The following is a 57,671-nucleotide window of genomic DNA, read 5'->3' as shown; positions in this document are numbered from 1 at the left end:
CGACAGCGACACCACCGCACCACCCGGTGTGGTTTCCACACCCGGCGGCGGCTGCTTGGGCTGTGTCATCGTCGGTAACTCCGGCGCGAAATCGCACTACTCCCGGAAAGGCCATATGCTGCTAATTAGCAACATCATAACGACATGGCGGCTCAATATCGGCCTGGATGCCAAATTTAACGACACGGATGTCCTAAACTAACGACACGACGATCAGCGCCGAAGACACCGCCGAAGTCCGGAGGATAAGGTGAGCAACAGCGAACAGCGCAAGCTGACAGGCAAAGTCCTGGTGCGCTTTACCGAAGAAGACCTCGAAGTGCTGCAACGCGAGGCCGACCGACAAGGCGTCAGCCTCCCATCGCTCATGCGCGAACTGAGCCTGCGCACCCTCGTCCCGCAGGCATCCTGACCCCGAGCGAACCACCGCACCCGCGCCCAACTAGCCAACCGCAGGTCTTTTCCGTGTGATCCCGCACGAGCAGCATCGCACCACGCCGGTGAGTAACACCTCGGTAGTGCGGCCCGGTGCTCGCCCGGACCCGGGCAGATCAATAGCCATACAGCGCTAGTTGTGTGAAACCACACCGTCGGTGAGCCCTTGGCGAGTCGCCAGGCCGGCGGCGCCGCCCGTGCGCTGTGCGGGCGGTGGTCGTCGCAGTCATACCTCATACCACGGACGGAATCGGCGCGCTCTCGCTCTGAAGTCCGGTGTGCGTACATTCTCGGCCAGAATACTGTTGTAGCGCTCGACTTTTCGTGGTGCCGCGTGTGTAGCCTTGATCCGCTGATGCGGCTCCGAGCATGGCTCAAGCGAATGCGTCGGCTCGGTAGCCACCCCCAGCAGCTAATAACAGCGGGGGATTGGTCCCATCCGCCCCGGCCAGTGGTGATCGTTGCCGATCCAGGGCCATCGCCGTCGTCGCGGCGAGCACGTCGGCACGTGGCGGTGCCGATCACCCGGGACACCGCCGATAGCGCGGGACACATGGGCACAGACGGCGTCGACGAGATGCAAGCTAGGCATCCCCGGCCACCTGCAGATTAGGCGTATTCGCCCACATCCGACGAACCTCCCCGAGGAAATGGGGGGCCGCCAAGGATGGGCGCCCACCGGCGCGAGATAACTATGCCAATCAGCACCTGACGCCCGAACTTTCGGCTTGGGATGCGCAGCTCCTCGAGGGAAGTCGCAGCCAGCGATGGTTGCGTATGTCATATCAGCCGGGCGAGATCGCCGTAAACGATAACCCAATCGACTCCGGGGGAAAGGTTGCTGAGATGCTGGTGCGGCTATCTGGCGATTGATTATCCCTGCGCGACAACGCACATGGAGTTGGTGATGCTGCGGCCGGTGACGGCTTGCTGCTATGTCGCGACCGGGCAGCTGGTAGCGCTGACAGCGAAAGTCGCCTTTCTGGGCGCCGAGCGGGCCGATGAGGCGGGGGTTCAAATCGCGATAATGAGGGCGGCTAGAGCTGGCAACCGATGTGACTGCGCCGGTGTAAAGCGGCAGCTCACAAGGCCTTTCGGCAACACGATCGGTTGTGGCCCTGCTGAGCACGGCTGAAACAACGCGTCGGTCAGTATCCGATCGAAGGAAGGTAAGCGCCTCTTGGGTCTTGATATAGGCCTTTTGTCATCAGGTTCAGCAGGTACACAACGCGCAACTGCTGGCGAAAGCACCAGCGCAGCAGTTCGCAGTTGCGCGCCGGCACCAAGAAGCCTGGTCCAGGAAACGCCTCGGCTGCCGATATCAGCGCAATGAGATCGTCATTAGTTTCGGCGACGGAGTGCGTGAAAAATCCAATTCCCGTGGTGTAGCCAGTGATCCGGCCGTGACGTTCGACGACCCGGGCCGCCGACTCAGCAACGGCGTCTTTGAGTTCCCCCGCGCGGTCATGGCCGTGTACCCGCACACACAGCGCATCACACTCCTCGAGATCGCTATCCACTGCCGCTCGGATGCCATAACCCGGATACGCCAGCTTTACTGGGTGTCCCTGCACCGCGACCAATGGTTCACGGACATCGAAACCGAGCTTGGCGTACAAACTCATCGATCGGTTGTGATAGGCGACTTGCACCAACCGCACCCCGGGCGTGTGTTGTGCAGTGCATCGCTGGAGCACTTCCCGCATCAACGTGGTGCCAACGCCGCAGTTCTGCACGACGGGAGCCACGGTCAGCGGACCGACACTGAAGATCGTTGAGCGTTCATCGAGAAAGTTGCTTCCGATGATTCCACCATCGTGTTCTGCAACCAGGCCGAAGATACCCGGATGTGCACTCAGCGCTGCTATTAACGCTGCTGCCGGCGAGCATGAGGGAAACTCAGCGGGGAACCGATGGTGATCAGCAATTGCTGCGAACGCTTCGTAGCATATCCGCCCGCACTCCGGCGCGTCGGCTGGAGTTGCGAGACGCACTCTTATGTCCATGTATGGATCGCCCTCTCGTGTCGGTCGATCTAGCTCTGTGCATGGGCTCCGCTGGCCGGTTGCCCTCCTGAGCCTGCGTGAGCCATTCACGCGGTTTTTCGGCACTTCGTTAGGCCGAGCAACTACCGCAGCCGAACATCTGACAGCCTCGCTATCTCGTGTGGCACAGACCCGTTAGGTCAGCCAAGTGATCACCATCCGAGACGCCGCCGGGTATCGAGCCAGCGCTTCGCCAATCTGGCCCTCTGGCATGACGTCAAGCACTGCGCCTCAACAGAACCGAACTAGTGGCCCCACCCGGCGCACCAGGTGCTGGTGGGTGTTGTCGATCAGCGATTCGGTGAGTGGGCGTGCGGAGGTGCAACATTGACGTCACCGATGCGTGCTTTATGACGGTTGACTGAGCGAGCAACCCCAGCAGGGTGCATTGCCGTACTTTGACAAACCGGTACACACGCAACAAAATTCCCTGAACAAGCACTTCGCTGCTACGACGAGTCAGTCGTCGGACGCGCAGCAGCAGCTGGTTGACCAGCCGGAGGACATCCCGCGAAAACGGTGGTTGAAGACTTCGTGCCGATGCTGCGTCCCAGGCGTTTTCGCAATAAGTACCGAGCGCGCGGCAGCAGTTACCGGGTTGGACAACTTATCTCCTCCACTGGATAGGGGCAGTCAAGGCGCAACCGGCGCCGGCCTTATCGCTAGCGCGTCGCTCACCCGGCTGCCCGGGCCGAGGCTTCACTTCGACTATTCCCTGTGACCGGGCCTAGAGCATCGGCCGAATCGCTTATATATAGACGAGGCGATTTGCTAACAGCCGACCGGAATGCCAATAAGGATCGCAGAAACATACGCATGGCCGCGCACCAGGAGTCCGGAGTTCTCGGCCGCTTCGACGTCGACTTCGAGATGCGCTGGAAACAGCGACTCCACTGGGAGCTATCTCGGACCTGCGTCCGGACACGGCTTACCACTGCTCGGGAGCACCGCTGGCGCGGCTTGAAGGTGAGAGAGCCATCAGCCGGCTAGTTGCTCGATTCGACCGATCACATTGGACCACGAAGCGGTTTTGCAACACCCGAACAGGACCTTGATCCGCGGACTGACCACACTTCCGATCTTTCTAGACGAACCTGTCCGACGCGCACGTCTGTGAGGCCTAGTGAATATTAGACGCACAAGCCTGCTCGGGACGACACCACGACGGCAACGAGCGACAGTTCCACGGTCATGCCGGTCGCGCGGACGTACCTTCATGCGCCACCTCGGCCGGTGACGTTCACCCCGCATCGGCAGCCCCGACGCATACATCGTTAGAACCTGCGGAATATACCCGTTCCGACGTACGTTGAACGACTGCGTTTCATGCACCGTGGCAAGGATAAGCGGAGATCAAAATTGTGCGCGCAAGCGCAGCCGACAGACTGGAGCAAGCCTGGGTGAGCGAGATGATCCCCACCGGAACTGTGACACTGCTACTGGCAGATGTCGAAGGGTCGACTCGGCTCTGGGATTCAGCTCCTGGCGAAATGACTGCTGCCATCGCCACGCTCGATCGCACCCTGTCAGAAGCGAATGCGACGTACGGCGGCGTTCGGCCGATCGAACAAGGTGAGGGTGACAGCTTTGTCGTGGCATTCGCACAGCCCAGCGATGCGATCGCCTGCGCGCTGGAGCTACAAAGAGCACCCCTTGCTCCTGTCCGGTTACGCATCGGTGTGCATACCGGCGAAGTGCAATTACGCGATGAAGCCAACTACGTCGGACGCACCATCAACAGATCAGCGCGGTTACGCGATTTGGCGCACGGTGGGCAAACGGTGCTTTCTGGCACCACAGCAGATCTAGTCATCGACCGTTTGCCCGCAGACGTGTGGCTAACCGACCTTGGCACGCATTACCTTCGTGATCTGCCTCGGCCAGAGCGGGTCGTCCAGCTGTGCCACCCAGAGCTGCGCAATCACTTTCCGCCCTTACGCACATCGAGTTGTGTTGTGACTCATAGCATTCCTACACAGCTCACCAGCTTCATTGGACGGATCGACGAACTCAACGACGCAGCACAACTGTTGGCCGACAACCGACTGATCACTCTCACCGGAGCGGGAGGAATCGGCAAAACACGGCTGGCTCAACAGCTCTCGGTTCGGCTAGCCGGCGGCTTCCATGACGGAGTGTGGTATGTCGACCTTGCGCCAGTCAGCGGCGCCGACCTCGTCGCCAGCACAGTCGCCCGGACGCTGGGTGTATGCGATCAACCGGGACGCTCGGCAATAGACAGCCTCACTCATGCCGTCGGCGATCGCCACATGATGATCGTCTTGGACAACTGCGAACATGTACTCGACGTATCCGCGATGGTCGCTAGGGACATGATGGCAGGCTGTCCAAGACTGAAAGTACTTGCCACCAGTCGCGAGCCCCTTGGGGTGGCGGGCGAGGTGATCATGCGGGTTCCATCGTTACCGATAGCTGGCGACGCAATCCAGCTGTTCGCTGAACGGGCGCGGCTTGCCCGGCCCAACTTTCAGATCACCGACGACAATGCCGCCGCCGTGACCCAGCTCTGCCAGCGGCTTGATGGAGTGCCACTGGCTATCGAGTTAGCCGCTGCCCGAATGCGTGCAATGTCGATAGTAGAAATTCTTGAGGGGCTGCACGACCGCTTCCGGCTACTGAACCGCGGTGCCCGCACCGCAGTGCCACGCCAACAAACCTTGCGTGCCTCCGTTGACTGGTCACATGCACTGCTGACTGAACGCGAACGAGTTCTGTTTCGTCGACTGGCCGTGTTCATGGGAGGGTTCGACCTCGACGCTGTCCGGATGGTCGCAGGCACTGGCAAAGCCGAACGCCACCAAGTGCTGAATGAGCTCAGCCAACTCGTCGATAAGTCACTGGTGCTGACCGAAGAACATCGAGACCGAACACGCTACCGACTCCTGGAAACGGTGCGTCAGTACGCCCTCGAAAAGCTCTGCCACTCCGGTGAAATCAACACAATTCGCACTCGCCATCGCGATTACTACCGCTCACTGGCGGCAAAGTTCGACACTTTGACACCTACCGACGTGGAATCGCACGCCGAAGTAGCGGAAATCGAAATCGATAACCTCCGCGCGGCTTTCGCTTGGTGTCTTGAGCAAGCTGACGCTCCTTCAGCGCTGACCCTTGCCTCGTTTCTACAGCCGTTCTGGCGACGGCGCGGCAGAATCCAGGAGGGGCTTCGCTGGTATGACGCGGCCCTCGCCCTCGCCGACACGGCCGGTACCACACTCACACCGGCAGTGCACGCACGGGCGCTAGCTGACCGGACCATGCTGACCGTGTCAGTTGCAGACCCCGGGCGCAAGGACGCGGCAACGGAAGCATTGGAGCTTGCGCGCGAGATCGGAGACCCCGGGCTTTTGCTCAAGGCATTGAGCGCGTGGTGTTGTGTCTCGTCCTATAGCGCTGAAGCTGCCGAGGAAGCCTTCTCCGAGGCCATTAATCTCGCCCGATCCGATGGAGATCTGACGGCGTTGAGTCAGCTCCTTCCGTTCCAGGCATTTGCCGCCTTACTCGCAGGCGATCCCATGGGGGTGCTTCAATCCGCGCAAGAAGGGCGCGACATCGCCCGTTCAATCGGCGATCAATTCACTGCACGGCACTGTTGTTGGAACATCGGGATGGCGCGACTGTGCAGCGGTGATCTGAAGGGAGCCCTACACCAATTCGATGAAGTGATGGCCGACGCTGACGCATACCAGGACCCGATCTTCAGTGTGGGCGGCCGCTTTGGTCGCAGCATGGCGCTCGCGTTCCATGGTCAAACAGCAGCAGCCGTTTCCACCGCTGCCGCCGCAGCCGAGCAAGCCGCCGAACTCAGCGATTCCCTGACGGGCTTTACCTACGCGGGCCTTGCCCTGGCCGCCTTGGCCGCCGGCGACGTTGCAGCGGCCGAACAAGCCAGCGAAGCGGCGCGCTTGAGCCTACGGCCGGAACTGCGGGCACTTCATTGGAATCCCCGTGCGGAGGTCGCGCTCGCCCGGGGCAACCTCGCTGCGGCTCGACGTGCCGCCGACGACGCTGTTTCCACGACAACCGGTTCGAACGCCTCCAGGGCGCTGACGATTCGGGCGCGGATTGCGGCCGCACAAGGACAGATCGAGCACGCTCGGCGTGACGCACTACGGGCCTTAGGTTGCGCGTCGGAGACGAACGCGTATTTGAGTACACCAGACACGTTGGAGTGCCTGGCCAGCTTGGTGCACCATGGGGGCAAGTGGCGAGACGCAGTACGCCTCTTAGGGGCCGCCGAAGCGATGAGAGATCAGTTCGGGCAGGTCCGCTTCCAAATTTACGACATTGAGTACCAAACGTTGATCACCTCGCTTCGTGAGGCGCTCGGCGACCAGGAATTCGAGGACTTCTGGGCCCAGGGCGCCGCACTGTCTACCGAGGAGGCGATCGCATACGCCCATCGCGGCCATGGCACCCGCAAACGGCCGTCGCATGGCTGGGCTTCCGTGACGCCCACGGAGCGCGACGTTGTCCGGTTAGTCTGCGCTGGACTTGCCGATAAAGACGTTGCTGCAAAACTTTTCATCTCGCCGCGCACCGTACAAACGCACCTCACCCACGTCTACCGCAAGCTGGGCGTTCATTCGCGCGTTCAGCTCGCACAAGAAGCTGCGCCGTATGTCTAAGCAGCACTGTGGGCGTCCAAGTCGCTACAGCAACGTCGGCAATACCTCACCTTTCCGCCCGAACCCGTCTAGCAGCTTCTGCAGAAACGCAGACCTTGGTGACGAACCATTGGTGGTGTCGGCGACCAGGTGACGGTGCACCCGTGAAGACTGCCCCGATTTACCCGGCGTTTCAAAGCGATCGTGGCCGCGGCCGCGCAGGACGTACACGGTCGCGTCTTCGGTGGACACGCCCGGATTTTCAAGGGCTCAGCGCCCTTAATGCACTGTCTCCCATAGCCTCGCACACCGACGTGGTGAGTGCCTCACGCTGCCGCGGGACGCCAGATGGCGAGTTGAACGCGCGGCGGGGGAACTACCTTGCGAGAGGCAACCTCGTCGAAGAGTTCGTAGGAGATGCTCGGCCCCGGCGACAATAGCCTGAACAGTCAGGCGCCGCCGGATCAATCCGAGGACCTCTCGACCGGCGCCCGCGAGGTGTTCGACGACATTGCGCCCGATAACACCGAGGGCGCCCGCCACCAACGTCCGGGTTTTGGCATCGTCAATCGGTTGGATTGTCACGACGACTCCGTTCTGTAGGGCAGTGGGGACTGGATGGGGGTTGGCTTGCCGAGCGCATTCACCCATCGCCGTTGAGTAACAGGCTCAACTGGGCGCGCGAGTTGATGTCGAGCTTGCCGAAGATGTTGCGCAGATGAGTGTTCACGGTGTGCGGCGAGAGGAAAAGCTGTTGTGCCGCAACACGATTGCTGGCCCCAGACGCGACGAGGTGAGCGACTTTAAGTTCACCGTCGGTCAGGCTGCCGATACCGGTTTTGGGTCGCGGTGGAAAAACGATCCGTCGTGCCACGCCGTGCTCGCGCAACACATGGGCGACTCGGTAGGCATCTGCCGAGGCCTGGCAGTCGATGTAGGTATCGAAGGCCGCATTGAGCTGGTCGACGGCTTCCGGGCAACGCTGTAGGCGGGCGAGCTCACGGCCGGCGTCTTCAGCCGCGGCTGCGTACAGCAGCGGACGCGAACAACCCTCTAAAGTCTTCGCCGCGCCCAACAATCCATCTGCGTCACGCTCGAGAACGGCGCTAGCATGGCATGCGACGGCGAAAAACAGTGACACAGGCAGGTTATCGCGCCTCAATGTCGCGGCTGCTTGCATGACGCGCGAACGCAGGCTGGCATCACCGGCACCGGCCGCCACGCGGGCAGCCAAGATGAGGTGATCAAGGTCTGCCATCCACAACGGGGTCTGTAGCAGCGGGAAATCATCGGCAAGCCAGCGCAGCGCCTGGTGCACGTCACCACGCTGCCACGCCGCATGGGCCAGCGCCGCAAGAGCTTCACGCCGCACCGCCGGCCCACCGTGCGCACGAGCGTCGCGCGCCTGGATGCCGACCTCGCGCAACAATACACGGTCATCGGTATGGGCGGCGATCTGCGACAAAGCAATCATGCCGATCTGGCCACCGAGCCGGCTCCACGTCATACGCTCTGCGGCCGGTACAGAATCAACGACTGCACGCGCTGCGCTCAGTCGCCCCAACGCCAGTTCGAGCAGCGCTCGCAGCCCGGTAAACAGCCGCAATCCCATCAGGTTGTTGTTGACCCGTGACCGACGCAATCCTTCGCCGACCGCCGCCGCGGCTTCTTCGGCCGAACCCACCGTAATCATTAGATTTGCCCGGTTCGCCGCAGCGACCAGCTTGATCACCCCGGGCTGGCTGGCATGCATCAACTCGCCAATCCGGTCCAGACGAGTCTTGGTGTCCTCGGCTTGCCCCTGCGCGCAGACGAGGTTGGCCAGCGCCACTTCCGCCAACAGCCCACTGGCCGTATCACCGCTTGTCCTTGCCGCAGCCAGGGCCTGCTCGGCGGTCTGGCGAAGCTCGTCATCTTGGCCGTCCACCGCCAGGTTGTAGGCCAGCCACGCGAGATGGCGTGTCCTGATGTCGTCGCTAATGTTGCTCAATTGGAGTGCGCGGCGATTCTCCTCTGCTCGCCGGCCGGGCAAGTGGGTCAAGCTGGCGGTGGCGAGCCGAACCTGCGCCTCCTCTTGCGGTGACAGGTCGCTGCGCAGTGTTGCCGCGGCGAGTTGTTGGGCCTCGTCATAGCGCATGGCCTGATTGAGCAAAACGACGGTTTCAGCCACCAGAGGGCCACGCAGCCGGTCCTGCAACGGCAACAGCTGCAACGCGTGATTACTTATATCGGCGGCAGTGCCAGGATCACATCCGGCCAACGAGTGAGCTGCTCGTCGCAGCGCGGCGATCGCGGCCTGATCACCCACCTCAGCACTGCGCGCAAGCTGGGGCGCTACCTCTGCCGGCGCGGCCCCGCTCTTTAACAGCGTGGTCGCCGCGTCACGCTCCATCGCACGCAGCAGCGATTGTGGCAAAGACTGGCGGGTGGCCTGGCGCAATACGTCATGGCGGAATCGGAGCCGGTCCCCGTCTTCGACAAGCAGGTCGGCGCGCACCGCCTCCTCCACCGCCGAAATCAGGCCAACCGGACGACGTTCCAGCATTACCGCCAGTAAGCCCGCTGAAAACCTCTCCGGCAGAACCGAAGCCACCTGCACCATGCGCCGGGTATCCGACGCCAACCGGTCCAACCGCTGCTGCATGGTCGCTGTCAATCGCTGCGGCAGCGTATCACCAACGACGCTAGCGCGGCCCCCCGAAACAACGATCCGGCCTTCCTCCTGCAAGCCCTCGACCAGCTCGGTGACAAGAAACGGATTACCATGCGACTTATCAGCAAGATCCAACAGTGACTTCTCCGCCGTGGCACGCACCACATCCTGGACCATTTCAGCCACTGCTCTGGGAGCCAAAGCACCGAGCCGCAGAATCAAGGCACCTTCACATTCAAGCAAGCTGATGGTCTCGCCAACTACCACACCGCCCGCACCAGTGCGAGCGGCAAGCACCCACAACACCGGGGCGTCGGCAAGCTTCGCGGTCAACAGCTGCAAGGCCAGCAGGGTCGCATTATCAGCCCACTGGATGTCATCAATAACGATTTCGAGCGGTGTCACGACAGCCGCGGCGCTGACAGCCTGTAAAAGGTCGTGCAGCACCCAGGACGGCGAGTCACCACTGCCGAAATCACCGGCGGATCTGGTATCGCCAACCGGTCGATCGCTATGCGGCGTCGCCATGAGCAGAGGCGCGAACGGCACCGCCTGCTGATACGCAAAGCATTGGCCGAACAACGGGCGCACACCATCGCCGGCGCCGGACACGCATTCCCGCAACAACCGACTTTTTCCGATACCCGGCGGTCCCTCGACGACGATTACGCCGCCGCGACCGGCGGCCAGCCCGCGCAGGCGCTCGCAGAGGATCTTCAACTCCTCATCACGACCGCGAATCGGCGTCGTCACGATTCGTCACCAGCCCTGCATCCGCATCTAAAAGAGCACAGTCGGCGCGCTGCGATGCCAGGCTGCAAACCGCTCACATCCACAGCTATTGGTAACGCCGTACGCCGTCTCACATAACGCAGCAGCACTTGATCAACTTCATCTAATTGATCAGCCATGGGGGCCTCCGTGAGCGGCTGATGTGGGTGCCTACCGAGTGTGGGCCTCTGGCCAAGGCCTTCGAGTCCGCCACTTGCTAGCCAGAGTGCTAGTCGACGTCGAGGCCGACGAGAAACGGCGGGCGTCGATAGCGCGCCCGAATGCCGAAGAGAACCCGCCGACCAGCGCCGACGTCGCCACACATGCGCGCGAGGCTGGGAGAGCCCAATACTCGCTTGGCCGGGCCTTAAGAATCACGCGGTATGCGATGGGCTCACAGGCATGCTCGGCCGAGGCTGAGCGTATGACCATCGCCGCCGGACCGGTCGCGCCCTACCCCGCGCAACGCATAAGTGCTGACGGGCATCCAGGTATTCATTACGAAAGCTTCCGAGACTACGTGCAGGCTTTGCAGGCCATCGGTGAAGTGCAGCAGATCGACGAACCGATCCACTGGAATCTGGAAATGGGCGCAATTATCCGCCGCTCCACGGAGATGAAAGCCGCTGCTCCTCTCTTCAACCATGTAATCGGTGCCGACGCGGGTCTGCGGGCGATGGGCGCCCCTGCAGCAACAAGCCGGCAACCGGGGTTGTACCTGGCGCGTCTGGCGATGATGATGGGCCGCGATCCGCGCGCGACCGCCCTGGAACTTGTCGAGGCCTATGTCGAGGCCAAGTCGCAGCCGGTTCTCTCGCCGGTTTCAGTCCCGCCGGATTCCGCTCCGTGCAAGCGCAACGCAATGCTCGGTGACGACATCGATCTGATGCGCCTGCCGGTGCCGTACATCCACGATGGCGATGGCGGACGCTACATCCAAACCGCCGGCATCAACATCGTGCGATCGCCAGACCGCACTTGGACTAACTGGTCGGTCAACCGCGCCATGCTCGTGGACAAGAACCATCTCACCGGTCTGGTGATACCTGAGCAACACATCGGCATGGTGCACGGCATGTGGAAACAGCAAGGCAAACCGACCCCGTGGGCGTTAGCACTGGGCGTGCCGCCCGCGGCGATGATTGCCGCTGGCGCGCCGATGCCCGCCTACGTCAGCGAGCACGACTTCGCCAGCCAACTCACCGGCGCAGCGATGCAGATGGTCGCCTGCGAGACGGTTGACCTCGAGGTGCCGGCGTCAGCTGAAATCGTGCTGGAGGGGCTGATCTCCGACTCCGAAATGGCAATGGAAGGGCCCCTGGGCGAGTACGGGGGGTACACGATCGGTGAACCCAAGCCATGGCCGCTGTTCACCGTTACCGCTGTGACCTATCGCGATCGAGCGATCCTGCCGGTGATTGCCCCCGGCCGCCCCGTCGAGGACGTACATACGATATGGGGATTGGGCATATCGGGTGAAACGCTGCACCTGTGCCGTGAAGCCGGATTACCGGTTACAGCCTGCTGGACACCGCTGGAGTCGGCGACACATTGGATGGTCGTCACCGTTCCAGACAGTTGGCATGACCAAACCGGGCTTCCCGTAGACGAATTCCTGCATCGGCTCGGCCAAACCATCTTCGCTTCCCATCCTGGCTGGCAGTTCCCGAAGATCTTGGTGATTGGTGACGACATCGACCCAAGCGACCTCGGTCAAGTCGTGTGGGCGTTCGCGACGCGGTGTCACCCGGGTAGCGGCGAAATCCTTTTCTCGATGACGAAGCTGGGGGAGTGGGTGGCTTATCTTGATTCGTCCGAGAAATACACTGGCCGTGGCGGCCAGGCGTTGTACAACTGCCTGATGCGTAGCCAATCGTTTGGGCGGCCACTGCCGGAAGTCGCCTCCTTCACGACCTCTTATCCCAGAGCTCTGCAGGACAAAATCCTTGCGAACTGGGCGAGTTACGGATACCCGCCCGACTGACACTCCCCGCATGGAGGAAGGTACATGGGACGCCTTATTGTCGGAATCACCGGCGCCACCGGGATAGTTTATGGAGCACGTCTACTTGAGGTGCTCCAAGCATCCCTGGTTGAGACGCACTTGGTGGTCAGCCGGGCGGCGGATATGACACGGGCGCATGAAACCTGCTACTCCGCACGCGATCTGCGCGACAAAGCCGATGTGACTTACACCATCGGAGATGTCGGAGCCGCCATTTCCAGCGGATCTTTCCCCACACTGGGCATGATCGTCGCGCCCTGCTCCATGCGCACTCTCGCCGAGATCGCTACGGGAACCACTACCACACTGTTGACGCGCGCGGCCGATGTGTGCCTCAAAGAGCGCCGCCGCCTTACATTGCTAGTACGCGAAACCCCGCTCACCACAATACATCTGCGCAACATGCTCGCCGCGACCGAAGCAGGGGCGATCATTTTTCCACCTGTGCCGGCGTTCTACGACAATCCCCGAACTATTGATGACATCGTCGACCACACGATTGCGCGTGTTCTTGACCTGTACAACATCGACACCGGTCTCATCCGTCGATGGGGCGCACCACCGCCCGATGCGATCGTCGGCACCGATGCACCGTATGTCAGCGCCTCGGAGACCCTGTGAAAACCGTGTTCCTACCGCAACGATTCGGTGGTGCCCGGCAGCTTCGCCGCCGGGCACCACGAAACGTAACCAGGAGCCATCACCCGAGCGGTGCATACGGTGTAAGAACTTTTGCGCCCCGGGCTGTCCACACTCAACCAGGTTGCGGTCCGAGACGCAGCTATTGCGAAAGAGTTCTGCGGCAGCTGTTTAGACGGTACGACCAACCCAACAAGGTCGCACTGACAAGTCCCCGTCGAGCAGCCCAACTGATCTGGCCATGCCGCTTTAAGCCGTGGTTATGCGCGCTGAGCGGATAAAACATCGTGGTCCGATTTTCGGCTTGGACAGCCACAGCCACCCACCAGTGGTTGACTCGGTCATGCTTGGGATCGACCCCGCGATTCGCAGGGAACGACACAGTAATTCCACGGACACTATGTGACATACAGGCGCGACGAAGGAGCTATCAATGGACTTAGGATTGGCCTCCCATACCGCGCTTGTGTGCGCGTCGACATCAGGTCTCGGCCTGGCCACCGCCCGGGCTCTTGCGGCCAATGATGCCACCGTCGTCGTCACCGGCCGCTCGGCCGGACGCGCCGAACAAGTAGCGGCCATGCTTCCCAAGGCAGTCGGCCTCGGCGCAGACCTAGTGGCCGACGGCGGCGCGCATGCGTTAATCGCTGCGGCAAACGATCGCGTAGGCGACATCGACATTTTGGTGCTCAACGGGCCCGGGCCGGAGCCAGGTCGCGCCACCGACATCGACCTTGAGGACATCGACTCCGCGGTAGACGCGTTGGTCAAGCCCCACGTGCTGCTCGTGCGGACGGTGCTGCCCGCGATGCGGGCGCAAAAGTGGGGACGCATCCTCAGTATCAGTTCGACCAGCATCGAGGCCCCGCTGCCCAATCTGGCATTGTCAAACCTAGGGCGCGCGGCACTCGCCGGCTTCTTGAAGACCCTCGCGACCGAGGTTGCATCGCAAGGAATTACAGTGAATTCCCTACTGCCCGGTCGGATCGCCACACCGCGGTCCCGACGAATCGATGAAGCAGCGGCCGCGAATGCCAGCGTCCCGATCGAAGAGATCGAAAAGGCTTCAGCAAGCCAAATCCCCGCTGGACGCTACGGTGAACCCGATGAGTTCGGCAGTGTCGCCGCGTTCTTATGCGGCACTCCCGCGTCGTACCTCACCGGCACAGCCATCCGTTGCGACGGGGGGCTAGTCCCCACGCTGTAACACCGCCAAATCACCACGCCGGCAGGGCTACTTGTTTCTCCTCTATTAGTCGGGTCACCTAACAGCGCAATCATGCAAGCTGCACGACGACGACGCCATTTCTCGGGACCGCACCTTCCTGGCGGCCCACAACGCCGACCCGCCGGTCTATCGCGCACCGGGTCCTGCGGGCGTTGGGCGCATTATGCTGCGGATGGTGAGAGCAGGCCCGCCGGGCGCGGGCACTCACGGTGCCGCTCTTGGTGGCCCCTGGCGCCAACGACCGGCTGGTTGCCGTCGTCGCCGGATCGACTGCGTCGGATCGGCCCACGTCGAGTCGACGATCAATCCCGGCTGTACCACAAGGACTTCAACGAGCCCGAACGCGATCAGGTACTGGTCGACGTGGCCTGGCGGGTCAAGGCACGGCTATCGTGCCGACACACTGCGCAAACCCCAACAGTTCAACGCCTGACGAATGTGCGCGAGAGCCGGTAACCCGCGTTACTGCTTGTGAGGCTGAGTTCCCTAAATTTCGCTCGCGATCCGATGGCGCTACGGCCCTCACGAGCCTCATTCTTGGCCAGAGGAGCCTAACCCCGGTTAATCGCAGAACTGACCGGACCTAACGGACGTGATGGCGAAGTGTGTGATGGTGCTGTACTTCGGATCCGCTGACGGGGTTCCCCCGCCGTTATGAATAGGAAGTGCTGCCTCACTTGTAGGAGTTGAAACCGATGCCGGCGTCCTTCTCGAGAGGGTGCAGACGATAACCGGAGCCGGTGCGCCGGGTTACTCAAGCTGATGGTCTCCGGCCTTCTGATTGAGTTGTGCCAGTGCGCTCCAGATATGACACGTGCCGTGTGAGTAGATTTCGACGATATTACCGAAGGGGTCTTCGCAATAACATACGAAAAAGCCGATGCCTGGCGCGAATTCCCAGACGGCGCTGCGTTGCTTGCCACCGCTCGCAGCGATCCGTCGCGCCAAGCCTTCAACGTCGGGGTCGACCACGCAGAAGTGAAACGTACCAGTCTTATGGAGATAGAACTGTTGGTTCTCGTCGCTGCCCCGCCTATCTGGCTTGGGTTCGGAGAACTCGAATAACTCCAGACCGACGCCGTTACCGGCGTCCATCATCGCGATCTTGCCGGTCACCACATGCGGCCCCAGCATATCGGCGACCAACCCACCGAAATGGCCTTCGCCAGCGGTGTACTCCTGCGGCTCATGCAGGACTTGGAAGCCAAGGACGCGTTGATACCAGTCGATTGCCTGCTCGGCATTCGTGACTGTCACACCAACGTGCGTGATCGTGCGCGGCTGCTCCGAGGTAGACATCTGACTCATTGCCGACTCCTCCATGAATCATTTGTTTAGGCAGTGGATCTCGGCTTTGTGTCGACTTCTCCGTTGGCCCACCTGCCGACGCACTTAGGCTGACATGTCGGTCCAAGCCACGCCCATCGCACGACATGCCATATTTAGCGATACGACGACGACCAGCAGCGTGCAGCCTAATGGCCCTGGTATTAGGCTAAATGGCCTCGGAACACCAACTTACTGCCAGGTGCACCCAATCATTCGGCCTCCCAGCACCGATCAGACACCTCCATCGCCGTCTGGTCTGCTGGGAAGCGTCGATCCGCTAGTTTTTAGCTGAACAAACGAATCGGCGCTTCGGCTGGGGTGGTACACACAGGTCGAACCAGCTGTCGTATTGGGCCAGTCGAGCCTTGTGCAGGTGACCGCCAAGAAAAAGACGCTTACTAGCAGCACCCCGATGGAGATGAGGCTGGCAACCAGCAGCTTCCGCACACCGCCGGCCCGGCTCACGAAACCGGCTTCGTTCCATGGGCCGGGCTCCCTACTGGCACTGGTCCCCCTCGCGAAAAGAATGGATGCCGAGGGCAAAGTTCGTTCTGGAGGCGAGCTATTGGTGATCCCATCGATCGCAACGTCGGTTAGGTGTCTTTCCTTAAGTCTCATCGACATACTCCCTAATCCAGTACTGACGGCCTCCCTGGTGGTCACCCTGACGTCCGCGGGGGTGACGACCGTCTGTCTGTGTAAACGCATCAACTAGGCGCACTACGTGCGACACGCTCTCACCGACGATGTGTCTCTGCACACGTCAGTGGCTTGGACACCTGTAACGCGTCGCTTGGGCCCGAGCGCTGCCTCCTCCGTGGCCGCGATTGGGTCCAGGCGAGTCCCGACCTTGCGCATGAACCATGCCGGGCGCCGAACTTGCCAGTTGTGTGGCGAACCGGTGAGCGCGACTACTCCACACAGCTTGGCCACCGAATGATTCTGCGGCATAGCAGAACTCGTGCGACGTGGTGCGCGACGGCAACTGTCAGACCGCCGTGGCTCGTCCTGAACCTATCGCTCATAGACCAGACGGCCGGCCTATTCGAACCTCTTCGGACACCGACGCGAGTGAGCGATAAGGGTGGCTCGTGCGGACTGCAGTCCAAGCCCGGCGTGCGGGGCTGAGTTACGAGACCCGAACTGCCACAGCAGTAGTCAACCTGCATTGTTTATGCGCGCCTGGCTGATACGGATTCCTACCGCGTATGCGTCGATGCGCAGACCGGCCAGACAGCTGCGTGTGGTGGCTTGTCGATCCACAGTCACGTCCATTCCGTGAGTTCTATGAATCAGACTACGGTCGCTCTGCTGACGTCGCGGTCTGGATTTCGACGCCAACCTTTCTGCGGTCACAACCAGGCATAGCCACTCGGTGACTGTGGATGGATAACAGCCAGCAAAAACGGGCAAAAAATCCTCGACGCACTGTTCCGTCGTCGGCCAGATGTTGCGGTAAGGGCAGTAGGGCACTGGACCAAGAGAACACTTCTGGGGTGTCAAACGGGGTCGGGTGAGCGGCCAGCCACGCTGTGTTGCACGGCGCATTGGTCGCAGGAGATCCGTTGTGTAGCAGGCGCTGATCGCTTCGGGTGGTCACCTGAACGACTACCGCCCTCCTAAGAGAGGACGCCCGCGTTGCCCACCCTTCCCAGCCTTGTGTTTTGCGTCACTTTCGAAAACGGAATGACCCAGAAGCGCTCACGTACGGCGTTTTTGGTCGTAGTGAACCTCTCGTGGCAGAGGGAAGCCGAGCTGGGGAGACCGCGTGGAGCGCTGTCTGCTGACGCTCGTAACCCCAGTCAGATAGGAGCTTTTCCGTTGGAGCCGGTACACGCTTTCCGCGACGACGCCCTGGGCGAACATGACGGAGTCGCTCTCGCTGAGGCGTTGAGAAAATACCAAGTGTCGGTGCAAGAAGTTGTTGAGGCCGCGATAACACGCACCGAAGCGGTAAACCCCATCCTCAACGGCCTTGCCTACGCAGCCTTCGACCATGCGCGTGCCAAGGTGAAGGCCGCCAGCATCCGTGCAGGGTTCTTCAGCGGTGTGCCCAGCTTCCTCAAAGACTGCGAAACCGTGGCAGGGATGCCAGCAATGGCCGGGACCGACGCCTGGGACCCCCGACCCGCCGTGAAGAACGGGGAATTCGTCCGTTCGTACCTGCGCACCGGAATGGTGCCGCTGGGCTTAACACGTATGTCGGAGTTCGGGTTGAACGCGGCAACCGAGCACCCACGGCTGGGCGCAGTGCGTAACCCCTGGAATCCGAATTACACATCCGGCGGATCATCGTCAGGGTCTGGGGCGTTTGTCGCGGCTGGAGTAGTGCCGATCGCCCAAGCCAACGACGCCGGTGGATCAATCCGAATTCCCGCTTCCTGCAACGGGTTGGTCGGTTTGAAGCCGTCGCGGGGCCGTTTGCCGATGGACTTGGCGATGCGCTGGCTACCGATCAGGATCATCGAAAACGGTGTCTTGACGCGCTCGGTACGGGATACAGCGGCATTTTATCGTGAGACGGAGCGGCTTGGGCGCAACCGCCGGCTGCCTCCTATCGGTGATGTGCGCGCGCCAGGTAAGGCCCGTTTGCGGATCGCTATGCGGACGCGCTCGGCTGCGGGCGCGTGTGATCCCGAAATAACCGAGTTGACGCTCAAGACCGCAACTCTGCTCGAAGAACTCGGACATCGCGTCGACCATTCCGATGAGGCCGTTGAGCCGCCGTCCTTCCCCGGTGACTACCTGTTGTACTCGTCGAGTTGCACCTATCTGGTGATGGCGCTTTCACGAATGAGCCGCCACATGGGGGGCCCTGCCGTCGATTTGGGCAAATTCGACAACCTGACGCTGGGGTTGGCGCGCAACGGCCAGTGCAACCTACAGCGGCTACCGCCAGCAGTCGCGCGGTTGACCGGTATGGGCCGAAAACGCGCTGAGTTCCACCGCACCTACGACGTTGAATTGACCCCGACGCTCGCGCACGAAACCCCGCGAATCGGTCACCTAGACCCAACGGCAGGCTTCGAGCAGATCATCGACCGGCTTACCAACTGGATAGGTTTTACCCCCCAGCACAATATCTCCGGGCAGCCTGCGATCTCACTGCCCTTGGCGCAGTCCGTAAACGGCATGCCAGTAGGGATGATGCTGGCCGCTCCCATCGGCCAGGAAGCTCGGCTGCTAGAGCTAGCCTACGAGCTTGAAGAAGCACAACCATGGCGACAGATCCAGCGGCCCCCGTTCAGAAAATCGTAGGTGCCCACGCCGATGGTCGTTGCCCGATGCCCACTGTTATTTACCTCCGCCGGGCCCTGAAAACGCCTGCGCGCGAAACGTTCCGGCAAGAAAGAGAGCAACAAAGTTGACCCAGCAACTACACGGCCAGGGCTCGCGTGCCGGAGCATCCGCGACTGGCGGCAAACCGGGAAGGACGGCAGCACCTGACCTCACCGCGGCCGGCACGTGGCAAAGCCGATTAGCCCCAGTCGACTATCTGATGCTTCGGAATGACGCCAATCCCTGGTTCCGCGCCGGATTCATGGCCGTGGAAATCCTTGACACCACACCCGACTGGGACCGCGTCCGGGCCCACGCCGAAGCGGTTTCCCGACAAGTATTGCGCCTGCGCCAAAAGGTGGTTGCACCGCTATTGCCGATAGCCTCGCCGCGATGGGGCCTCGACCCCGATTTCAACCTGGACTTCCACGTGCGGCGAATCCGCGTTCCAGAACCCGGCACATTGCGCGAATTATTCGATGTGGCTGAGGTGATGCTGCAGTCACCGATGGACGTAGCGCGACCGTTGTGGACCGCGACACTAGTTGAGGGCCTCGCCGATGGAAGGGCCGCCGTCCTGTTGCACCTCAGTCATGCGCTCGCCGACGGTATCGGCAGCGCCCAGATGTCCGCTCAGATCTACGACCAAGAGAGAAACCCGCCATCCGAGCCGAGAACGCAGCAACCCGGTCTCAACGATCCTTCTGCGAACTCCTTCGCAGCGGCCGGGATTGACCAGCGGATCGATGGGGCCCACGGCAACATCGTGCCGGCACTGTCGGTCCCCGGTCTGGCAATGAGTGAACCGGCACGTATTCTCGGTTACGTCCGCTCGGCCGCGAGAGTGCTTGCGCAACCTGCAAAACCATCGCCGTTGCTCCGGCACCGCAGCCTTTCGATCCGCAGTGAAGCACTGGATATCAAACTGGTTGATTTGCGCAATGCGGCGAGTGCCGCGGGCGGCTCAATCAACGATGCATACTTGGCCGGCCTGTGCGGTGCTTTGTCGCGCTACCACGCGGCTCTCGGGGAGCCGACGGCCCACATACCCATGGTCGTGCCGATGAACTTGCGCACCGGATCCGAGCCTGCTGGCGGCAACCGGTTTACCAGCGTCGCCCTCGCGGGTCCACTCGGTATAGACGAACCAGTCGAACGCATCCAAAAAATCCGTGCGCAATTGACCCAGCGCCGCCAAGAGCCGGCCAAAGGATTGATCAATTCCCTTGCACCAGTGCTGAGTAGGTTGCCGAAGCCGATTTTGGCGCTGATGATGCACCGAGCGGCCGCCGCCTCCGACGTACTAGCTAGCAATGTCCCGCTTCACCCCCATGACACCTACATCGCAGGTGCAAAGGTACTTCGGCAGTACGGACTCGCCCCATTGAACGGCATGGCCATAGAAACCGTACTGTTGTCCAACGACGGCATGTGTACCGTCACCGCGCGCTATGACCGGGCCGCCATTCAGCACGAGAAGCTATTTGCTTCGTGCCTGCTAGACGGGTTCAACGAAATTTTGGCCCTTGCAGGTCGGCCGTCACCGCGTGCGGTGCACGTGTCCAACTGCTCCGAGCGTTAGGGTCGCCAGTCTAGAACCACTCCGGGTACCCCGGTAGCGAGGCGACGTGACGGTGTTTCGCCCGGCTGCTGAGCCTACTGACGGGCTGGCCGGCCATGTCATCGCTCATTGGTCGCCTGGGACTGGAACGGTCCGATCTGGCGGTCAACGACACCAGCGGCGTGGTGGCTCGATCTTGGCTGCGCATTCGGGGAGAAGCTCTGCACGTTACCATGACGAATGCGACGGCGAGGGCAACACATCGCCACTACTCTTTAAACAAGTCATGGTGATAACGGCCTCGGGCTGCCACCCAAAGTCGGTCCCTTATGTCGCGGCTCGAGATGGGCGCGTACGACAAGTGTGTAGCGACCGGGCCAGCACCGGACCGCCGCCCAACGAGATCGATGCCAAACCGGCTCATCGGCACACCAGACCCCTCGCGTCCGCTCGCCCGCGTCCTTTGGGCCTCTCAACCGACGACCTCACTGCCGTCAGGGTCAGGCCTTCCAGTCTGACACCGCGACGGGGCCGGCCCACGGCGTTGGAAGCAGCCCTAGTAGGCGATCTGGTCGGAGCCGGCGTGTTCTCGGGAATGGCGAGGTGGAGCTTTGAGTTCAGAAAACTGCTATGTCGATTGGCCGACGGCGCGTCGACCCCGGACACGCACCTCTTTGTCCCGAGGGGGTGTTATGCGCTGGACTCGATGGCCGCTGTATCAGCGGGCAGCACATGGACAAGCTCAGCGCGCGAGCGTATGGCGAGCTTGGCGAAGACCTTGCGGAGGTGGTACTGGACGGTGCGCGAGCTGATGAAAAGTCGTGTCCCTATTTCTGGGTTCGAAAGCCCATCGCGTGCCAGCGATGCCACTTGCAGTTCCTGCGGCGTCAGGTCAAGGCGGGCCTCGAGCGTGCGTTTGCGGGCCGTTTCACCGGTGGCCCGCAGCTCGCGACGTGCGCGGTCGGCAAAGCCGGTGGCTCCCATGGAAGCGAACATCTCGTCGGCGAGGCGCAACTGGATACGGGCATCGACGCGCCTATTTTGGCGGCGCAGCCATTCGCCGTACATCAGATGTCCGCGGGCGCGTTCGACACCGACGGGTGTGCGGCCGAGGTGTTCCAGGGACTCGCGGTGTAGGTGGTCGGCGAAGTCGCCTTCGCTCAACAGGGCCCCTATGCGAGCCTCGAGACCGAGGGCCCACGGTGTTGGCGTTACCGGCGTGCGTTCAGCCATCCAGTCACGGGCCGCGCTGAGCAGAGAGACATCATTGGTCCGCGACGCCGCGTCTGCGACTTCTGGGATCACCAGGGCTCCGAATCCGACATGGTCACTGGTGAAAAGATGCTGGGCGGCCTCGCGCGCCGAGACAAGCTGCCCCAGACCATTATTGAGCACCGCACGGGCGTAGACGGCGAAGTCGACGACCCTGCCAAGCCCGGCCGCAGACGCAGACATTAATGTGGCCTGGATCAATTCCTCCGCCGTGTCCTGCTGCCCACGCCAGGCCGCAAGAAGCATTTCGAGGAAACGAAGGGGTGGGTTGCCTGTCGCGTCGGCGATTAGGTGATCCTCGTTGATCATTGCTGCTGCCTTGCCGAATTCACCGCGCAGCACATAAGTCCAGGCCAGGTAATTCAGCGCGAATTGTAGGTGGACGGGTGCGCCGGCCAACCGGGCCAACTGCGTCTCACGCAACGCCACGGCATGCCAGCTGTCGGCATCCCACACCTCGGCGGCAAGCGCAGCGCTGGCCTTCAATCGCGAAATCGGCAGCCACGCATGGAGATGCTCGGCATCGGCGTCCACGGCCAGCAGCAGCTGGATTGAACGCGCCAGCAGCGGCACCGCGGCGGCATAGCTGTCGGTATAGCGAACTGCAAGCCCGTCGAGGACCACGTCGATCGCCCGCGGGGGCTGCGGGGCCGGCGGTCCAACACGCGCAGCGGTGGCGGCCTCCCGGATGCCGCCTGGGCCGTTGAGATCTCCGAGCAACATCGCCGCATCCAATGCTTGTACGCGTACATCGCGGGCCGTTTCGCCGCTGAGCGGTTCGAACTGTTGGGCGGCAGCGTGCAGCAAGCGAGCCGCGTCTTGAACGCGCAGCTGATCGAATGCGATCTGCCCACGCAAACACTGCACCTCGGCGCTCTGCCTTGCGTTTAATGGTCCGGCATCGACGGCGACCAATAGGCCCAGTGAGGCGTCGAGGGCACCGGCATCGCGTTTGGCCTTCGCCGCGGCCAGCATCCGCGCCGCACGCTGAGCCGGCGTCGGCGTCAATGTTGCGGCGCGCTCCAAAAAAGCTGCTGCAGCGGCAAATCCGCCTCGAGCCAACGCCCTGTCGGCAGATGTTTCGAGTTCGGAGGCGACGGCCTCGTCAGGGCCGGGCGCCCCTTGCGCGCGATGCCATGCCCGTCGGTCCGGATCCACCCGGGGATCGGTCGCGTCAGCCAGCGCCCTGTGCGCCTCTTGCTTTTCGGTTAGCGTCGCCATGCGGTAGGCCGCTGACCGAACCAGCGGATGACGAAACTGCACCCGGGGCCCAAAGTCGATTAGCCCCGCTTCGATCGCGGGTATCGCCGTCTCAAAGCTGAGCCCGAGCCGGTCGGCGGCCACCCAGAGCAACGAGGGATCACCCACCGGATCGGTCGCCGCCAGCAGGAGCAATTGGCGGGTCGCAGGCGGTAACGCCTCGAGGCGTCGCTGGAAGCTCTCCTCAAGACGCCCTGAAAGCGGCATCGCGGCGGGCAGCGCAAAACCCCCGGCCAGCTCGGCGGGGGTGACACCGCGCGGCAACTCCAGCAACCCTAACGGATTCCCACGTGCTTCTGCCACGATCTGATCGCAAACCCGCGGATCAAGGGGCGCGGTCAGCGCGGCGTCGAGCAGTATGCGGGAATCGTTGTTGTCCAGACCCTTGACCTCTAGTTCGGGCAACCCCGAAAGCTCGGTGCTTGTGGCTCGACCCGCGAAAATCAGACCGACCGACTCCGCGCCCAAGCGCCGCGCAACGAACGCCAGCACCTGTGCCGATGCACGATCAAGCCACTGCTCATCATCGATGAGGCAGAGCAGGGGCCGGTCATCAGAGGCCTCCGACAGCAACGTCAACGTTGCGAGGGCAAGGAAAAATCGATCAGGGGCAGGTCCTGAACGCAGACCGAAAGCCGTACCGAGTGCGTCGCGCTGCGGCGCGGGAAGGTGTTCGAGCCGGCCCAACACTGGTCCGAGCAATTGATGAAGTCCGGCAAACGCCAACTCCATCTCGGCTTGCACGCCGGTCGCGCGCAGCACATGGCAGTCCGCGGCGTGGCTAACAACCAATTCCAGCAATGCGCTTTTGCCCACGCCCGCCTCGCCGCGCAGCAGGAGCGTGCGGCTTTGCCCTGACTTGACATCAGCCAACAGGTCATCGAGAGCACGCGTTTCGGTGCGCCGACCGATCAACCCAATCTCGCGCATTGCCATTAGGAGGCTAGAGCTATCACAGAGCGAGACTACACGGCGACTGGCTTGCTACCCGCCCGTCGGGGAGATGGTGGGGTGAAACAACCCGTTCGAGCTGGGCTCGTGAGCTGATTTCGAGCTTGCTGAACACTTTGGTCAGGTGACATGCGACGGTCTTAGCGCTGGCAAACAATCGCGCACCGTCTCAGCGTTCGACAGACCATCGCGAGCAAAGCCGGCGACTTGGGCCTGCTCCAACGTTGATCGACGCAGCGACCAGCGCCCGCTCGGCTCGCTGTGCCGGACTAAGCGTCAAGGTTGCTGCCCGCGCAGTAAACGCCGCGGCGGCTGACAGGCCGCCACGTGTACGCGTGGGCTGGCGGCGCAACGCTCCGGTTCGGAGCCCTCGACACCGATGCCCAGCCGCAATGCCGTCGGCACAGCAGTGCCGGATCACCCAGCGGCTCGACCGCCGCAGTCGTCAGCACTTTCCGGGTCTGGTCTGGAACGGCCGCCAATTCGGGCAGAAGCCCTTCTTCCATGGCCATCAAAAGTCGCGTAGCCGAGAACGGCAAACCCGCCAGCGAGCTTTTGGTAACTAGCCGCGACGATATGCTACGAGGCATTCGCAGCAATCGCAGAGTCGGTAGCAGCTTTAATGCGCATCCGGATGTATTTGGCCTGGTCGCAACCCGCCCGCACTCCGATGCGTCGGCTGCAGTTGCGGAACGCACCCTGATGTCCACGAATGGGACACCCGGTAAAGCTGGCGTATCCGGGTTATGGCATCCGAGCGGCAGTGGATAGCGATCTCGAGGAGTGTGATGCGCTGTGTGTGCGGGTACACGGCCATGACCGCGCGGGGGAACTCAAAGACGCCGTTGCTGAGTCGGCGGCCCGGGTCGTCGAACGTCACGGCCGGATCACTGGCTACACCACGGGAATTGGATTTTTCACGCACTCCGTCGCCGAAACTAATGACGATCTCATTGCGCTGATATCGGCAGCCGAGGCGTTTCCTGGACCAGGCTTCTTGGTGCCGGCGCGCAACTGCGAACTGCTGCGCTGGTGCTTTCGCCAGCAGTTGCGCGTTGTGTACCTGCTGAACCTGATGACAAAAGGCCTATATCAAGACCCAAGAGGCGCTTACCTTCCTTCGATCGGATACTGACCGACGCGTTGTTTCAGCCGTGCTCAGCAGGGCCACAACCGATCATGTTTCCAAACACACTGTGGGATATTGCGTTACAGCGGTCCTGTTAGGCCGGTTGCCACCTGGGCAGCCGCCCTTATTGTGGCGATTTCGAACCCCGCCTCATCGGCCAGCTCGGCGCTCAGAAAGGCTGCTTCTGCTGTCCGCCCTATAAGCCGACCGGTCGCGACATAGCAGCAAGCCGTCGCCGGCCGCATGATCACCAACTCCATCTGCGTTGTCGCGCAAGGATAACCAGTTACTAGGTAACCGCAGTGGATGGCGGTCTGATCCAACATCTCAGCAATTAACCCCGACCTGATTGGGTTATGATTTATGGCATTCCGGCCCGGCTGATACGACATACGCAACCATCGCTCGCTGCTACTGCCCTCGAGGAACTGCGCGTTCAAAGCCGAAAGTTCGGATGTCAGGTGCTGATTGGCATATTCAACCCAATCCGCGTCGGTGAGCACCCGTCCTTGGCCGGTCAATACTCGTAGGTGTCGGCGCCGCACAGCTGTCACCGTCCGGCGGTCGTCCGGTTAAAGGTTGGCTCGGTCAAGCGACGCCAGCCATGACAGATTGCCACGCCGGTGATGTGGCGACGCTCACCCATCACCAATGTCGGCCCCCTGCCGATGCCTCCCCTTATGCTTCTGAAGCACCGGGGTGCCCCCGGCTTGGCAGCGGCGCCGATGCATCCGGTGTGACCGTCCAGCGTCGCTGCAGACCGCCCGTGACTTGCATATCGCTGCCATTCCCTTCATCTCCTGTCATGCGGATCTCCCTGGGGCAGCTAACGCGTTGCGAAGCCAGGGACCAGCGCAACCCGCTGCGGCCAGTTCGGTCGCTTCAAGCCTCGCCAAAAGCCTTCTCTGCCGACGTATCGGCAACGGTGTTGATGCCCACGAAACATCACCTCGACTGCCCCGGAAGCGCTAAACCTTCTTGCTGGAAGAACGCAAGGTCAAAACTCGCCTGATGCACTGATTCCGCACCATCGCTGTGATCTTGCCCACGACAGCAGCAGGCACCGCTTGCATTCGCCGGAGCCGCGCAGCGCGTAGACAATGGTGTGCTCGGTGAACATGCCGACACATTGGGGCCTAGGGGCGCTCAAACGTACTGTCGCCCAGCGCCTCACGATGCGAAGTGGCTATGGCGCCGTACGACGCTGCGAGACGCCGGACGGCCAGCTAAACCCGCGGCGGGGAAACCAGCTTACGGGCGGCAAGCTCGGCGAAAGTTCGAGGAACACCCGCTGGCTGTCACTGCAGTCTGCAAAGCCCGCCTGTCGCAACTCGATGGTCGACGACACGTTGTCTCAGTGCTGTGGAAGCGAAGTCGGCGAAATCCCACACCGCCAGCTCACTGAACGGGCGAGCATCCCCGCCATTCCGATCACCTCGCGAAGCGAGGCGGTGAGGAAAGGTCGGTGACCTACGCGCTGGATCACTGTGGCCACGGCCGCTCCGGCGGCAAACGAGTCGTGGTGCGGGATATCTCTGAGTACACAGGCGACCGTCGCCACATCGGTCGGCATCGCCCGAAGGGAGCATCCTGGCCTGAAGTGCATAGTGCTCGGTCACAGCATGGGTGACGCAATAGTTTTCGCCTATGGCGCAGAGGCTCCGGACAACGACGACCTCATGGTGTTGTCGGCTCCGGACGTGGCAGTTCAGGCTCTGATACCGCCCTTGCCGGCGTAGGTCGCCAAAGGATTCAGCGCTATCCTGCCCGGACCGCCCTTACTGCAAATCGACGACGAGGCCATTTCTCGGGACCCCGTCGTAGTGGCCGCCCACAACGCCGACCCGCTGGTTTATCGGGGAGGGGTTCCTGCGGGCGTTGGGCGTGTGCTGCTACGGGTTGGTGAGACCATGCCTGGCCAAGCCCCGGCACTGACGGCGCCGCTCTTAGTCGTCCATGGCTCCGACGACAGGCTGGTCGCCGTCAACGACAGTCGTCGCCTGATCAAGTGTGTGATCGGCCGACGTCGAGTCGAAGGTTTACCCCGGCGGTATCACGAGGTCTTCAACGAGCCGGAACACGATCAGGTACTCGACGACGTGGTCCATTGGATAAAGGCACGACTGTAGTCCCGTACGTAAACCCAACAGCCCAACGCTAGAACGAATGTACGCGATAGCGGGCGCGGCCTGCGTACTGATCGCGATGGTGAGCCTTAGATATCCCTCGGTGTGCGATGGCGCTACGGCCGACACGGGCTGCAATCTTGGCGAGAGGACTCCGCCCCTCTGCTAATTGCAGGACTGACCCCATCTAAGGAGGACATGATGGCGAAGTGTGTGATGGTGCTGTACCCCGATCCGTTGACGGGCTACCCGCCGAAGTATGCGCGCGACAGTATTCCGGTGATCAAGAGTTATCCCGATGGTAGTGCCTTGCCGAGTCCGTCGAACATCGATTTCACACCCGGCGAGATGCTTGGATGTGTCTCAGGTGCGTTGGGACTGCGGAAATATTTCGAGGAGGGTGGCCATCAGCTGGTGGTGACGTCGGATAAGGACGGCCCGGACTCGGAGTTCGAGCGGGAACTTCCCGACGCCGACATTGTGATCTCGCAACCATTTTGGCCGGCTTATATCACCAAGGAGCGTTTCGCCAAGGCGCCGAAGCTCAAGCTGGCTCTGACCGCCGGGATCGGGTCTGATCATGTAGATCTCGATGAGGCGAGGGCTAGGGGAGTGACGGTCGCCGAAGAAACCTACAGCAACAGCATCAGTGTCGCTGAACACGCAGTGATGCAGATCCTGGCGTTGGTCCGCAATTTCGTTCCCTCCCATCGATGGGCCGCCGAAGGCGGGTGGAACATCGCCGACTGCGTTGCACGTGCCTACGACGTCGAGGGCATGGACGTCGGAGTGATTGCGGCCGGCCGGATCGGGCGGGCAGTTCTGGAGCGGATGAAGCCATTCGGAGTTAACTTGCACTATTTCGACGTTCATCGGTTGCCGCCAGAGGTCGAGAGGGGGCTCAACGTCACCTATCATCCCGACGTCGAATCCCTGGCTGCTGCAGTGGATGTGGTGTCAATTCACTCGCCACTGATTGCGCAGACGCACGGCATGTTTAATGAGCGGCTGCTGAACAAAATGCGGCGCGGCTCTTACATCGTCAACACCGCTCGCGCCGAGGAAACCGACCAGAAAGCCATTGTGGCGGCACTGGAGAGCGGTCAACTCGCCGGCTACGCCGGAGACGTATGGTTCCCCCAACCCCCACCAGCGGACCACCCTTGGCGCACCATGCCCAACAACGCGATGACCCCCCATGTTTCGGGCACTTCTCTGTCCGCCCAGGCACGCTATGCGGCCGGCACCCGCGAAATCCTGGAAGACTGGTTCGCTGGCAGGCCCATCCGCTCGGAGTACCTGATCGTCGAAGGCGGACAATTCGCGGGCACGGGGGCAGCGTCCTACGCGCAATAGGTTCGCGCAGCCGGAACAATCGGCGGGGCGGCCATACAAGCTGCCCCGCCGACTCAATCGCAAGGGGTTCTCGCCAGCGCACCGACCATATTGGGCGCCAACCACAGTAACGACAATCGCCATTCAGGAGTCGGTGCAATGAACGATAACTTCACGACGACAGATGCGGGTGCTCCAGCGCCTAGTGACGAGCGGTCGCTGACGCTTGGCCCGGACGGTCCGATCCTGTTGCAGGATCACTATCTGATTGAGTTGATGGCCAATTTCAACCGAGAGCGTGTGCCAGAACGACAGCCACATGCCAAGGGAACCGGAGCTTTCGGCCGCTTCGAGGTGACTAATGATCTGAGTGCCTATACTCGCGCGGCGGTATTCCAACCGGGCGCTGTCACCGAGACGTTCGTCCGGCTCGCCGGCAATGCCGGCGAGCGCGGCAGTGCTGATACCCTGCGCGACACACGAGGCTTTGCGGTGAAGTTCTATACCGCCGAAGGCAATCTGGACATCGTCGGTAACAACGTGCCGATCTTCTTCGTTCGGGATCCGATCAAGTTTCCTAACCTGATCCGCGCGGCCAAGCGCCGCGCAGACAACGACTTGCACGATCACAACATGCTGTGGGACTTCTGGACGCTTTCGCCGGAATCTGCTCATCTGGTGACGTTCGTGATGGGCGATCGCGGGATCCCCAAAACGTTTCGGCACATGAACGGCTATGGCCTACATGCGTTTAGTTGGGTCAACAACGCCGGAGAGATCTTTTGGGTGAAGTATCACTTCAAGACTGATCAGGGTATTCAGTGCTTGACTCAACAAGAAGCCGACTATCTGGCTGGCACTGATCCCGATTGCAACATGCGCGATCTGTATGAGGCGATCAAACGTGGCGATTATCCGAGTTGGTCACTGAAGGTTCAGATCATGCCTTTTGAGGACGCTAAGACCTACCGGTTCAACCCCTTTGACGTGACCAAAGTATGGCCCCACACCGACTACCCACTCATCGATGTGGGCAGATTGACCCTAGATCACAACGTCACTGACCACCACACCCAGGTGGAGCAGGCAGCGTTTGCGCCCAGCAATCTAGTGCCTGGCACAGGTTTAAGCCCAGACCGCCTTCTGTTGGGCCGCGGCTTTGCCTATGCCGATGCCCATCGCACCCGCATCGGCGTCAACCATAATCAGATCCCAGTCAACGCCCCCAAAGTTGCGGTCCGCAGTTACTCGAAAGACGGGCGCATGCGATTCGTTAACGCCTCGGATCCGGTGTATGCCCCCAATTCTGTGGGCGGCCCGCAGGCCGATCCGTACCGAGCGTCCGAGGTGCGCTGGTCTGCCGACGGGAAGATGGTCCGGGCTGCCTACACGCTGCGTCCGGACGATGACGATTGGAGTCAGGCCGGGACACTGGTCCGTCAGGTGATGGACGATGCACAGCGGGAACGATTGGTGCATAACATCGTTGCCCACGTGTCCGATGGTGTGAAAGAGCCGGTGCAGTCGCGCATCTTCGAGTACTGGCGCAACATCGACCCTGATATCGGCAAGAAGGTGGAAGAAGGCGTCTGCAACCAAACCAGCCATTAGATATTTGTCGACCTGGATCGGACAGGAAATACCAACAATGACTCCAGCGCTACAGAACACAAAGACATCGATCGTCATCGTCGGCAGCGGATTCGTCGGTTTCGGCTGCGCCCGCCGGCTGGCGCGCCGGCTACGGAAGCTCAAAGGAGCCAACATTGAGCTGACTGTCGTTTCAGCAGTCGATTACATGCTCTACACCCCGCTGCTTGCCGACGTAGTTGGCGGACTGGCCGACGCACGGGCGGCGATGATCCCGCTAGCCGGGATGCTCGACGGGGTGCGCCAGATACGCGGCCACGTCGATGGCGTCGACTTCGAGGAACGCACCATTTGTTATACCGATCTTGAGCAACGCCGCTGCGCGCTGTCGTGGGATCGGCTTGTACTGGCGCCAGGTTCGGTCAGCAGGCTCTTCGACATCCCCGGGCTGGCGACTTACGCCCGGGGGTTCAAAACCACCGCCGAAGTGCTTTACCTTCGTGACCACCTCCTCGAACAACTGGAGCTAGCCAACCTCGAGCATGATCCCAACGCCGCACAAGCGCGGCGCACGATCGTGGTGGTCGGCGCATCTGCCACCGGCACCGTGCTTGCCACGACGGTTCGTGCCGTGGCCGATGCCGCTGCCCACCAACTCGGGTTCGACCCGGCCGAAGTGAAAATCCTGCTTCTTGACATCGCCAAAAAAGTGATGCCCGAACTGGGCGACAAACTTAGCGCCGCCGCGACCCAAGTGCTAGAAAGCCGTGGGATTGAGCTGCGCTTAGGTACAACACTCAAAGAAGTCGATGCCGATCACGTCGTGTTGAGCGATGGCGCACGAGTCGGCGCACACACCGTCGTGTGGGTAGCGGGAGTGACCGCCGCCCCCCTCATACAGCAGCTCGGTCTCCCAACCGAACGAGGCCGGCTGACTGTGCAAGCCGATCTGGAGGTACCTGGACACTCTGATGTGTTCGCCGCAGGTGATGCCGCCGCCGTACCCGACTTGACTCAGCCGGGCAACATCGCAGCGCCGACCGCGCAGCATGCGACCCGTCAAGCCAAGGTGCTCGCTGACAACGTTCTGGCCAGCCTTGGATACGGCACCAAGAAGAATTACGAACACCACGACATGGGAATGGTGTCGGATCTCGGCCCAGGGCAGGCGGTCGCCAATCCCTTCAACATTCACTTGACCGGCCGTCCGGCAAAATTAATCACCCGTGTCCAGCGCCTCAGCTCAATCCCGCGGAACTTCAATCGGCTGCAAGCGGCCTTCGCCTATACCGCCGGCGCGGCATTTCCGAGAACTCTTGTCTCGCTTGGGCTGTCTTCGCAAAATAATGCCGAGTTCTCGACCAGCGAAGGCATCCCGCTGCCTAAACCCAGCTGAACGGCCTCACCGAAGAGTGTGGTCGAGACACAGCAAGCACCTTGTTGTCCAGTCTATTTCACTTCTTGGGTGGGACCGACATAGAGGCCGTTCAGTGCGAGGCCGCCGTCAATGCCGATGTCCTGCGCAGTGATGTAGCCGGACTCTTCGCGGACGAGGAAGGCGACCAGGTCGGCGACTTCTTCAGGGCGACCGAAGCGGCCGCTGGGGATTGCCGCTCGGATTCGGTCCTGATCCCCCTGAGGTAGCGCCAGTACCGGTGGTGTCGCTGTCACACCCGGTAATACGCAATTTGTCGTGATTCCGAACGAACAGTTCTCGATCGCTATGGTGCGAATCATCCCGTGCAAGCCGGCTTTGGATGCGGAATAAGCAACCTTTCCGATAGTCCCCAGCTGGGCCGCCAGACTGGAGATCGCGACGATACGACCAAAGCGGCGTTCTCGCATGCCGGTAAGGCAGGCCTGGATAACGCGAAACGCCCCAGTGAGGTTCACGTCGATATCGCTTGACCACTCTGCCGACGACATCGTGTGCGCTGAGGCGAAGGTGCCGACCACCGCGGCGACGGAGACGCATATGTCGATGTCGGCTGCCGCTTCGGGAGGGACCGGTTCAGTCGACAGATTCATGACCACGTCGGCGGGGCCGGTTAGGTCCATCGTGCGCACCACGAAGCCTTCGCCACGCAGCCGTTCACACACTGCTGAACCGATGCCGCCGTTGGCGCCCGTCACCAGCGCTGTCCGTGTCATTGACTCTCCCACTCAATGTTCGTTGTTGTTCGGCGGGCATGCGATGCACGACCATTCCAATCCCTTCAAATGCTGTTTGAAATCCACTGCAAGCGGCCATGCTTCGCAATACAACCGAGCTGTCCATCCATGACACTCGACGGATCGTAAGCGTCCGCAGTTGATCGCACGGGCAAGCCGCTCAGACCAGCCGGCTGATATCTGTGATGGTCTGTGAGACCAGCATTATTGAGGCGATTCGGTGTTTCCGCGTCGTCATCGAGGTCCGCAGCCAAAACGGCATTTTTCATCAGTTTCAGGACCCGGCCGGTAGCGACATACGACTTTGCATTTCCGGCCCGCAGGATCGTTATCGTCATGCTCAGCGTCGGGCAAGGACAACCGGCCACCAACACGCAGCAATGCGTGGCCGTCTGATCCGGCATCTCAGCGATAGACCCACCGCTGAGCTGGGTGGATTTGAATGCACTGGGCCCGGTTCGTACGACATGCGCAACAATTGCTCCGGGTGGGAACCCTCGACGAACTTTGCGTTCAGGGCTGAAAGCTTCGCTGTCAAATACCGGTTGGCGCGTCGCACCCATTCAACATCAGTCGGCGCCCTTCCGGGCTCACTAAATAGGCCGACATATCCGTCGGCAGCCATGACTATCACTCCTTGGTCTCCAATTCGCCTGGTTGCACGTCTTGCGGGGGGATCGTGCTCGCGGCTAAGCGAAGTTTTCGATCAGCTTCGCGTTGAAGGCCGGAATGTCGTCGGGCATGCGGCTGGTGATCAGGTTCCCATCGACAATGACTTCCTCATCGACATAGTGCGCTCCGGCGTTCTTCAAATCGGTTGCGAGAGAAGGCCAGGAGGTAAGTGTTCGCCCACGCACAACGTCCGCCTCGATCAGCAACCACGGCGCATGGCATATCGCGCCGACATGTTTTTGTTGGTCAAAGAAGCGCCGGACGAAGCTGACCGCACTTTGGTTCAGGCGCAACGTGTCTGGGTTTCCCACACCCCCGGGGAGAACCAGGGCGTCATAATCCGCTGGGTCCGCCTGATCGATGATGCGGTCGACCGCGAAGGTGTCCGCCTTGTCATAGTGGTTGAACAGTTGAATCTCGCCGGGTTTGATCGATATCAACTCCGTGTGCGCGCCGGCTTCCTTGAGCGCCTCCCACGGCCCAATCAGCTCCGGCCGCTCCACCATATCGGTCGCAAGGAAGGCAATCCTCTTGCCCTGCAGCTCCGTACCCATCTCTATGCCCCTTCCAACATCACAACGTCGTGTCAACTCGTTGATCGGTTCGCGGTCAACCTCATTCGACTCTCACTACAGTGACGATATGTCGCGCCAGAAATCGATTCCGCTCTCCGTGGCGTACCGATCGATCTCATCGAGTTCATCAGCGCTGAACTCGGTTTGGTTCAGAGCGTCCAACGAATCGTCGAGCTGGGCGACGGTACGGGCACCGATGAGAGCGGAGGTGACTCGTGGATCGCGGAGCACCCAGGCAATCGCCATCTGTGCCAACGACTGTGAACGGCGTTTGGCGATATCAGCCAGCCCCCTCACCTTGGTCAGGTTCTCCTCGGAAAGGAAGTCGCGGCTGAACGTGACACCGGAGCCCGCCCTGCCTGAGGACCCGTCACCGTTGATGTACTTACTTGTCAGCATTCCCTGTGCCAAAGGCGAGAAGCCGATGCAGCCGATACCGAGCTCCCCGAGGGCGTCTAACAGCCCATCTTCGATGTGGCGGTTGAGCATTGAGTAGGATGGCTGGTGGACAAGCAGTGGTACGCCTTCGAGCTGAAGCAGTTCGTGGGCCTTGCGGGTGCGTTCGGGGCTGTAGGAGGACACCCCGACGTAGAGGGCCTTGCCCTGTTTGACCAGCTGCGCCAAGGTGGCCATGGTCTCCTCCATGGGCACCTCCGGCCACGGCCGGTGCACGTAAAAGATATCGACGTAGTCAACACCGAGTCGCTTCAAACTCTGGTCAAGCGAGGCCACCAGATGCTTTCTCGATGCGCCGATACCGTACGGACCCGGCCACATCTCATAGCCAGCCTTGGTAGAAATTACCAGTTCGTCGCGCACGCTGCGAAAATCCTGGGCAAGAATCCTGCCCAGATTCTCTTCGGCACTGCCGTTGGGTGGCCCATACATGTTGGCGCAGTCAAAATGGGTCACTCCACGGTCGAACGCCCGCCGGATCACGCCGCGAAATGTCTCGAAAACATTGACGCCGCCAAAGTTCAGCCATGTCCCAAGTGAGATCGGCGGCAGTGTCAGCCCGCTACGGCCGCACTGCCGATATGCGACACCGTCATAGCGATTCTCGTTGACCACATAACTCATTGGATAGTGCCTCCATCCCTCGCGTCTATCGGCTGACAGACCTCTGATCTACAACAAACGAGCGTCGAAATGTTTAGCCAAGGCCTTCAGGCCACCGGCGTAAATGTCTGAAAAGATCTGTGATGCTTCGTCATCCGTCACACCGGCGGGTGTGAATGAGCCGCCCCATTCGACTCGGCAGACCACTGAGTCGCCCGAGTCATGCACGCGCAGTGTCGACAAGTAGTCGGTCACCGGAAACGGTGCCGCAAGAATGGTGTAGCTGTAACTGCGCGCTCGCTCATCGAAGGTCACGAGGCGCTCCACGATGGTCTGTCCGTCCGAGTTTGCCAGTCGGCGGACCCGGCCCCCCTCATGCAGCTCGCTCTGAGCGATGTAGGGCAGCCAGTCCGGTAGTGACCCGAAACCCCCGATCAGTTGCCATACCTGCCGGGGCGGTGCTGAAACGTCGATTGATGCGATTGCCTGTGACATGCCTGTCCTTATCGCTAATTGTCAACGGGTAACGGGGCTTCAGCAGATACCAGGTGCTGGTCGCGCATCTCGTGCCAGAAGTCGTCGGGAATCTTCGCCTGCAGCGCGGCGTAGTCCTCGATGATGTGTTCGGGCTTACTTCCCCCAGGGATCACGGCCGCCGACGCGGGGTGCGCCAGCGAGAACTGCAGTGCGGCAGCTTTGATCGGGACCCCATGGTGATCGCAAATGGATCTGATGCGCTCGACCTTGGCGGTGATTTCCAGCGGCGCCTTTCCGTACTCAAAATGACTGCCGCCGGCGAGAATTCCGGAGCTATACGGGCCTCCGATGACGATATCGACACCCTTGGCAGCTGCGGTGGGCATCACGCGCTGTAAGGCATGCTCGTGATCCAGCAACGTGTAGCGGCCGGCGAGCAGCGTGCCGTCGGGTTCCACTTCGGTCAACCCCAACAGCAGTTCGACCGGCTCAGTACGGTTGACTCCCAGCCCCCATCCCTTGATGACGCCCTCGTCACGCAACCGGCTCAAAGCGCGGAAGGCACCGGTGCGGGCGGTCTCGAATTGTCCCAGCCAGCCGTCACCGTGGAAATCTTGGGCGACGTCGTGCACCCACACGAAGTCCAATCGGTCCACGCCGAGCCGCTTGAGGCTGTCTTCGATCGACTTCAGCGCACCGTTTTCGGTGTAGTCGTAGACAATGCGGTTGGGCCGCCCATACTGAAACAGGTCTCCCTTCTCGCCGAAACTTCGCTTCTCAGGGTCGATTTCGTCGAGGATCAGGCGACCGACCTTCGTGCTCAGGAGGTATTCGTCGCGGTTATGCATGGCAAGCTGTTCGCCTAACCGCATCTCGGCCAGGCCGGCGCCGTAGAACGGCGCGGCGTCGAAGTAACGGGTCCCATTGGTCCAGGCCGCATCCACCGCCGCAGCCGCCTCCTCGTCAGGAATTTCGCGGAACATGTTCCCCAGCGGAGCGGAGCCAAAGCCAAGCGGGCCGTCCAAAAAATATTGTCTAATCGCCATGTGATCAACTCCCTGCCTTCATTGGCTTTGCGTGGGTGCAGCGGACCCGTAACCACCATGGCCGGCCATATGAGCCCGCGCAATCGCATGGCGTGCCATCTTTAAGACGGGGAGCGTAGAGATTCCGCGCTTCACAATTTCTTGAGTCCTCGCATGATCGCGCCGAAGGGCAGTGCTGAGGCAAGGCCTTTTCGCAGGCTCGGCCGCAAGATGCTGATGTTGATAATCACGATGTACCCGCACGCCGTGGTCACGCCCTTCGGCGGCCCGGTCGATGACTTCAGCGGGCGTTCCATCTAGACACGCAGCGCGCAGGACCGAACGCGGAACGTCCGCAACCAACGACAATGCGGAATCCTCGTCCATAGTGAATGGCAAGAGGTCCTGGGACCCAGAGAAAGTCGGCACCAGTGGGTGCGGAGCACCGCTTTCGGCACACAGCTCTGCCCGGGCATTCGGGGCGCACGCCTTAGTCGACTCCAAAACCTCGTCGATGTCGTCGCGGCTACGGCCGGTGATGACCGGCAGCCACACCGCAGGGGTAATGGCCATGGGATCACGGCCATGATCCGAGACAGCGGCCCGAACGGCGTCGAGGCGTTCGGCGTATTGCTTGGGTTCCATCACGTCGCCAGGGTGAACGATAGAACCCGCGCCAGCGCACGCGGTGCTCACAGCAATCCCAAATGCCGCAGATCGGTGATGTATTTGTCGATCAGCGGCCTGCCGATATGCGGAATATCCTTGTCTGGACCGACTTTCGTGGCGCGAACTGCAGCGTGAAACACTTCAGTCGGTACCGGGGCACCGCGCAGGGGTGCCTGCGGTTGGTGATAGGCTTCGAGCAGTGCCAACACGCTGTACTGCCGCTGACGTTCTGGAAGTGCTGTCATTGCGGTTCTGAACCGTGTCAGCCACTCGTGGTAATCGGGGATGCGCGTGATTGAGTGCCCTGATGCGATAAGCCAATCCACAAAAACGTCTAGGGAGATGCCGTCGTCGTACGGGTTCAATACATCGAACGAGTGGAATCCATCACGCAACTGTCCCGAAAGCTTGCAAATGGACTCCGCAACAAAATCGGCCGGCAGCCCGTCATAGTGTGCTCTGGGCCGGAATTCGCCGTTTCGCTTCTGATAGAAGGACTGTGGTGCGATTCCGGTCACCAGCAAGCTGAAGACAAGTCTAGTGAAAGCATCTACGACGTTGACTTGCCCAAGATATTCACTGTGCGCAAGAATCATGTCCGGACGAAAGACATTGACCGGCAACGAATACCGGTCGTGCGCATTCCGCAGCAACACCTCGCCGGCCCACTTACTGTTGGCATAGCCGTTGGCGTAGCTGCCGTTGTTGGGGCGGACGGGGCTGACCACACGGATGTCCCCGTCTTCAATGAACTCGCCGTCCGGAACGGACATACTTACCGCAACAGTCGACACGTAGTTCACTGGCTTCATCCGCTGAGTGATTGCCAGACGTATAAGAGCCGCCGTGCCAACAACATTGGGTCCGAAGAGCTGCTCGTAGGGAAGCACGTGGTTGACGAGCGCTCCCGGGTGCACGATCATGTCGACCGTCTGAGCCAGCCGATCCCACGTCGCCTCATCCAGACCCAGGTCGGGTTCGCTCATATCCCCGACGACAACATCGAGGTGGTCGGCGGCAAGTTCGTGGAATCGGCGTAACAACACGGGGTCACCAGTGTCGAAGACGGCGTTTAATCGGACCTGCGCGGTGTTCGTGGACCCGGCGCGCAGTAGGCACACTAATTTGCCGCCGCTGCAGGCCAGTCGCTGCAGCCATTCCAGGCACAGGAAACGTCCTAAGTATCCGGTGGCCCCGGTCAGCAGCACCGTCCTTGGCTCACCGACGGCAGGAATGGACAGTGCCGCGGCACGGTCCAATGTTTTGGTGTCGATAAACTTATCCAGCGTCAGATCGCTTGCGTGCAGGTATTCGGCCGCGCGGCCATGCACGCGGGTAAAGCTGGCCCGCTCAGAGCTCGACTGTCGCTGTGTCTCAATGAAGTTGGCTAATTCTTGCAAGCTATTCGCTGGACCGATGAGCACGCCGACCGGCACCTCGACGCCGAAGATCTCCTGCAGCAGAGTCGAAAAGCTCAGCGCTGACAGGGAATCGCCGCCAAGATCGGTGAAGTGGTCGTTCCGGTCGACAGGATCGGTTCCCAAAAGCAAACCGACCGCGCGGATGACAATTTCGATCACCGGGAGATCATCAGCCAGCCGATGTAAGGCCCCTAGCTTGTCTTGCTGGAGGGCGGCCAATTCGATGTAGAGGAGCTCCAGCCGCTCACCGTATCGGTCGTTGAGGTTGGGCCGCAACAGCTTACCAACGCCGGAGAGCAGACCATTGGCGGTGGTGAACGGCTCGGTCTCGATCAAGTAATCGACCGGAATCTCATACGGTTGCAGCTGAGAGGCCTTGGCGGTCTCACGTAACGAGTCGCGCAGCGCCGATTTAAGCGCGGTTAGGTCTCCGTCGAAGTGCGCGAGAGCCTCCACCGTCGGCACTATCACGGCGAGCAAGGAGGACCGTTCGCTGTTGCCATAGACGAAAATTTGGCGTATCAGCGGGGCAGTCGCGTAGAGGGCCTCGAGGTTGGCGACGGCGACGAACTCGCCCTGGGACAGCTTCAACACGTTGTTGCGACGGTCGACGTAGACCAGGTGATCGGGCCCGACTTCGGCCATCACGTCCCCGGTGCGGTAAAAGCCGTCCTCGTCGAATACCGCGGCGGTGATCTCCGGATGGTTGTAGTACCCGGGAGTCGACGTCGTGGACTTCACCAGCAATTCGCCACGCGGATAAGGCTTGTCGGTCCGGAAATATCCCAACTCGGGGACGTCGACAAGCTTGTATTTAACGACCGGAGGCCGCAGCACGACGCCGTCCTTGGTGATGCCACCGACCTCGGTCAGACCGTAGCCGTCAACGAGGTGAACCTGTAAACGCGACTCGATAAACGTTCGCATCTCCGTGGCCAGCGGTGCGGTCCCGATGAATCCGCCCAGCACACGCCCGCCAAGCAGCTGCTGTCGCAACTCGTCGGCCGCCTGCGCTTGCGCCGTCTCGTCGTCGGCGCCTTCAAGCCGAAGCCGGTCCACCCCGGTGCGGAAGCGCTGAATCAGCATCTCGATGACACGGGGCACCACATATAGCTCCGTGGGCCGAACCAGTGCCCAGTCCTCGAATAGCGTCGAAAGCTCCGGTCCGGCAGCGAAATAAGTTGTTCCGCCAGCCCTGATGCAGGCTAACAACGCGATCCGCCCGCCCAAGTGGTGCAGTGGAAGGAAGTTGACGGAGAATACGGCTGCGTCGGGCTCGGCTGGAAAAGACATGGTCCACAGCCGCGAAGTCATCGCCTCGGTGTACATCGCGCCCTTGGGAGCTCCCGTGCTTCCGGACGTATACAGAATCATCGCGAGCCGCGCCTCATCCGCACCCAGGTAGGCCGGTTCGGCCGGGAGCGCACTGCCCTGGCTAATCACCTCGTTGAGCGTCTGCACCTGCACCGGCATCACTGCGGCGTGCAACAGCGCCAAGGCCCGCTCGTAGCTTTCTTGATGGTCGTCGACAACTGGTAAGTAGTCGAATACGACCAAGTGACGCAGCCACTCACCGCCGAGTGCGGCTTGAACCGCTGTATCCAAATACTCGGCACTGACGGCCAAAACGCGCGGTTTCGCTTCCGAGAGAATAGAACGTAGCTGAGCAACCGACGCATTATGCTGGAGGGGCACGCTTACCCACCCGGCGTAGGCGCATGCAACATCGATAGCGACGTAATCCGAGCTGGCGAAGCCGACAGTGGCGACGAAGTCCCCAGGGCTGAGCCGATAGTGGGTGTTTCGACACCAGGCGGTGGCAATCGCCCGCGCCCGCGCCCAGAGCTCGCCGTAAGTTAGTGTAGTGAAACTCGGCAATAGACGCGATGACGTCCGGCCGGTCTGCGGATCAGTAACCTGTTGCCGCGCGCGCTGACCGAACATGGGACGCCCGGCGTAGCCCTCGACGAGGGTTTCAATGACCTGGGGGAGGCGCAACCCAGGCTGGCGTGCTGCCTCAAGCACCTGGGGAATGGGCATTGCCGAGCGGAACTGCGGATCACTCGCACAGAGTTCACGGATCCGGCGAGCACGTCGCTCCTCATTCGAGTCCGCGGGCGCCCCGAGCTGTCGCGTTGCGTCACTGGCCATTTCGCCTCTTTCCCGTTTTTGGGCTCTCCGGTGGGAAAGGCGCGGAGCGTGCCCATTACTCGCATTGAGGCATGTGACGTCCAGCACAACCGTGCGAGCCGCTGTCAACACTCGGTGTTGCGATTTATGCCGGGTGGTCTTCCGTCGGGGTCGGGGTTTTGCCGTGGCGAAGGAGCACCGGTCATCTCACCGTGACACGCACAACGCATCCCGGCGATCGCACGGCGTGCCATCTTTAACAGGGCGATTGATCAAGCGCAGCGGACCCAGCACGATGACCTGTAGAACGCGCCTTGGTGCCGACGAGCGGGTCACAAACCCGTAGGGGAGGGCAACGCGGGTTCACCCCGCCCGGAGCGTCCCTACGTGTTGATCCGATGTTCTGCTGACCACGTCCGCTCCGACCGAAGTCGTGGTGAGCAATTGGCGAAGCTTCCGCCGGCCCCGATACAGGCGCGAGGCGACCGTCGCAGGGGAGGTATCCATCAGCAGCGCTATCTCCTGATGGCGCAGTCCATGCACATCGGCGAGGTAGATGACGGTGCGGGAAGCTACCGACAACCGCCGCAGCGCATCGACAAGCTGGCCGTCCGGCATGGCGTCGAGCACTTCCGCTTCGGCGGACCGCAAAAACGTTGCTGTACCTAGAACGCGGTGGCACGCGCTTACATCGCTAATCTGATCGGTGAGCCTTTCAGCTGGCCGGCGCTGGGCGGCGCGATACTGACCAATCCATGTGTGGCTCATGATGGTGAATAGCCAGGCCCGCAGGTTGGTGCCACTTTGAAAAGTTTCGAACGCGGTGTAGGCGCGCAGCAGGGTCTCCTGTACAAGGTCCTCGGCATCTGCCGCGGTAGTAGTCAGTCGTCGGGCACGGTTGTGCAACTGGGCGACCAGCGGCAGAACGTCGTTGCAAAAACGGCGGTCTAGACCCGAGTTCCGGGCGGTGCTGTCGGTGATAGGCGACAGCACGGCGGCGCTGCAAGCACTGGTCGCGATCATCTGTTGTGACAAAATGTCTCCTTAAGGCGGCGCTGATGGCGCAGCCACGCGTACGGGTGAAGGGTTGACCGAGCGGATTTCGTTTCATCGGCGGCGCTCGAACCAAGGACCACCGACCGTTGCCATTGGGTCCCGCGCCGCAGCATCGAACGCTTAGTTGTCAGGCTGTCGTGATCGCGGTGGAGGTCCCTCCGACGGCAACGAACCCACGGCGCACCCACCTGTGAAGCGAATGGCTAACTCACCACTGCATCCCCTTGGAACCTTGATGCATTCGTGTCGAAACGGTCATGGATGCGGTGGCCCGCCCTGCGATGCGATCGAACGTGTCACGTCTCGACTATTCGGTGTGATAAGACCAAGATCATCGGTCGAATTGCCGATAAATCGTTGCGCGATGTCGTAAATCGCGGGAGGAGCCGGACTCGACGAGTGGTTGCGACCCAAAGAGCTATTGCTCGAGAGCAAGGCAGGTTCCCGCCCTGAACGAAGGCTGACAGCAAGCCCGCGTGGTGCGACGGAATGCGATCAGGACCCGGGCAGTCACGTACGCGTAGGCAACCTATGCCGTATACGCGGTCGCAGGCTGAGGAATATACGCGATTTCGCCGATGCTGGTCCGGCGTTGTCGCAGCATGGTGGCGGGTATGGAGCACGTTGAACGACGTACGCCGATGTGGTCAATCGAGTGGAGTGAGCTTGGCGTGAGTCAGTCGGTGCCGACTGGCACGGTCACGCTGTTGTTGGGTGAGGTGGAAGCGTCGACGCAATTATGGGATTGCGCTCCTAGCGAAATGACGGCGGCCATCGCCAAATTGAACGCAGTGGTTTGTCGTGCGGTTGCTAGCCATGGTGGTGTGCGCCCGGTCGAGCAGGGGGCAGGTGACAGCGTTGTAGCGGCCTTCGCCCGGGCTAGCGATGCGGTGGCATGCGCGCTGGAGCTGCAGAAGGCACCGCTTGCACCGATACGGTTACGCATCGGTGTGCACACCGGTGAGGTGCAGTTGCGTGGTGCAGCAAATCATGCCGGAGACACCATCAATCGAGCGGTGCGCCTGCGTGATCTGGCGCATGGCGGCCAAACAGTGTTGTCCAGGACGACCGCCGAGCTGGTCCTCGATCGGCTTCCCGACGGTGCCTGGCTGATGGATTTGGGGACGCAGCACCTGCGTGATTTGGCGCGGCCGGAAGCGGTGATGCAGCTGTGCCACCCGGCGGTCCGCAATGATTTCCCACCGTTGCGTGCGGACATATCCGTGGGAGTCCATAACCTCCCTGCGCAAATTACCCGGTTTGTGGGACGCGACGAGGAAATCGACGAGGTGCGCCGACTGCTGGGAAGCTACCGCTTGGTCACGCTGACCGGTGCGGGCGGGGTCGGCAAGACACGATTATCGCAACATCTGTCGGCGCAGCTGGTTAATGAATTCAGCGGGGGCTTGTGGTATGTCGACCTCGCACCGATAAGCGGCGCCGACATCCTGGCCACCACGGTGGCTCGAGCTCTGGGTCTTTGCGACCAACCAGGCCGCTCGGCCATCGACAAGATCACGACGTGGGTCGGTACACGTCATGTGCTCATCGTGGTGGACAACTGTGAACATGTGCTGGACGCCTGTGCGGCGCTGATCAGTACCCTGCTCGCGCATTGCTCCGCACTGACCGTGCTGGCCACGAGTCGTGAGCCCTTGGGCGTGGCCGGCGAGGTCATCTGGCGCGTGCCGTCGCTGCCGATAGCCAGCGCGGCCATCGAGCTGTTCGTCGACCGCGCGCGTTTGGCACAACCCGACTTCCACATCACCGACGACAACGCCACAGTGATCAAAGAGATTTGCCAGCGCCTGGATGGGATGCCGCTGGCCATCGAGCTGGCCGCCGCCCGGGTGCGCGCCTCTTCGCTAGTTGAAATCCTTGAAGGGCTGCACGATCGTTTCCGCCTGTTGATCGGCGGTGCACGCACCGCAGCAGAACGCCAGCAGACGCTGCGCGCCAGCCTGAATTGGTCACACGCCCTGTTGAGCGAGCCAGAGCGCGTGCTGTTCCGACGGCTGGCCGTATTCATGGGCGGGTTCGATCTCAATGCCGCGCAAGTTGTTGCCGGCAGCGGCGAACTCGAGCGTTACAGCATCCTCGAGCAGCTCAGCCTACTGGTCGATAAGTCACTGGTGCTTGCCGAAAACTGTCGCAATCGGACTCGCTATCGAATGCTGGAGACGATGCGCCAATACGCCCAGGAAAAACTCGGCGACTCCGATGAGGCCGAAACTATACACACCCGTCACCGTGACCATTACAGCGGACTGGCAGCCATGTTCGAGACCTTGGCACCTACCGAACTTGAGCAACACGCCCAGGTCGCGGAAACCGAAATTGACAACCTGCGTGCAGCCTTCACATGGAGCATCGATAAGGGCGACCCAGACGGGGCGCTCGCCCTGGCATCCCACCTGCAGCCTCTGTGGCGACGACGTGGCAGGACCCAAGAAGGGCTGGCCTGGCTCGATGCCGCCCTTACCAACGCCTCCGCTCAGGCCGCTAACGTGACGCCTGCTATGCGGGCGCGCGCACTCGCCGATCGTGTCATGCTGAATGTTCTGGTAGATCCGGCAGGTAAAGGCGCCGCGACAGAAGCCGTGAAGCTGGCACGCGAAATCGGTGATCCAGCACTGCTACTCAGAGCGCTGAGCGCTTGGTGTTGTGTCGCGGCCTACAACGCGGAGACCGCCGAGGCGTCTTTCGCCGAGGCCCTCGGCTTGGCTCGGTCCTTATGCGATCTCACGGCGCTAAGCCAGCTGCTGCCAGTGCAGGCGTTTGCCGCGCTAGTCGCGGGCGACCCTCACGCCCAGCGCGCCGCCGCCGAAGAGGGATGCCATATCGCGCGGGCCATCGGTGATGAGTTCACCGCCCGGCATTGCAACTGGAACATCGCGATGTCGCACCTATATAGCGGCGAGCTCGATACTGCGATTGAGCAATTCAACGAGCTGACTGCCGGCGCGGACGCGCACCATGATCCGGTCTTCGGGATGGCCGGCCGCTTCGGCCTTAGTATTGCGCTTGCCTTTCGCGGTGAAACAACCGCCGCCCATACCAACGCTGCCGCTGCCGTCGAGCAGGCAGTGAGTCTTGGTGATCTCACGTTTATGGATGCGTTCACCTATGCGGGGCTGGCGCTGGCCGCCCTCGCCCGCGGCGATGTCGCGGCGGCAACCGAAGCCAGCGAGATCGCCCGACAGCGATTAAACCAACGGCGCGAATTTGCGGCGCTGTACTGGAATCCGATCGCCGAGGTGGCCCTGGCCAGCGGCGACCTAGCCACGGCCCGACGTCACGCCGATGAATTCGTTGCGGCAACCAGCGGCGTGAACGCATCGATGGCGCTGACTACACGCGCACGCATCGCGGCGGCACAAGCAGACTTTGCACAGGCCGAATCCGACGGGCGTCGGGCACTTGTCTGTGCGTCTAAAAGCCGCGCCTACTTAGCGATTCCCGATGCGCTCGAGTGCCTGGCCAGTGTGGCCGGCCAGCGCGGTGATCATCAAGAAGCGGCACGTTTATTTGGTGCGGCACAAGGGATCAGGAACCGAACCGGCCAAATCCGATTCGCCATCTACGACCGCTCATACCAGGCATCGGTTGCAGAACTTCACGAGGCGCTGGGGCACTTGGAGCGCGAGACCCTGTGGGCACAGGGCGCCGCCTTGTCTACCGAAGAGGCGCTGTTGTACGCGCAACGGGGCCGTGGGGCACGCAAGCGACCCTCCCGTGGCTGGTCCTCACTAACGCCGAGCGAGCAGGAGATTGTCCGGCTTGTCTGCGCAGGACTCGCCAACAAAGACGTTGCCGCCAAACTATTTATCTCACCACGCACCGTGCAAACTCACCTCACTCACATCTACCGCAAGATTGGCGTCAAGTCCCGCACCCAGCTCGCCCAACAAGCCGCCAGCAACCTCTCATAAGACATCGCAAATCGGTGTAGTGCTTCAGATAAGGACTTCGAATCCGGGGCCCTGCTAAGTGCGGACGCCGCTGAGGAAGCGGGTAAGCTTCGCGTACTCCGGAAAGTCGCCCGCGGGCGGCACGGCCCGGCCCACATCACGAAATAGCTCCTCGAGGTCGGCGGTGTAGGTAATCCATCCGCGTTCGTCTAATGACAGTGCTAGGTCGTCGTGAAGCTTGGGGAAAGTCACGTTACACAGGGCGCCTAGTGGATCGTGCTTCCGCGACATGTTAAGGAGATCGTTTATGGCTTTGCTCGCCAGCTCGGGTACTCGGGTGTCGACATAGTCAGCTGCGACTCGGCTTGCTCGTGCGCTCAAAGCGGTAATGGTGTCGAGTGTTTTGGTCTGTGCAGTCGCCGATGGGTGGCCGACGAAGAGTCCTTCGGCGATCCACGCGGTGGGCTTAGCCTCGTCGAAGCCGGCCTGCCGCAGCTTCGCGGGCCATTGCTGACCAACATCCATCGGCACGTAGCGGTGCTGTGCTCTCAACCGTGCGCTGTTGAGGTTCGATAAGATGCACTGTTTCCAGTCGATGACGGCGCGTCGGTCGATCTCGTAGATTGCCGTTGTGTCTGGCCAGTCCAAACGGTAGGCGCGACAGTCCAGCCCCGGCTCTAGGAGCACCACTTGCCTAATGCCTACTTGGGTTGCACCGTCAGCGAAGTCGTCGAAGGTTCTGCTGCGTATGCCGAAGTAGGCTGGAAACCAGTCAGCCCCGATATCAGATAATCCGGTTGCGCTATCGATTAACTGGGTCAGCGGTTCGTACTCGACTGCTCGGACGAGGACTTCTGCGAATGGATCGTTGATCACCGGGTCGAGATCCCGACTGGCCACCGCCCGTGCAGCGGCCGCGAGCGCGGACAGTACACCTCCGCAGGTCTCGAGCGTGCCGCATCCGTCAATGGGTTCTGTCAATTTTGGTTCCTTGCATGCTTGGCTTCCAGAACATCTCACGGATTCGACAGTCCAGGCCAGCGGTGAACCGGATAAGCTGGCCCATCCTGTGACCTTTGGAGCTACAGTCCAGGTTCGCTCCTCGAGCCAACTCAGCCACCCTCCTCGCCGAGCTTGGTGATTGTCGGGTGCCCGCACTATGTGCGGCGCTTTATCTTGGCAGCGAAACGCCTGTCTTCCCGGTTACGTTTCACTGCCCGCGAAGAGGAACGCTTGAACGCCATGTCGTTTTGCCCGTGTGAGTTATGTGGCACTGCTCACGGGCCAACGTCTAGGGCATGCGCCTGTACTGCGCGAAGCGCAGTGTCGACGCCGAGGGTCAGCAGCTAGCGAAGATTCGACCGTGACAGCCTGTCGAGCGTAATCATCTCCACTCCCGCAGCCCACCCGTGTGTGCCGAAGGCCACAGCACAAATCGCGTGATATCAGCTTGTTTTGAGAAGTTCCTTAAAGCAGTGGCTCCACAGACCAGGCCACCAAAGCCATCGGACGACGCGCTGGCCACTGCCTAATCGCGGGTCTGCCAAACAGAAGGTGCAAACAAGTGACGACACGTGTGGCAGGGCAGCGTGGGCACGCCGTGGTGGTAGGTGCGAGCATTGGTGGCCTGTTGGCGGCCAGGGTCCTTTCCGACCATTTCGAGCGTGTCTCTGTCGTGGAACGAGACGAACTGCCAGCACTTCCCGCTAATCGGCGTGGAGTGCCTCAGGGTCGTCACGTGCATCTCCTAACCCAGCGGGGCTCTCAAATCATGGAGCGATTGTTCCCAGGAATCTTGGGCCAGCTGGTCGATTGCGGAGTGGCAGTCTGGGACGACGGCGATATCAGCAAGGTTTACACTGCGCTCGCAGGTAAGTATCAGCTGCCGGCGTCAGGCTATCTGCGCAACTGGCAGCCGTTTTACTTTCCCAGCCGCCCGCTGCTCGAGTGGGCCGTGCGCAACCGGACTCAAGCGCTAGCGAATGTGAGCTTTCTCGAGAATCATCAGCTTGTTTCGTTGATGTCGACAGCCAACCGCGACCGCATTACCGGCGTATGTGTATTGCAACGTGGCTGTGCCGGCGAGACCAGTCATAGCCTCACCGCGGACTTGGTAGTTGATGCGACCGGCCGCGGCTCTCACCTGCCGATTTACTTACAGGAACTTGGTTATGGAAGTCCACGCCAGCAAGAGGTGACGGTGCAGCTCGTCTATGCGAGCCAACAAGTGCGTCTGCCGCCGAATCACCTTGCGAGGTACGCGATTGCGGTGCCACCGCGGCCGGAGAGGCCAACGATATGGGCGCTGAATCGACAGGAAGCGCAATGGATCCTGACCGTTGGCGCGATGGGCGGCGAGATGCCACCGATGGGTTGGCACGAGCGAGTGCGCATGGCTGCTGGTCATGTGCCGCCGGACGTGCTTGAGGCCTTACAGGATGCGCAGCCAGTCGGTGAGGTGGCCGTGCATCGGCTGCCGTCGAATCGGTGGCGTCGTTACGACGAGATGAAGCGGTTTCCCTCCGGCCTGCTAGTGGTTGGCGACGCGCTGTGTAGCTTCAATCCGATTTACGGCCAAGGGATGACGGTTGCCGGACTAGAAGCGCTACTGTTGGGCGAATGCCTGCGGCGGGGCCAGCTAAATGATCTCGCATCCCGGTTTTTTGATGGGGCCGCAAAGACGGTCAGGGTCGCCTGGCAGCTGGCAGTGGGTGCTGACTTGATGCTGCCGCAAGTCCCCGGTCCACGCCCGCGGACCATGCGCATTACTAATGCGTACATGGAGCGCGTGATGGCCGCGGCGGAGGTCGACCTTGGTGTGACCGAGCAGTTCTTGAGGATCACCGGCATGCTCGACTCACCAGCGCGCATGCTGCGGCCTACCTTCATGTTGCGCGTGGCCATGGCCAACCGACGCCGAGCCACCCCGTCGCGGACGGTCGTCCAGGGCCGCTGATCGCGACGGCGGTCTCCCGCGGCCGTCGGTTGCCTGATTCACATCGCTGGTTCGTTTGTGTCGGCATCACAGATGTGTTCGACGTAGTAGGTAGCCGCAAAACCTGAACTTGTGGTCCGGTGGCACAAAGGGCCGGCTCCTACACGCCGCGGCGCCTGAAGATGCTCCCCGGCGGCCCTGCCACCGAGTGCTGCTTCTTCTGCCCGTGACAGGCCAGTTGACCGCGTATGAAAAGCAGGACGAGTGCTATCTCGAGGGTACGTGCACAATCAATCTTCTTAGGCGTTTTAGCGCCGAATACCGCTGCGACACAGCGTAATCGCCGCACCAGCTGTGCGTCACCCGATGTGGTACATCATTCGCCTACCGCGATGATCATGCGAGGCACCAAACAGATACGCCATCAATTGAACGAAAAATACGTGCTTCGGCCGATGTTCGATTTGGTGTCACCTGATGGACTGCACCCCATGGGTTTTGATGACGGGTCTCCGCACCCCGACGATGACAAAAAACTTCTCTGTTCTGAGTTGCCTGCTATTGCGCGAGACTAGCTCGGTTTGTCTCTCGCGAGTCCCTAAGCGCGATTGCGGGGGTTGTGGACGGCCAACGACGGCATCCGCAACCTCACCGACTCTCGCCTGTCGCACCGATGCAGCCTGCTTAAGGCTGCATTCCACCCAAAAAGACCACCATCGGCACGACTGCACAGGCACCAGCGGCTAGATCTTTAACAACGTTGCGGTGCGCAAATGATCGGCAATGCCATGCATGTGTTCTCACGATATCTGTACAGCTCAAGTGAATCGAAGGATAATGTTATGAGCAACACGCGTCCGAGCCTAGCCTCGGATCTGGACACCCATCTCGCACTTATCGATCCCGTGGGTTTCGCAGCTAGCGACCCCGATCGGGCGAGGGACTTCTATCACGCGATAAGCGAGAGAAGGCTTTTCGCAGAATGCATCTGCCGGACGAAGCATCTGAACGGCCCCAACCCCGAGATGGTTGAGCCGACGCCTGCACCTTTCGAGCGGTACTGAAGTGCACTCACAAAGCGGTCAACATTTGCCGCAACTTCTGCACCCCACTGACGAAAACTGGACGACCGCACTTGCCATCGTGGCCCACCCCGACGACCTCGAATACGGCGCCGCTGCCGCTGTCGCACGTTGGACCGCCCAGGGCAAACACATCACGTACTGCCTCGTCACTAGTGGTGAGGCAGGCATCGACGGAATGGCACCGGAAGAGGCGGCTCGTGTGCGTCAAGAGGAGCAGCGCAAGGCCGCAGCGATCGTCGGTGTAAGCGACGTCTGGTTCCTCGGACACGCTGACGGTGTGTTGGAATACGGGTTGCCACTGCGACGTTCCATCGCTAGTGCGATCCGTCAGGCGCGCCCCCAGGTAGTGATCACCGACAACTATCATGAGACCGTCGGCCCGGGTTTCCGTAATCAAGCCGACCACATGGTAACCGGACGAGCCGTCATCGATGCCGTTCGTGATGCCGCGAATCGCTGGGTATTTCGCGAATTGGTACACGAGGGCCTCGAACCGTGGAGCGGGGTGCAAGCGATCTTCGTCGCCAATTCACCCCTCGGTGCACATGGCGTTGACGTGACCGATACGTTCGCCACGGGCATCGCCGCGCTGAAAGCACACGCGGCCTATTTCGCTGGACTAGGGGGCCCACAAACCATCCCTGAGCAGCCGCTGGATGCATTCGCGCGCATGACGGGGAGCCGACTTGGGGTCCCGTACGCGGCGCTCTTTGAGGTGGTGCCCGTTCGCTAACGCCAGCCGCGTCACGCCGACATGGTGCGAATCAGCGCCACAGGAACGAAGCAGACCATCCGTTGATGGAAACATGGTCGGAGATCAGATGAATCTAGCTGCATCTAGCGGTAATTCACGCCATGTTAGCCGTAGCTCATTTTGGGTCGAGCGTTATGAAACTCGGCAGCGCCGTACCGATATTGCAGATGCACGACCCGTTGCGAGCAGACGCGTGGGCGTGGTGGAGCATCGACGCCCTTCAGTGCTCGAAGCGTTGGAATTCTGGTCGCTTGACCACTCCTGTGGTAGGCGTCGCCGCTGCGATGCGGCTCGCCCAAGCATGTTGAGCCCCAACAGGACTCGGACTGGGTCACATCCAATCTGCGCTTGCGACCGCTAACGAACCGCGGAATCCGCAGCGATTTGTGCATGACTGCTCACAGGCGACCAGATCTGAGTGAAACGCGACGATGTCTTGCGTTCGCCGTATCAAAGCCTATCCCGCACTGGAGGAAGACATGGAGAGTAAGGCCGTCCCGTCAGATGCTAAACAGTCAACTTACGGTACTCACCGTGTTAGCAATCAGCCGCCGCCACTAGGGTCCCCCAATCTGGCCCTGTACCCAGCGCTTCGGGACGCGTTAATTCGCGAGGGCGGCGGATGGGGTGTCGACGAGGTGACCGCATTCGGCGCCGTCTGTGCTAGCCCTGAGGTTCAGTACTGGAGCGAGCTGGCCGACCGCAACCGGCCAGTCTTGCGTACACACGATCGGTACGGTCACCGTATCGACGAAGTCGAATACGACCCGAGTTACCACCGGCTGATGGCACTGGCGATTGGTAACGGTCTGCACGCTGCACCGTGGCGCGACCGCCGGCCCGGCGCTCATGTCGTGCGGGCGGCCAAGGTGTCGGTTTGGGCCGATCAAGCGATCTTGTGTCCAATCTGGATGACATACGCGGCGATTCCCGCCTTGCGGCACAGTCCTGACCTAGCTGCGGTGTATGAGCCCTCGCTGACCAGCCACACCTATGTTCCCGGCCTGAGCACACCGTCTGCAAAAACTGGCATCACCGCGGGGATGTCGATGACCGAGAAGCAGGGCGGTTCCGATCTACGTGCCCTTACTACCAAGGCTATCCCGAACAGCGATGGCAGCTTTTCTATCACCGGCCACAAGTGGTTCACCTCGGCGCCGATGTCGGACGTCTTTTTAGTCGGGGCCCAGGCGCCGGGCGGCATCAGCTGTTTCCTGGTGCCCCGAGTATTGCCGGACGGCAGCCGCAACAGGATGCGTCTACAGCGGCTCAAAAACAAGCTCGGTAATCATGCAAACGCTTCCAGCGAAGTCGAATACGACGGCGCCACTGCGTGGTTGGTTGGCGAGCAGGGCCGTGGGACTTCCGCGATCATGGATATGGTCAGCATGGGTCGGTTGGATGTCGCGACTGGAAGTGCCACCCTCATGCGGGTCGCCCTAGCCCACGCCATCCATCATGGGCTATATCGACAGGCTTTCGGCGCGGCCCTGATCGAACAGCCACTCATGCGCAACGTGCTCGCTGACCTGGCGGTGGAAGCTGAGGCCGCCACCATGGTGACCATGCGGTTAGCCGGTGCGGCTGACAACGCTATTCGAGGCGATTCGCGTGAGAGCCTATTCAAGCGCATCGGGGCCCCGGCCACCAAGTACTGGCTGTGCAAGCGCACTACTCAATACGTTGGTGAGGCAATGGAATGCCTCGGTGGGAATGGCTACGTTGAAGACTCAGGCATGCCCCGGTTGTTGCGCGAGGCGCCGCTGGCCAGCATGTGGGAGGGATCCGCCAACATCAACGCACTGGACACGACGCTTCGTGCGCTGGCCGATCCCGATTGCGTCGACGTGCTTTTGGAGGACCTGGCCGCGGCGTCCGGCGCGGATCCGAGACTCGACGACCACGTGAAAATGTTGCGTGGACAGCTTCTCGATTGCGACGCGCCGGAGTACATGTCCCGAAGTCTGGCCCAGAGCATCTGCTTGGGACTGCAGGCGGCATTACTTGTGAGCCACGGTAACTCTGCCGTCACGGAGGCTTTCCTTGCGACACGCTTAAGACGTTCCTGGGGCGGTGTATTCGGGACCCTACCTGCAGGGCTGGACCTGCCCACCATTCTGCAGCGCGCCATGCCTATGGTCGGGGCGGCCGAGGGCTGAAGGGTGTGCAGGCACATACCGATTGCTAACAACGCGAGATATGATGTCGCACAACGCAATAGAGAATGCGGTGACGTTTACCGGCAAAGCCGCATATTCGATTTCCGCATATTCCCCTCCACCCGGCCGAAGCGGCTGTCAGGCTCGAGCCGGTTTAGTTGCTGAGGCGCTGAACATGCAGGGGAGCGCTTGGGGTTATGGGATGGCTGGAGTGACCCGCTGAAACTGAAATGTGTTTCTACACAATACGATAGGTACTATGCGGTAGTTTACCCGACATAACGTAGATTATCTGGCGCGAAAGTCTTTGGTTGCGTTGCTATTAGACATCTCGGACTCGTATCTTCCAGCGGATATCAGGCCGTAGAGGGGGTTGAGCTCAGCGGCGGAGCGGGTGTCGGCACCAGCGCCATCGACGTAGCGCTGTGAGGTGATCATCGATTCGTGGCCGAGTAGTTTCATCAACGCGTAAACACTCACATTCGCATTGGCGAGTTCGGTGGCGAACGTGTGCCGCAGCCCGTGCACCAGGGCACCGGACGACCGCTCGCTGTCGGCTCCGGCCTTCTTGAAGGCACGCAGGATCCGGTATTGCAGCGTGCCGCGTGTGATCCGCTCACCATTGGCACCGAGAAAGAGCGGAGCCTTTCCCGAGAAACTGGTGAACACATCCGTGCTAGGTGAACGTTTGCGTTGCTGTGGGAAGCGCGAGGCGCGGCTACTCAAATATTGCTCAAAAACGTCGAGAAGCTCTCTGCTAACAGGTATTCGGCGATCCTTATTGCCCTTGCCGTGGACATGCAGGACACCGCCGCCGTCCTCGCTACGACGGATGTCGCCGACATCTGCACTGACGAGTTCCTCAGCCCGTAGCCCGGCCAACAGGCAAGTGAAGAGAATGGCACGGTCGCGTTCGGGCCAGTCGTTGCGGCGCCCCGATCCATGATCGGCATCGATCGCAGCGACCAGATCGATGACAGTTTCGGCACGGTAGCTCTTCGGGAGAGACTTGGGCACCTTTGGGCGTCCGATGAACGGCATGGGATTGGCGTCGAGGAGTTCCGCCGTGAAGAGGTAAGTACACAGAGTATTCCACGTCGACCAGCAGCGCCGGATAGAGGCCGGAGCATGGGTTTCGGCGTAGGCGGCGAATGCCGCACGGAGCGATGATTTGTTTATCTCGCTCACTTCGAGCTGCACCACATTTTCGGCGGCGCCGGCCACGAGCCTGGCGATCGCTTCGAAATCTTGACGATAGGCCTTCGCGGTGTGCGGTGACGGCTTCCGGATGGCGCTATCAGCCAGGAAGTCGGTGAACCATCCCGGGTAGGCAGCGGAGGATGCTTTCGGCTGCGGCTCGGCTCCAGGCACCTTGTCAGCATGGCATCACTTCATGGATACAGCAGTTATCCACGATTCAACGCAGCACTGTGTCACTAGAGCAGTGGCCAGGGAGTGTGTGTGGCGGTCACGCTCACCGATATCAGCGGGTATCCATGACCGCGCCGCCAACAGGCGATAAGTGATTCAATCCCAGTATTGCGTACCAGCTCCACAGCAGTTCAACGCGTGTGACTAGCCCACCTAACAAGGGGTTGCACCACATATGCACCACTTTGCTGTAAGCGGCAGACGTCCCTAACCGGAAGGACGACGACCCGAAACGTCAAGTGCCCCAATCATCCCCACCGGTCTGTTGGCCTCCCGGAGCGGGTGGTAAAATTTCACCCACCCTGACCAGGTATTTCGTGGCCTGGTCCTCCAGGTCCGCGGCATCACGGTCACCAACTGGGCCGTCGCCGAAACCGCGACGGTCAACGCCAGCACCACGGCCTAGTGCCTAGACCAAATCTAGTTTTTCGTAGCTCGGGGAAAATCTGCGGTCAGCAGATGGATCCGAGGGGTCAGCCCCGCCAGCGTTCCCCGAGCGCCTTCGCGGCGGTAGACACCTTCATCACCAGACGGCGCTCGCGGTGCCTTACAGGGACGAAGTGGTAATGCTGATAGAACGCCTGCGCCTCGTCATCTATCGCATCCACCACGATCAGACGACCGCCACCGATTTCGGATGCGGCAACGGCTTTCCCTAACGCATCCAGGAGCAGTTGCTCGCCGTACCCCTGCCCATGCAACACTTCATCCATGGCCAGACGAGCAATCAAGTATCCGGGGATACGGGAATACCCTCCGGCCATGGACCCCGTTACGCCGTCGTCGCTGCGTACGACCTCGGTGGGGCAGATGGCGAAATAGGCGCAGACCTTCGGTTCCCCAAGCGGGGTCCATACGTAGACATTTGCTACTCCACTGCTACCCGCGCGGCGCCCCTGTTCGAACAGCCAGGTGTTCAACGACTCCTTGCCGCAGTCAAACCCGTCCAGGGTGTGGTCGTCGTCTAGCCGCGCGGATTCGAACATGGCTAGCGCCTCTTGAACACCGCGGGCTTACGGGCGGCTGCCGCCAGTCGCGGTGCGTCGTCGGCAATGTCCAGCGACGACATCAGCTTGTCGAACTGTGCGGGCTCCATCACCGTTATCAGCTCTTGGCGCAGAATGTCCTCAGCGCGCTGCAGCGCAGCTTTTCGCACAAACTCCGAGGTCTGCTCATGCACAACGTTGGCAGCTCGTTGTATGCGGTCAACGGCCGCTTGCTCTGCGCGAAGCTCAATGCGCTTCGTCTTGACTGCCACGATGGCACCTCCCTTCTTCGCAGCCCAGTGTACGGCGAATGTACGTACACCGCTAGAGCAAGCACAAATCACTGAACCCGCGGCGTGTCCAGCTCGCTCACCGATGTGCGGGGTAGGCGCGCAAGCATCGCCGTACAAAAAGCGCGAGCCTACCCCGCACATCGGGTGAAGCAACTTCCACTTTTCGAACTGAGTCAAATGACTCAACTTTTGCAGGTGGTCACCAATTCCGCAGGTCAGGTACCCTGCCCACAGCGCCCACGGGGGCGCCCAGTCTAAATCACCATGTAACACCGTCAACGGTGATTCCCTGTTAGGAATTGGCGAACCGCCTCGAGTCGTGCGCCCGCGGACGATTGTGCTACAATGTAGCACGTGAAGACGATAGGGGTGCGGGAGCTGCGGCAACACGCGAGCAAGTATCTCGAAGAAGTAGCCTCCGGGGAATCGATCGAGATCACTGACCGCGGTCATCCCGTCGCGAGATTGGTGCCAATCAGCAGCGATCCCTGGGAGGACCTCATCAACGCCGGCGAAGTCGTCAAGGCGTTTCGTCCGATGAACACTGATGACCTCAGACCTGCGGCATACCCGCATAGCGCCTCTGAAACTCTCGAGCGACTTCGGCGCGACGAGCGCTAGCCCGTGCGGATCTATCTCGACACCTCTGCGTTAGTCAAACTTGTTGTCGCTGAGGATGAATCGCAGGCGCTAAAGAACTTCCTGCGCACACACGCTGACGACAGCTTATTCACCGCGGCCTTGGGGCGCACTGAGCTGATCCGCGCTGTGGCACCAAACGGGGCCCAGGCTATCGCTGACGCTCGAGACCTACTTAGCCGGCTGGACACCGTAACGCTGACACGCCAGCTGCTCGACGACGCGGGTACATTGCTGCCGTTGCGCTTGCGCGGCCTCGACGCGATACACCTCGCCGCGGCACAGCGAGCCGGCGATTCATTGCGCGCGGTTATCGCCTATGACGCCCGAATGCTCGCAGCCGCAGCCGACCTCGGGATCTCGACAGCGTCTCCACGCTAGAGCTTTAGCAGCCTCACACGGTGACGTGGCGCCTTCCCCCATAGCGGACCTATTTCATGGATAATGATGATTATCCATGGAATAGGCGAGAAGCGGTGGCGGGAGCAGCTGGATGGTGCTGAACACCGACATGGTGAAGCATCGGCGTGTGGGCACCGCTGGTATGGTCAGCGCAACATGACGGCCGCTCAACACGAGAGCTAGTCGGCTCTAGAGATTCGCCGCGAAACAACTCGCCGCCGATGCATGCAAGGCTGTCGCGCCCCGCGTTGCACCACACGTCATCGTTGCGGCTAATACGCTGGGATGGCCCTCATCGAAACCATATGGTGCCGACCATATTTCGTCACAGTGACGTATTCAGCACAAGCCGGTCCGTCCGTGATATGGCACAGCCTGTCCAAATAATCGCCGGCCCCCCGCCAACGCCAGTCGGGCTTGCCCGGCTTGCCGATTTGCTCGCTGACGCCGCGCCGACACTGACCGCTTGGCTAACATACGCCTAGTTTGTGGGCAAGAAGAGGGCTGCGCACCCCGATCTCGACGGCTTTCGCTATAACAGCCGATTCGCTGGCCACCCGTATTCCGCCTTGATCTCGCGGCACGCCGGCAGCGCAGAACGGCTCGGCTACTCCGTCATCTGACCGCGTGCCCGAGCCGATAACCGGCCGGTTCTCAGGCGGCATTTGGTCGACCAACTTAGACTGTCCCGCCCGAACCAGACCACCACGACAGCAGATCATTCGTCACAGTGACGAATGATCTGCTGTCGTGGACGGATTCCATGTGACGCCGGTCTACAACGACTGCACTCATCCACCGGATGACGCCGATGAGTCAAGTGCGATGCCAGAAGATGATGGACACCATCGTCATAGCCACCGGGATGCCGTTCCTTCTTGCGTTCCTAGACCAGCACATCGACCAGGTCGTCAACAAGCGGGAATTAGTGGGTTTGAGTCTGGCGAATTGGTGCGTGCCCGCTACGACCAAGCACAACGAGACGCAGTTATACGGTTACGACCAGCCGTGCTGGGCACCGTTGAATTCGTCCCGAATGAGCAAACCGGCCGGCTTTTCAAAGACCGTCTGTTGTGGACACTGCCCACCTTGAAAACCTTCGGCGATTCAGCGGACTTAGCACCGCAGCACTCCCACTACTGGTCGCTGCAAATGCGCGAATTCACGGCCAGAACCGAAGCTTTCGCGGAAGGTCCCACTGGGTTGGTGCTGGGTCACTAGGACCTCGGCCGACTTTGACTGGTCCAAGTCTGGCCGTAAGCCAACGCGCTATCTCCCACGTACCGGGGAGCGCATTATGTTCGTCTTCTGGATCTGGCTATTCAGGCGGGGACGCGATCGTTGCTCCCAGGGTCTTCAGTACCTCTTAAACCGCGCTGCATCGGCAGACCCGCATCTACGTCGCGGTAGCCGATCTTGTTGACCTGCAGCAGTTCTCCGCGCTGTCAGACCACCGTGACCGCACGGCGAGCAGGGAGGCGCCGCACACTTCGCGAATGGAGCGGCATTGCCATCAAGATTCACTGGGTTAGGTTAATCGTCGCGTGGGCGAACTGTGCTGGCCGCCCCGGGCCACCGTGCGAA

At 61.2% G+C, this 57,671-nt stretch carries 39 protein-coding genes and 2 pseudogenes (1 of these 41 only partly in view); 20 read left to right on the top strand and 21 right to left on the bottom strand.

The window, feature by feature from the left end; all coding sequences use genetic code 11:
• Positions 1-69: the beginning of a hypothetical protein gene (locus A5624_RS00655; RefSeq protein ID WP_066859885.1), read on the bottom strand. It extends 372 nt beyond the left edge of the window; only the first 69 of its 441 coding nucleotides appear in the window; its start codon is at positions 67-69; the stop codon falls past the left edge of the window.
• A gap of 181 nt (positions 70-250) precedes the next feature.
• Here A5624_RS00655 and A5624_RS27890 point away from each other — a divergent pair, with 181 nt between their 5' ends.
• Positions 251-412 (top strand): hypothetical protein, encoded by a 162-nt coding sequence (locus tag A5624_RS27890; RefSeq protein ID WP_156748702.1) that lies wholly within the window; start codon positions 251-253, stop codon positions 410-412.
• Positions 413-1,583: 1,171 nt separating this feature from the next.
• Here the strand turns inward: A5624_RS27890 and A5624_RS27025 are convergent.
• Positions 1,584-2,429, bottom strand: a complete 846-nt coding sequence (locus A5624_RS27025) for a GNAT family N-acetyltransferase (RefSeq protein WP_232002170.1) — start codon at positions 2,427-2,429, stop codon at positions 1,584-1,586.
• A gap of 1,451 nt (positions 2,430-3,880) precedes the next feature.
• On the opposite strand from A5624_RS27025, the gene A5624_RS00635 reads away from it, so the two are divergent.
• Positions 3,881-7,129, top strand: coding sequence for a LuxR C-terminal-related transcriptional regulator (locus tag A5624_RS00635; RefSeq protein WP_066859873.1), 3,249 nt, complete (start codon positions 3,881-3,883; stop codon positions 7,127-7,129).
• A gap of 24 nt (positions 7,130-7,153) precedes the next feature.
• On the opposite strand, the gene A5624_RS27885 is transcribed toward A5624_RS00635, so the two are convergent.
• Positions 7,154-7,360, bottom strand: coding sequence for a hypothetical protein (locus A5624_RS27885; protein ID WP_156748701.1), 207 nt, complete (start codon positions 7,358-7,360; stop codon positions 7,154-7,156).
• A 165-nt stretch (positions 7,361-7,525) separates the two neighbouring features.
• Between A5624_RS27885 and A5624_RS00630 the strand changes: the two genes are divergently transcribed.
• Positions 7,526-7,711 (top strand): hypothetical protein, encoded by a 186-nt coding sequence (locus tag A5624_RS00630; RefSeq protein WP_066859870.1) that lies wholly within the window; start codon positions 7,526-7,528, stop codon positions 7,709-7,711.
• Between the two features lie 40 nt (positions 7,712-7,751).
• Here the strand turns inward: A5624_RS00630 and A5624_RS00625 are convergent, their stop codons facing one another.
• On the bottom strand, positions 7,752-10,514 hold the full coding sequence (locus A5624_RS00625; RefSeq protein ID WP_232002169.1) for a LuxR family transcriptional regulator: 2,763 nt from the start codon (positions 10,512-10,514) through the stop codon (positions 7,752-7,754).
• A gap of 442 nt (positions 10,515-10,956) precedes the next feature.
• Here A5624_RS00625 and A5624_RS00620 point away from each other — a divergent pair, with 442 nt between their 5' ends.
• The 3 genes from A5624_RS00620 to A5624_RS00610 all read left to right on the top strand — a co-directional run bounded on the left by A5624_RS00620 (position 10,957) and on the right by A5624_RS00610 (position 14,383).
• Positions 10,957-12,516 (top strand): UbiD family decarboxylase, encoded by a 1,560-nt coding sequence (locus A5624_RS00620; RefSeq protein ID WP_197507956.1) that lies wholly within the window; start codon positions 10,957-10,959, stop codon positions 12,514-12,516.
• Positions 12,517-12,540: 24 nt separating this feature from the next.
• Positions 12,541-13,158 carry a UbiX family flavin prenyltransferase gene (locus A5624_RS00615; protein WP_066859867.1) on the top strand — a complete coding sequence of 206 codons (618 nt, stop codon included), beginning with the start codon at positions 12,541-12,543 and terminating at the stop codon, positions 13,156-13,158.
• Positions 13,159-13,609: 451 nt separating this feature from the next.
• Complete coding sequence (locus A5624_RS00610) at positions 13,610-14,383, top strand: SDR family oxidoreductase (protein WP_066859864.1); 774 nt, start codon at positions 13,610-13,612, stop codon at positions 14,381-14,383.
• A gap of 771 nt (positions 14,384-15,154) precedes the next feature.
• Here A5624_RS00610 and A5624_RS00605 read toward each other — a convergent pair.
• Positions 15,155-15,712, bottom strand: coding sequence for a VOC family protein (locus A5624_RS00605; RefSeq protein ID WP_197507955.1), 558 nt, complete (start codon positions 15,710-15,712; stop codon positions 15,155-15,157).
• Positions 15,713-17,554: 1,842 nt separating this feature from the next.
• On the opposite strand from A5624_RS00605, the gene A5624_RS00600 reads away from it, so the two are divergent.
• Both A5624_RS00600 and A5624_RS00595 read left to right on the top strand, forming a co-directional pair.
• Positions 17,555-18,991 (top strand): amidase, encoded by a 1,437-nt coding sequence (locus A5624_RS00600; protein ID WP_066859955.1) that lies wholly within the window; start codon positions 17,555-17,557, stop codon positions 18,989-18,991.
• Positions 18,992-19,211: 220 nt separating this feature from the next.
• Positions 19,212-20,594, top strand: a pseudogene (locus A5624_RS00595) (wax ester/triacylglycerol synthase family O-acyltransferase); the annotation flags it as partial.
• Positions 20,595-21,263: 669 nt separating this feature from the next.
• On the opposite strand, the gene A5624_RS00590 reads toward A5624_RS00595, so the two are convergent.
• Together A5624_RS00590 and A5624_RS27020 are read right to left on the bottom strand one after the other, a co-directional pair.
• Entirely contained in the window at positions 21,264-24,035 is a 2,772-nt protein-coding gene (locus tag A5624_RS00590; protein WP_232002168.1) for a LuxR family transcriptional regulator, read from the bottom strand.
• Positions 24,036-24,057: 22 nt separating this feature from the next.
• Complete coding sequence (locus A5624_RS27020) at positions 24,058-24,213, bottom strand: LuxR C-terminal-related transcriptional regulator (RefSeq protein ID WP_082990448.1); 156 nt, start codon at positions 24,211-24,213, stop codon at positions 24,058-24,060.
• A gap of 555 nt (positions 24,214-24,768) precedes the next feature.
• Between A5624_RS27020 and A5624_RS27880 the strand changes: the two genes are divergently transcribed.
• Positions 24,769-25,191, top strand: a complete 423-nt coding sequence (locus A5624_RS27880) for a hypothetical protein (RefSeq protein WP_156748700.1) — start codon at positions 24,769-24,771, stop codon at positions 25,189-25,191.
• A 74-nt stretch (positions 25,192-25,265) separates the two neighbouring features.
• On the opposite strand, the gene A5624_RS00585 is transcribed toward A5624_RS27880, so the two are convergent.
• Complete coding sequence (locus A5624_RS00585) at positions 25,266-25,688, bottom strand: hypothetical protein (RefSeq protein ID WP_066859857.1); 423 nt, start codon at positions 25,686-25,688, stop codon at positions 25,266-25,268.
• 962 nt (positions 25,689-26,650) lie between these two features.
• Here A5624_RS00585 and A5624_RS29380 point away from each other — a divergent pair.
• The 5 genes and pseudogenes from A5624_RS29380 (at position 26,651) to A5624_RS00565 (ending at position 31,632) form a co-directional block, all read left to right on the top strand.
• A complete protein-coding gene (locus A5624_RS29380) occupies positions 26,651-26,815 on the top strand; it encodes a hypothetical protein (RefSeq protein ID WP_369827424.1) in 165 nt (54 codons plus the stop codon).
• Positions 26,808-27,314: pseudogene (locus A5624_RS00580) on the top strand (serine aminopeptidase domain-containing protein). Before A5624_RS29380 ends, A5624_RS00580 begins: the two are co-directional and overlap by 8 nt.
• A gap of 198 nt (positions 27,315-27,512) precedes the next feature.
• Entirely contained in the window at positions 27,513-28,667 is a 1,155-nt protein-coding gene (locus tag A5624_RS00575) for an NAD-dependent formate dehydrogenase (protein ID WP_066859953.1), read from the top strand.
• 138 nt (positions 28,668-28,805) lie between these two features.
• The gene (locus A5624_RS00570; protein WP_066859855.1) at positions 28,806-30,257 is read left to right on the top strand and encodes a catalase; all 1,452 of its coding nucleotides are present in this window, start codon (positions 28,806-28,808) and stop codon (positions 30,255-30,257) included.
• Positions 30,258-30,294: 37 nt separating this feature from the next.
• Positions 30,295-31,632, top strand: a complete 1,338-nt coding sequence (locus tag A5624_RS00565) for an NAD(P)/FAD-dependent oxidoreductase (RefSeq protein WP_066859853.1) — start codon at positions 30,295-30,297, stop codon at positions 31,630-31,632.
• 53 nt (positions 31,633-31,685) lie between these two features.
• On the opposite strand, the gene A5624_RS00560 is transcribed toward A5624_RS00565, so the two are convergent.
• The 9 genes from A5624_RS00560 to A5624_RS00530 form a co-directional block, all read right to left on the bottom strand.
• Positions 31,686-32,387, bottom strand: coding sequence for an SDR family oxidoreductase (locus tag A5624_RS00560; protein WP_066859850.1), 702 nt, complete (start codon positions 32,385-32,387; stop codon positions 31,686-31,688).
• A gap of 65 nt (positions 32,388-32,452) precedes the next feature.
• Complete coding sequence (locus A5624_RS27875; protein ID WP_156748699.1) at positions 32,453-32,971, bottom strand: hypothetical protein; 519 nt, start codon at positions 32,969-32,971, stop codon at positions 32,453-32,455.
• A gap of 126 nt (positions 32,972-33,097) precedes the next feature.
• Positions 33,098-33,634, bottom strand: a complete 537-nt coding sequence (locus tag A5624_RS00555) for a type 1 glutamine amidotransferase domain-containing protein (protein ID WP_066859847.1) — start codon at positions 33,632-33,634, stop codon at positions 33,098-33,100.
• Between the two features lie 75 nt (positions 33,635-33,709).
• A complete protein-coding gene (locus tag A5624_RS00550; protein ID WP_066859844.1) occupies positions 33,710-34,735 on the bottom strand; it encodes an aldo/keto reductase in 1,026 nt (341 codons plus the stop codon).
• Positions 34,736-34,783: 48 nt separating this feature from the next.
• Positions 34,784-35,209, bottom strand: a complete 426-nt coding sequence (locus A5624_RS00545) for an SRPBCC family protein (protein ID WP_066859841.1) — start codon at positions 35,207-35,209, stop codon at positions 34,784-34,786.
• Between the two features lie 14 nt (positions 35,210-35,223).
• Complete coding sequence (locus tag A5624_RS00540; RefSeq protein WP_066859838.1) at positions 35,224-36,237, bottom strand: aldo/keto reductase; 1,014 nt, start codon at positions 36,235-36,237, stop codon at positions 35,224-35,226.
• An 18-nt stretch (positions 36,238-36,255) separates the two neighbouring features.
• Positions 36,256-36,864 (bottom strand): LLM class flavin-dependent oxidoreductase, encoded by a 609-nt coding sequence (locus tag A5624_RS27870; protein WP_156748698.1) that lies wholly within the window; start codon positions 36,862-36,864, stop codon positions 36,256-36,258.
• Positions 36,865-36,908: 44 nt separating this feature from the next.
• Positions 36,909-40,457, bottom strand: coding sequence for a carboxylic acid reductase (gene car, locus A5624_RS00535; RefSeq protein ID WP_066859835.1), 3,549 nt, complete (start codon positions 40,455-40,457; stop codon positions 36,909-36,911).
• A 342-nt stretch (positions 40,458-40,799) separates the two neighbouring features.
• Positions 40,800-41,471: a sigma-70 family RNA polymerase sigma factor gene (locus A5624_RS00530; RefSeq protein ID WP_232002167.1), complete on the bottom strand. Its 672-nt coding sequence runs from the start codon at positions 41,469-41,471 to the stop codon at positions 40,800-40,802.
• 635 nt (positions 41,472-42,106) lie between these two features.
• Between A5624_RS00530 and A5624_RS00520 the strand changes: the two genes are divergently transcribed.
• The gene (locus A5624_RS00520; protein ID WP_232002166.1) at positions 42,107-45,424 is read left to right on the top strand and encodes a LuxR C-terminal-related transcriptional regulator; all 3,318 of its coding nucleotides are present in this window, start codon (positions 42,107-42,109) and stop codon (positions 45,422-45,424) included.
• A 54-nt stretch (positions 45,425-45,478) separates the two neighbouring features.
• Here the strand turns inward: A5624_RS00520 and A5624_RS00515 are convergent, their stop codons facing one another.
• A complete protein-coding gene (locus A5624_RS00515; RefSeq protein ID WP_066859826.1) occupies positions 45,479-46,384 on the bottom strand; it encodes an SAM-dependent methyltransferase in 906 nt (301 codons plus the stop codon).
• Between the two features lie 814 nt (positions 46,385-47,198).
• Here A5624_RS00515 and A5624_RS00510 point away from each other — a divergent pair.
• The 3 genes from A5624_RS00510 to A5624_RS00500 all read left to right on the top strand — a co-directional run bounded on the left by A5624_RS00510 (position 47,199) and on the right by A5624_RS00500 (position 52,336).
• Positions 47,199-48,359 (top strand): NAD(P)/FAD-dependent oxidoreductase, encoded by a 1,161-nt coding sequence (locus tag A5624_RS00510; RefSeq protein ID WP_197518887.1) that lies wholly within the window; start codon positions 47,199-47,201, stop codon positions 48,357-48,359.
• 1,008 nt (positions 48,360-49,367) lie between these two features.
• Entirely contained in the window at positions 49,368-50,156 is a 789-nt protein-coding gene (locus tag A5624_RS00505) for a PIG-L deacetylase family protein (RefSeq protein WP_232002165.1), read from the top strand.
• Between the two features lie 500 nt (positions 50,157-50,656).
• A complete protein-coding gene (locus tag A5624_RS00500) occupies positions 50,657-52,336 on the top strand; it encodes an acyl-CoA dehydrogenase family protein (RefSeq protein ID WP_066859816.1) in 1,680 nt (559 codons plus the stop codon).
• 288 nt (positions 52,337-52,624) lie between these two features.
• Here A5624_RS00500 and A5624_RS00495 read toward each other — a convergent pair whose 3' ends face one another.
• The 3 genes from A5624_RS00495 to A5624_RS00485 form a co-directional block, all read right to left on the bottom strand.
• Complete coding sequence (locus tag A5624_RS00495; protein WP_066859813.1) at positions 52,625-53,707, bottom strand: tyrosine-type recombinase/integrase; 1,083 nt, start codon at positions 53,705-53,707, stop codon at positions 52,625-52,627.
• A gap of 533 nt (positions 53,708-54,240) precedes the next feature.
• Positions 54,241-54,753 carry a GNAT family N-acetyltransferase gene (locus tag A5624_RS00490; protein WP_066859810.1) on the bottom strand — a complete coding sequence of 171 codons (513 nt, stop codon included), beginning with the start codon at positions 54,751-54,753 and terminating at the stop codon, positions 54,241-54,243.
• 2 nt (positions 54,754-54,755) lie between these two features.
• Positions 54,756-55,025 carry a DUF1778 domain-containing protein gene (locus A5624_RS00485; protein WP_066859807.1) on the bottom strand — a complete coding sequence of 90 codons (270 nt, stop codon included), beginning with the start codon at positions 55,023-55,025 and terminating at the stop codon, positions 54,756-54,758.
• 375 nt (positions 55,026-55,400) lie between these two features.
• Here A5624_RS00485 and A5624_RS00480 point away from each other — a divergent pair, with 375 nt between their 5' ends.
• Entirely contained in the window at positions 55,401-55,667 is a 267-nt protein-coding gene (locus A5624_RS00480; RefSeq protein ID WP_066859804.1) for a type II toxin-antitoxin system Phd/YefM family antitoxin, read from the top strand.
• 3 nt (positions 55,668-55,670) lie between these two features.
• Positions 55,671-56,066: a type II toxin-antitoxin system VapC family toxin gene (locus A5624_RS00475; protein ID WP_066859803.1), complete on the top strand. Its 396-nt coding sequence runs from the start codon at positions 55,671-55,673 to the stop codon at positions 56,064-56,066.
• Positions 56,067-57,671 lie beyond the last annotated feature (1,605 nt).

Origin of the sequence: Mycobacterium sp. 1482292.6, from assembly GCF_001672995.1 — a bacterium.
GTDB lineage: Bacteria > Actinomycetota > Actinomycetes > Mycobacteriales > Mycobacteriaceae > Mycobacterium > Mycobacterium europaeum_A.
This window is presented reverse-complemented; position numbering and strand designations above follow the sequence as displayed.

Excerpts from the sequence above, each read along its gene's own strand:
- A5624_RS00620 (WP_197507956.1), top strand. The coding sequence starts at position 10,957 with ATGACCATCGCCGCCGGACCGGTCGCGCCCTACCCCGCGCAACGCATA.
- A5624_RS00490 (WP_066859810.1), bottom strand. The coding sequence starts at position 54,753 with ATGTTCGAATCCGCGCGGCTAGACGACGACCACACCCTGGACGGGTTT.
- A5624_RS00575 (WP_066859953.1), top strand. The coding sequence starts at position 27,513 with ATGGCGAAGTGTGTGATGGTGCTGTACCCCGATCCGTTGACGGGCTAC.
- A5624_RS00590 (WP_232002168.1), bottom strand. The coding sequence starts at position 24,035 with ATGCGCGAGATTGGGTTGATCGGTCGGCGCACCGAAACGCGTGCTCTC.
- A5624_RS27880 (WP_156748700.1), top strand. The coding sequence starts at position 24,769 with ATGGGACACCCGGTAAAGCTGGCGTATCCGGGTTATGGCATCCGAGCG.
- A5624_RS00615 (WP_066859867.1), top strand. The coding sequence starts at position 12,541 with ATGGGACGCCTTATTGTCGGAATCACCGGCGCCACCGGGATAGTTTAT.
- A5624_RS00555 (WP_066859847.1), bottom strand. The coding sequence starts at position 33,634 with ATGGGTACGGAGCTGCAGGGCAAGAGGATTGCCTTCCTTGCGACCGAT.
- A5624_RS27875 (WP_156748699.1), bottom strand. The coding sequence starts at position 32,971 with ATGGGTGCGACGCGCCAACCGGTATTTGACAGCGAAGCTTTCAGCCCT.
- A5624_RS00550 (WP_066859844.1), bottom strand. The coding sequence starts at position 34,735 with ATGAGTTATGTGGTCAACGAGAATCGCTATGACGGTGTCGCATATCGG.
- A5624_RS00560 (WP_066859850.1), bottom strand. The coding sequence starts at position 32,387 with ATGACACGGACAGCGCTGGTGACGGGCGCCAACGGCGGCATCGGTTCA.
- A5624_RS00610 (WP_066859864.1), top strand. The coding sequence starts at position 13,610 with ATGGACTTAGGATTGGCCTCCCATACCGCGCTTGTGTGCGCGTCGACA.
- A5624_RS00605 (WP_197507955.1), bottom strand. The coding sequence starts at position 15,712 with ATGAGTCAGATGTCTACCTCGGAGCAGCCGCGCACGATCACGCACGTT.
- car (WP_066859835.1), bottom strand. The coding sequence starts at position 40,457 with ATGGCCAGTGACGCAACGCGACAGCTCGGGGCGCCCGCGGACTCGAAT.
- A5624_RS00565 (WP_066859853.1), top strand. The coding sequence starts at position 30,295 with ATGACTCCAGCGCTACAGAACACAAAGACATCGATCGTCATCGTCGGC.
- A5624_RS00500 (WP_066859816.1), top strand. The coding sequence starts at position 50,657 with ATGGAGAGTAAGGCCGTCCCGTCAGATGCTAAACAGTCAACTTACGGT.
- A5624_RS00520 (WP_232002166.1), top strand. The coding sequence starts at position 42,107 with ATGGAGCACGTTGAACGACGTACGCCGATGTGGTCAATCGAGTGGAGT.
- A5624_RS00630 (WP_066859870.1), top strand. The coding sequence starts at position 7,526 with ATGCTCGGCCCCGGCGACAATAGCCTGAACAGTCAGGCGCCGCCGGAT.
- A5624_RS00570 (WP_066859855.1), top strand. The coding sequence starts at position 28,806 with ATGAACGATAACTTCACGACGACAGATGCGGGTGCTCCAGCGCCTAGT.
- A5624_RS00545 (WP_066859841.1), bottom strand. The coding sequence starts at position 35,209 with ATGTCACAGGCAATCGCATCAATCGACGTTTCAGCACCGCCCCGGCAG.
- A5624_RS00540 (WP_066859838.1), bottom strand. The coding sequence starts at position 36,237 with ATGGCGATTAGACAATATTTTTTGGACGGCCCGCTTGGCTTTGGCTCC.